Source organism: Rhodococcus sp. HM1 (genome assembly GCF_023218075.1).
Classification (GTDB): domain Bacteria; phylum Actinomycetota; class Actinomycetes; order Mycobacteriales; family Mycobacteriaceae; genus Rhodococcus.
In genome coordinates, this window is record NZ_JALPTB010000005.1 from 113,664 (window position 1) to 168,245 (window position 54,582).

50 protein-coding genes and 1 pseudogene (1 of these 51 cut by a window edge) are annotated in these 54,582 nt (G+C 68.0%); 26 read left to right on the forward strand and 25 right to left on the reverse strand.

Annotated elements, in window-relative coordinates:
- The 3 genes from M1M07_RS04860 to M1M07_RS04870 all read right to left on the reverse strand — a co-directional run.
- Positions 1–379 carry the beginning of a DNA polymerase domain-containing protein gene (locus M1M07_RS04860; RefSeq protein ID WP_197257439.1) on the reverse strand. The gene continues 683 nt to the left of window position 1, outside the view, so 379 of the gene's 1,062 nt are visible here — the first part of the coding sequence; the start codon lies at positions 377–379; its stop codon lies beyond the left edge, outside the window.
- 2 nt (positions 380–381) lie between these two features.
- Positions 382–1,446, reverse strand: a complete 1,065-nt coding sequence (locus M1M07_RS04865) for an ATP-dependent DNA ligase (protein ID WP_197257437.1) — start codon at positions 1,444–1,446, stop codon at positions 382–384.
- Positions 1,447–1,549: 103 nt separating this feature from the next.
- The gene (locus tag M1M07_RS04870; RefSeq protein ID WP_248673447.1) at positions 1,550–2,710 is read right to left on the reverse strand and encodes a magnesium and cobalt transport protein CorA; all 1,161 of its coding nucleotides are present in this window, start codon (positions 2,708–2,710) and stop codon (positions 1,550–1,552) included.
- Positions 2,711–3,015: 305 nt separating this feature from the next.
- On the opposite strand from M1M07_RS04870, the gene M1M07_RS04875 reads away from it, so the two are divergent.
- Positions 3,016–3,696 (forward strand): 3'-5' exonuclease, encoded by a 681-nt coding sequence (locus M1M07_RS04875; protein ID WP_248673448.1) that lies wholly within the window; start codon positions 3,016–3,018, stop codon positions 3,694–3,696.
- 13 nt (positions 3,697–3,709) lie between these two features.
- Here the strand turns inward: M1M07_RS04875 and M1M07_RS04880 are convergent, their stop codons facing one another.
- The gene (locus M1M07_RS04880; protein WP_248673449.1) at positions 3,710–4,597 is read right to left on the reverse strand and encodes a LuxR C-terminal-related transcriptional regulator; all 888 of its coding nucleotides are present in this window, start codon (positions 4,595–4,597) and stop codon (positions 3,710–3,712) included.
- Between the two features lie 150 nt (positions 4,598–4,747).
- Between M1M07_RS04880 and M1M07_RS04885 the strand changes: the two genes are divergently transcribed.
- From M1M07_RS04885 to M1M07_RS04900, 4 genes are all read left to right on the forward strand, one after another.
- Positions 4,748–6,364: an acyl--CoA ligase family protein gene (locus M1M07_RS04885; protein ID WP_248673450.1), complete on the forward strand. Its 1,617-nt coding sequence runs from the start codon at positions 4,748–4,750 to the stop codon at positions 6,362–6,364.
- A 19-nt stretch (positions 6,365–6,383) separates the two neighbouring features.
- Complete coding sequence (locus tag M1M07_RS04890; protein ID WP_197257431.1) at positions 6,384–7,103, forward strand: TetR family transcriptional regulator; 720 nt, start codon at positions 6,384–6,386, stop codon at positions 7,101–7,103.
- Between the two features lie 187 nt (positions 7,104–7,290).
- Positions 7,291–8,448 carry an acyl-CoA dehydrogenase gene (locus M1M07_RS04895; protein ID WP_248673451.1) on the forward strand — a complete coding sequence of 386 codons (1,158 nt, stop codon included), beginning with the start codon at positions 7,291–7,293 and terminating at the stop codon, positions 8,446–8,448.
- Between the two features lie 58 nt (positions 8,449–8,506).
- On the forward strand, positions 8,507–9,355 hold the full coding sequence (locus tag M1M07_RS04900) for a 3-hydroxybutyryl-CoA dehydrogenase (protein WP_248673483.1): 849 nt from the start codon (positions 8,507–8,509) through the stop codon (positions 9,353–9,355).
- 127 nt (positions 9,356–9,482) lie between these two features.
- Here the strand turns inward: M1M07_RS04900 and M1M07_RS04905 are convergent, their stop codons facing one another.
- Together M1M07_RS04905 and M1M07_RS04910 are read right to left on the reverse strand one after the other, a co-directional pair.
- Entirely contained in the window at positions 9,483–10,787 is a 1,305-nt protein-coding gene (locus M1M07_RS04905) for a nitrate/nitrite transporter (RefSeq protein WP_248673452.1), read from the reverse strand.
- 43 nt (positions 10,788–10,830) lie between these two features.
- The gene (locus tag M1M07_RS04910; RefSeq protein ID WP_248673453.1) at positions 10,831–11,838 is read right to left on the reverse strand and encodes an aldo/keto reductase; all 1,008 of its coding nucleotides are present in this window, start codon (positions 11,836–11,838) and stop codon (positions 10,831–10,833) included.
- A gap of 142 nt (positions 11,839–11,980) precedes the next feature.
- On the opposite strand from M1M07_RS04910, the gene M1M07_RS04915 reads away from it, so the two are divergent.
- Together M1M07_RS04915 and ilvD are read left to right on the forward strand one after the other, a co-directional pair.
- A complete protein-coding gene (locus M1M07_RS04915; protein ID WP_197257429.1) occupies positions 11,981–12,550 on the forward strand; it encodes a TIGR03086 family metal-binding protein in 570 nt (189 codons plus the stop codon).
- The gene (gene ilvD, locus M1M07_RS04920; protein WP_248673454.1) at positions 12,547–14,247 is read left to right on the forward strand and encodes a dihydroxy-acid dehydratase; all 1,701 of its coding nucleotides are present in this window, start codon (positions 12,547–12,549) and stop codon (positions 14,245–14,247) included. Before M1M07_RS04915 ends, ilvD begins: the two co-directional genes overlap by 4 nt.
- Positions 14,248–14,304: 57 nt before the next feature.
- On the opposite strand, the gene M1M07_RS04925 is transcribed toward ilvD, so the two are convergent.
- Together M1M07_RS04925 and M1M07_RS04930 are read right to left on the reverse strand one after the other, a co-directional pair.
- Complete coding sequence (locus M1M07_RS04925) at positions 14,305–14,970, reverse strand: serine protease (protein WP_197257428.1); 666 nt, start codon at positions 14,968–14,970, stop codon at positions 14,305–14,307.
- A 41-nt stretch (positions 14,971–15,011) separates the two neighbouring features.
- Entirely contained in the window at positions 15,012–15,821 is an 810-nt protein-coding gene (locus M1M07_RS04930; protein WP_248673455.1) for a DUF6319 family protein, read from the reverse strand.
- A 183-nt stretch (positions 15,822–16,004) separates the two neighbouring features.
- Between M1M07_RS04930 and M1M07_RS04935 the strand changes: the two genes are divergently transcribed.
- Positions 16,005–17,078, forward strand: a complete 1,074-nt coding sequence (locus M1M07_RS04935; RefSeq protein WP_248673456.1) for an adenylate/guanylate cyclase domain-containing protein — start codon at positions 16,005–16,007, stop codon at positions 17,076–17,078.
- Here M1M07_RS04935 and M1M07_RS04940 read toward each other — a convergent pair.
- The gene (locus M1M07_RS04940; RefSeq protein ID WP_197252819.1) at positions 17,026–17,733 is read right to left on the reverse strand and encodes a TetR/AcrR family transcriptional regulator; all 708 of its coding nucleotides are present in this window, start codon (positions 17,731–17,733) and stop codon (positions 17,026–17,028) included. The genes M1M07_RS04935 and M1M07_RS04940 overlap by 53 nt on opposite strands.
- A gap of 123 nt (positions 17,734–17,856) precedes the next feature.
- Between M1M07_RS04940 and M1M07_RS04945 the strand changes: the two genes are divergently transcribed.
- On the forward strand, positions 17,857–19,428 hold the full coding sequence (locus M1M07_RS04945) for an MFS transporter (protein ID WP_248673457.1): 1,572 nt from the start codon (positions 17,857–17,859) through the stop codon (positions 19,426–19,428).
- Positions 19,429–19,449: 21 nt separating this feature from the next.
- Here the strand turns inward: M1M07_RS04945 and M1M07_RS04950 are convergent, their stop codons facing one another.
- The gene (locus M1M07_RS04950) at positions 19,450–19,587 is read right to left on the reverse strand and encodes a hypothetical protein (protein ID WP_248673458.1); all 138 of its coding nucleotides are present in this window, start codon (positions 19,585–19,587) and stop codon (positions 19,450–19,452) included.
- A 166-nt stretch (positions 19,588–19,753) separates the two neighbouring features.
- On the opposite strand from M1M07_RS04950, the gene M1M07_RS04955 reads away from it, so the two are divergent.
- The 6 genes from M1M07_RS04955 to M1M07_RS04980 all read left to right on the forward strand — a co-directional run bounded on the left by M1M07_RS04955 (position 19,754) and on the right by M1M07_RS04980 (position 27,609).
- Positions 19,754–20,707 carry a diiron oxygenase gene (locus tag M1M07_RS04955; RefSeq protein WP_248673459.1) on the forward strand — a complete coding sequence of 318 codons (954 nt, stop codon included), beginning with the start codon at positions 19,754–19,756 and terminating at the stop codon, positions 20,705–20,707.
- Positions 20,708–20,940: 233 nt separating this feature from the next.
- Complete coding sequence (locus tag M1M07_RS04960; protein WP_248673460.1) at positions 20,941–21,855, forward strand: ABC transporter ATP-binding protein; 915 nt, start codon at positions 20,941–20,943, stop codon at positions 21,853–21,855.
- Positions 21,852–23,465, forward strand: coding sequence for an ABC transporter permease (locus M1M07_RS04965; RefSeq protein ID WP_248673461.1), 1,614 nt, complete (start codon positions 21,852–21,854; stop codon positions 23,463–23,465). The genes M1M07_RS04960 and M1M07_RS04965 overlap by 4 nt, the downstream gene beginning before the upstream one ends.
- Before the next feature lie 164 nt (positions 23,466–23,629).
- Entirely contained in the window at positions 23,630–24,145 is a 516-nt protein-coding gene (locus M1M07_RS04970) for an OsmC family protein (protein WP_248673462.1), read from the forward strand.
- 314 nt (positions 24,146–24,459) lie between these two features.
- Entirely contained in the window at positions 24,460–25,773 is a 1,314-nt protein-coding gene (locus tag M1M07_RS04975; protein WP_197252804.1) for a bifunctional o-acetylhomoserine/o-acetylserine sulfhydrylase, read from the forward strand.
- A 171-nt stretch (positions 25,774–25,944) separates the two neighbouring features.
- Positions 25,945–27,609 (forward strand): class I adenylate-forming enzyme family protein, encoded by a 1,665-nt coding sequence (locus M1M07_RS04980; protein WP_197252805.1) that lies wholly within the window; start codon positions 25,945–25,947, stop codon positions 27,607–27,609.
- A 38-nt stretch (positions 27,610–27,647) separates the two neighbouring features.
- Here the strand turns inward: M1M07_RS04980 and M1M07_RS04985 are convergent, their stop codons facing one another.
- Together M1M07_RS04985 and M1M07_RS04990 are read right to left on the reverse strand one after the other, a co-directional pair.
- Positions 27,648–28,463 (reverse strand): IclR family transcriptional regulator, encoded by an 816-nt coding sequence (locus M1M07_RS04985; RefSeq protein WP_248673463.1) that lies wholly within the window; start codon positions 28,461–28,463, stop codon positions 27,648–27,650.
- A 127-nt stretch (positions 28,464–28,590) separates the two neighbouring features.
- Positions 28,591–29,466, reverse strand: a complete 876-nt coding sequence (locus tag M1M07_RS04990) for an amidohydrolase family protein (RefSeq protein WP_248673464.1) — start codon at positions 29,464–29,466, stop codon at positions 28,591–28,593.
- A 191-nt stretch (positions 29,467–29,657) separates the two neighbouring features.
- On the opposite strand from M1M07_RS04990, the gene M1M07_RS04995 reads away from it, so the two are divergent.
- The 4 genes from M1M07_RS04995 to M1M07_RS05010 all read left to right on the forward strand — a co-directional run bounded on the left by M1M07_RS04995 (position 29,658) and on the right by M1M07_RS05010 (position 33,516).
- Positions 29,658–30,650, forward strand: coding sequence for a siderophore ABC transporter substrate-binding protein (locus M1M07_RS04995; protein ID WP_197252807.1), 993 nt, complete (start codon positions 29,658–29,660; stop codon positions 30,648–30,650).
- Positions 30,651–30,729: 79 nt separating this feature from the next.
- A complete protein-coding gene (locus M1M07_RS05000; RefSeq protein ID WP_197252808.1) occupies positions 30,730–31,710 on the forward strand; it encodes an ABC transporter permease in 981 nt (326 codons plus the stop codon).
- On the forward strand, positions 31,703–32,761 hold the full coding sequence (locus tag M1M07_RS05005) for an iron chelate uptake ABC transporter family permease subunit (RefSeq protein ID WP_197252809.1): 1,059 nt from the start codon (positions 31,703–31,705) through the stop codon (positions 32,759–32,761). Before M1M07_RS05000 ends, M1M07_RS05005 begins: the two co-directional genes overlap by 8 nt.
- Positions 32,758–33,516, forward strand: coding sequence for an ABC transporter ATP-binding protein (locus M1M07_RS05010; protein ID WP_248673465.1), 759 nt, complete (start codon positions 32,758–32,760; stop codon positions 33,514–33,516). The genes M1M07_RS05005 and M1M07_RS05010 overlap by 4 nt, the downstream gene beginning before the upstream one ends.
- Positions 33,517–33,542: 26 nt before the next feature.
- On the opposite strand, the gene M1M07_RS05015 is transcribed toward M1M07_RS05010, so the two are convergent.
- Complete coding sequence (locus M1M07_RS05015; RefSeq protein ID WP_197252810.1) at positions 33,543–34,067, reverse strand: ribonuclease H; 525 nt, start codon at positions 34,065–34,067, stop codon at positions 33,543–33,545.
- 72 nt (positions 34,068–34,139) lie between these two features.
- Here M1M07_RS05015 and M1M07_RS05020 point away from each other — a divergent pair, with 72 nt between their 5' ends.
- Genes M1M07_RS05020 through M1M07_RS05030 form a run of 3 tightly spaced genes read left to right on the forward strand, consistent with a single transcriptional unit; the run spans position 34,140 to position 36,176 of the window.
- Positions 34,140–35,075, forward strand: a complete 936-nt coding sequence (locus M1M07_RS05020) for a DNA-3-methyladenine glycosylase 2 family protein (RefSeq protein WP_248673466.1) — start codon at positions 34,140–34,142, stop codon at positions 35,073–35,075.
- A gap of 39 nt (positions 35,076–35,114) precedes the next feature.
- Positions 35,115–35,609 (forward strand): MarR family transcriptional regulator, encoded by a 495-nt coding sequence (locus M1M07_RS05025; RefSeq protein WP_248673467.1) that lies wholly within the window; start codon positions 35,115–35,117, stop codon positions 35,607–35,609.
- A 57-nt stretch (positions 35,610–35,666) separates the two neighbouring features.
- Complete coding sequence (locus M1M07_RS05030; RefSeq protein ID WP_197252812.1) at positions 35,667–36,176, forward strand: acyl-CoA thioesterase; 510 nt, start codon at positions 35,667–35,669, stop codon at positions 36,174–36,176.
- Positions 36,177–36,230: 54 nt separating this feature from the next.
- Here the strand turns inward: M1M07_RS05030 and M1M07_RS05035 are convergent, their stop codons facing one another.
- From M1M07_RS05035 to M1M07_RS05070, 7 genes and pseudogenes are all read right to left on the reverse strand, one after another.
- Positions 36,231–37,382 carry an acyl-CoA dehydrogenase family protein gene (locus M1M07_RS05035; RefSeq protein ID WP_197252813.1) on the reverse strand — a complete coding sequence of 384 codons (1,152 nt, stop codon included), beginning with the start codon at positions 37,380–37,382 and terminating at the stop codon, positions 36,231–36,233.
- A gap of 64 nt (positions 37,383–37,446) precedes the next feature.
- Positions 37,447–38,964, reverse strand: coding sequence for an acyl-CoA synthetase (locus M1M07_RS05040; protein ID WP_248673468.1), 1,518 nt, complete (start codon positions 38,962–38,964; stop codon positions 37,447–37,449).
- Positions 38,965–39,032: 68 nt separating this feature from the next.
- Entirely contained in the window at positions 39,033–39,818 is a 786-nt protein-coding gene (locus M1M07_RS05045; RefSeq protein WP_248673469.1) for an enoyl-CoA hydratase, read from the reverse strand.
- A 52-nt stretch (positions 39,819–39,870) separates the two neighbouring features.
- Complete coding sequence (locus M1M07_RS32985; RefSeq protein WP_308200769.1) at positions 39,871–40,761, reverse strand: nuclear transport factor 2 family protein; 891 nt, start codon at positions 40,759–40,761, stop codon at positions 39,871–39,873.
- A 124-nt stretch (positions 40,762–40,885) separates the two neighbouring features.
- Complete coding sequence (locus M1M07_RS05060; RefSeq protein WP_248673470.1) at positions 40,886–41,758, reverse strand: alpha/beta hydrolase; 873 nt, start codon at positions 41,756–41,758, stop codon at positions 40,886–40,888.
- Positions 41,759–41,937: 179 nt separating this feature from the next.
- Positions 41,938–42,546, reverse strand: coding sequence for a pentapeptide repeat-containing protein (locus M1M07_RS05065; protein WP_248673471.1), 609 nt, complete (start codon positions 42,544–42,546; stop codon positions 41,938–41,940).
- Positions 42,547–42,609: 63 nt separating this feature from the next.
- Positions 42,610–43,503: pseudogene (locus M1M07_RS05070) on the reverse strand (manganese catalase family protein).
- Positions 43,504–43,658: 155 nt separating this feature from the next.
- Here M1M07_RS05070 and M1M07_RS05075 point away from each other — a divergent pair.
- On the forward strand, positions 43,659–44,237 hold the full coding sequence (locus M1M07_RS05075) for a hemerythrin domain-containing protein (protein WP_248673485.1): 579 nt from the start codon (positions 43,659–43,661) through the stop codon (positions 44,235–44,237).
- 18 nt (positions 44,238–44,255) lie between these two features.
- Here the strand turns inward: M1M07_RS05075 and M1M07_RS05080 are convergent, their stop codons facing one another.
- On the reverse strand, positions 44,256–45,224 hold the full coding sequence (locus tag M1M07_RS05080; protein WP_248673472.1) for an LLM class F420-dependent oxidoreductase: 969 nt from the start codon (positions 45,222–45,224) through the stop codon (positions 44,256–44,258).
- A 105-nt stretch (positions 45,225–45,329) separates the two neighbouring features.
- On the opposite strand from M1M07_RS05080, the gene M1M07_RS05085 reads away from it, so the two are divergent.
- Positions 45,330–46,799 (forward strand): Hsp70 family protein, encoded by a 1,470-nt coding sequence (locus M1M07_RS05085; RefSeq protein WP_248673473.1) that lies wholly within the window; start codon positions 45,330–45,332, stop codon positions 46,797–46,799.
- Between the two features lie 186 nt (positions 46,800–46,985).
- Here the strand turns inward: M1M07_RS05085 and fahA are convergent, their stop codons facing one another.
- The 4 genes from fahA to M1M07_RS05105 form a co-directional block, all read right to left on the reverse strand.
- Positions 46,986–48,176, reverse strand: a complete 1,191-nt coding sequence (fahA, locus tag M1M07_RS05090) for a fumarylacetoacetase (RefSeq protein ID WP_248673474.1) — start codon at positions 48,174–48,176, stop codon at positions 46,986–46,988.
- Entirely contained in the window at positions 48,173–49,057 is an 885-nt protein-coding gene (locus M1M07_RS05095; RefSeq protein ID WP_248673475.1) for a hypothetical protein, read from the reverse strand. The genes fahA and M1M07_RS05095 overlap by 4 nt, the downstream gene beginning before the upstream one ends.
- On the reverse strand, positions 49,054–50,262 hold the full coding sequence (locus M1M07_RS05100; RefSeq protein ID WP_197252980.1) for a homogentisate 1,2-dioxygenase: 1,209 nt from the start codon (positions 50,260–50,262) through the stop codon (positions 49,054–49,056). The genes M1M07_RS05095 and M1M07_RS05100 overlap by 4 nt, the downstream gene beginning before the upstream one ends.
- A 164-nt stretch (positions 50,263–50,426) precedes the next feature.
- Positions 50,427–50,984: a MarR family winged helix-turn-helix transcriptional regulator gene (locus tag M1M07_RS05105; protein ID WP_248673476.1), complete on the reverse strand. Its 558-nt coding sequence runs from the start codon at positions 50,982–50,984 to the stop codon at positions 50,427–50,429.
- A gap of 226 nt (positions 50,985–51,210) precedes the next feature.
- Here M1M07_RS05105 and M1M07_RS05110 point away from each other — a divergent pair, with 226 nt between their 5' ends.
- On the forward strand, positions 51,211–51,894 hold the full coding sequence (locus M1M07_RS05110; protein ID WP_248673477.1) for an IclR family transcriptional regulator: 684 nt from the start codon (positions 51,211–51,213) through the stop codon (positions 51,892–51,894).
- A gap of 229 nt (positions 51,895–52,123) precedes the next feature.
- A complete protein-coding gene (locus M1M07_RS05115) occupies positions 52,124–54,430 on the forward strand; it encodes a cytochrome P450/oxidoreductase (protein WP_248673478.1) in 2,307 nt (768 codons plus the stop codon).
- The last annotated feature ends 152 nt before the right edge of the window (positions 54,431–54,582 follow it).

Sequence of the window (54,582 nt, forward strand, 5' to 3'; positions counted from 1 at the left end):
TGACTGTGCCCAGGTTCGCCGCCCACACGATGTCCGCCGCGGACCGGACGTGCAACACGTCGGCCTTCCGTCCCGAGGGGAACGTGACCTCGCACGTGCCCACGTGGTCGGGATGCCGCGCAGGGACCCGCTTCTGGTAGATCTCCTCGCCCTCGATGCCGTCGGGGAACCGTTGCAGATGGGTGGGACGGTCCCGCAGTGCGGTCAGGAGCGGCGCGTCGCCGGTCGCGACGGTCCGGTAGTACTCGACGAGGTGCCGTTTCGTGCCGCCGTCGGCGCCGAGCCGCGGGAAGTACACCTTGTCGGGATTCGACAGCCGCACGGCGGTGCCGTCGATGTCGAGCTCCTCCGCCGGGGACCGTTTGCTCGCGCCCGCCACGGTCAGCTTTCCGATCGGTCGAGAACGTCGGCCAGGTCGTACCGCACGGGAACCTCCAGTTGGTCGTAGGTGCAGCTCTTCGGATCACGGTCGGGACGCCAGCGCAGGAATCTCGCGGCGTGCCGGAAGCGAACGCCGCCCTCGACCGACCCTTCCATCTGGTCGTAGGCGACCTCGAGGACCCGCTCGGGGCGCAACGGCACCCAGCTGCGGTCGATCGCGGATCGCCACCGGGTCGGTTCGCCCTCGGCGACGACGTCGGCTCCCACGCGCAGCGGTTCGAGTTCGGCGAGGAGTTCCTGTCTGCGCTGCACGGTGAACGCCGATGCTCCGCCGACCATCACCAGCTCGCCGTCGTGGTACAGGCCCAGCAGCAACGATCCGACGCCCTCGATGCTCTTGTGCTTCCGGTATCCGGCGAGCACGCAGTCCGCGGTCCGCGAATGCTTGACCTTCACCATCTCCCGTTTGTCCGGGACGTAGAGCCCGTCGAGGCGTTTGGCGACCACCCCGTCGAGGCCGGCGCCCTCGAACTCCTCGAACCAGCGCTGCGCGGTCGCCGCGTCGCTGGTCGCGACGGTGACGTGGCAGCTCGGACCGTCGCCGGCGATCTCCTGCAGCCGGGTCCGCCGGTCCCGGAAGGGGGTGTCCATGAGGTTCTCGTCGCCGATCGCGACGAGATCGAAGCCGACGAACTGCGCGGGTGTCTGCTCGGCCAGCAACGCGATGCGACTCGCGGCCGGGTGGATCCGCTCGGACAGCGACTGCCAGTCCAGCCGGGTACGCCCGTCACGTTCGAACGGCACGACGATCTCCCCGTCGACGACGCACCTGCGCGGCAGTTCCGCGCGCACGGCGTCGACCAGTTCCGGGAAGTACCGGGCCAGGTCCTTGCCTCCGCGGGACGCGAACACCACCTCGTCGCCGTCGCGGAACACGAGGGCCCGGAACCCGTCCCACTTCGGTTCGTAGGACCATTCGGCCGGGCCGTCGGACGGCTGCGAAGGCACCTCCGAGACCGCTTTCGCGAGCATCGGAGCGAGCGGCGGAGCCACGGGAAGATCCACCGCACCATGGTGGCATCCACCGGTCGAACCCGCCCTCCAATGAACCGAATTCGTGCGAATCCGGCTCCCCGCCGGCAACCGCGACCACCGGTTCGCCGGGGTGCTACAGCCAGCCGCGCCGGCGGAAGATCGCGAACAGGCTGCAGCAGGTGATCACCATCATCAGCAGCGCGAAGGGATATCCGCCGACCCAGTGGAGCTCCGGCATGTGGTCGAAGTTCATGCCGTACACGGTGCCGATCAGGGTGGGCGCGAACAGGATCGCCGCCCACGCCGACACCTTCTTGATCTCCTCGTTCTGCGCGTAGCTCGCGCGCGTCAGGTTCCGCATCTCCTCGTTCTGCACCTGCGAGACGAGGGTCGCGTTGACGGTCAGGATGTTGCCGAGCAGCTGCCGGAACCCGTCGACCTGCTCGACGACGGCAGTCGCGTGGTCCGTCACGTCCCGCAGGTACTTCTGCAGTTCCTCGTCGATGCGGTACTTGCCGAATCCGGCGGACAATCCGCTCAGCACGGCGAGCAGCGGCTTGGCCGCGCGCTGGAACTCGATGACCTCGCGGGACAGCTCGTAGATGCGCCGCGACACCTTCGGGTCGCCGCTGAACACTTCCGTCTCGATCTCGTCGATGTCGTTCTGCAGACCCGCGACCACCGGCGCATAGCCGTCGACGACCGCGTCGAGGATCGCGTACAGCACCGCTTCCGGCCCGCGCCGCAACAGGTCCGGGTCGTGTTCCATCCGGTTCCGGACGGCGGACAGGTCGGGCGATTCGCTGTGCCGGACGGTGAGGACGAAGGTCGGGCCGACGAACACGTGCAGTTCCCCGAAGTCGACGCGTTCGGATTCGTCGACATACCGCGCGGCACGCAACACCACGAACAACGTGTCGCCGTACCGCTCGAGCTTCGGGCGCTGATGCGCGACGATCGCGTCCTCGACCGCGAGTTCGTGGAACCCGAACTGCGCGGCCGCCTCGTGCAACTGGGCGTCGCTGGGCCGGTACATCCCGATCCAGGCCATCGAACCGTCGCCCGGCAGGTGGTTGAGCGCGTCGGCGAGGGTCGCGGGGGACGCCGTGCGCCGGCCGTCCCGGTACACCGCGCTGTCGACGATGCTGCTCTCGGCGCGCGAGTCGGGTGAAGTCACCGGCACCGGGACGCGCGAGTGCGGCGAGACAGCGAAGTTCTCGCTCTCGCCGAAACCGCCGGAGGTGGGCACGGCGCGGCGCGGCAGAAGGGCACGGACAGGGCGGTTCCGGAACATGACGGCACGGCTTTCGCAGGACGGGATCGGCGGCGGGACCGTTCCCGCCCGGGTGTACGCGGACAGCAGCGCCGCGCACGATCACCGCGTGCCGGGGCTGCTGTCAGTCGGTACTGGGAGGCTGACTGCTCATCGGAGCACCACACCTCCTCTTCCTCGTCCGGCATGCGAGCCGGGGTCGACAACTTCGTGCAGCGTACGCCGCACCTCACCGCGAAGCCATTCGCCGAGGTTGTCGGTGCCACCGGACACAATGCCTCCAGCAGTACCGCTCACGGCACGACACCACGACGGAGGTCCCACGGATGATGCGCTGGCCCGACCGCCCGATCTGTGCGTTCGACCTCGAGACGACCGATCGGGATCCGCGGACCGCGCGCATCGTGTCGGCCTGTGTCGCAACGTTCGACGGCGATCGCATCGAGTCGAGAACGTGGCTGCTCGACCCCGGCATCCCGATACCGGACGAGACGGTCGCGATCCACGGGATCACCACGGAACGCGCCCGCGCCGAGGGGCAGGACTACGCGAGCGGATACGCGCAGATCCGGGAGGCGCTGTGCGAGGCCTGGGTGCGCGACCACATCGTCGTCGCGTTCAATGCGAGCTACGACCTGACGGTGATCGACGCGGAAGGTCGCCGGCTGGGGCTCGCCCCACTCGTGACGGGCACCGTCGTCGACCCCTATGTGATCGATCGGGAGATGGATCGGTCGCGGGAGGGGAAGCGCACGCTGCAGGCGGTGTGCGAGGCGTACGGGGTCGCGCTCTCCGCGGCGCACGAGGCCGAGGCGGACGCACTCGCCGCCGGGTTCCTCACCCGCGCGCTCGTCGAACGTTTCCCGCAACTCGCCGAGCTGGACATCATGGCCGATCAGGCGGCGTGGCACGCCGAGCGGCAGCGCAACTTCGCCGAGTATCTGCGGGAACTGGGCCGTGAGGCCACCGACGTCGACGGGGCCTGGCCGATCCGCGGCACAGCCTGACCCTGCGATTCGGTCACGGCAACAATCCCTGCCGACGCGCTTCGACGACGGCCTCGTGCCGGCTGTGCACCTCGAGCTTGCCCATCAAATTCCGCATGTAGCTCTTGACCGTCTCGAGGCTGAGCGACAGACGCTCGGCGATCTCCGCGTTGCGGCATCCCAGCGCGACGTAGCCGAGCACGTCGCGTTCGCGTTCGGACAGGTGCACCCGCGCGGCGGCCGGCGCCCGGCCAGCGGTCAGGCTGCGGAGCTTCTCCCCGACCGCACGCAACTGTGCTTCCAGCGCCGGGTCGGATGTCTGCGCCGCGATCTCCCGCAGCGCCAGGTAGCTCTCGGTGATGCCCTCCGAGACCGACGCCGAGACTCCCGTCGATCCGGCGCCCGCGTCCCGTGCGTTCTCGAGGAGTTCGACTCGGCGATCCACCTCGTCCCGGATCTCGATCTCACGGGCCAGCGCCCGCGCACCGGCCATCACCTTCTCCGCGACCGTGTCGCCGATCGGCATGTTGACCCGGAGACCGCCGTAGAGCGTGGCGCGGGTACGCCCGCGCACGACGACGGGTGCGGCGAGCAGCGATTCGATGCCCTCACCCGCCACCTGCGGGTCGTAGTCGTGGGTGATGCGGTCGGAAGCGAAATAGTCGGCGATCGAGACCGGCCGCTGCTCGGCGATGGCCCGGCCCCCGACACCGCACTCGGAGCTGATGACGAGGTTGCGCAGGATGTTGCTGCGGGTCCCGACGAATCCGGACAGGGTCATGTCCCGGCCGTGGACGGCGCCGCCGAAGAGGACGGGCAGTCCGGTGGAGATCTGGAGCAGTCGCAGTTGGGCGCGCAGTGCGTCCTCGTCGCTGGGCCGGAGCCGGCCGATCGGCTGGGGATCGGTCCATGCGTTGGTCATCGACGAATCCTTCCGCCAGCAAACCGCTCGACTACCCACTTCAGAGGGTAGCGGGCCGTCGATCGTGGCCCATAACCTCCAGACCGACCGGTGTTGCTGCCATCACAGTTGCCCGCTTTTCCCGCTGAGCCCACGTCCCCGGAGGTCATCGTGTCCACGCCGACGGCGCATACCGCCAACCACTCCCCGCTCAGTCCGTTGCGGTTCCTGGAGCGGTCCGCGTCCGTGTTCCCGGATCGGGTCGCCATCGTGCACGGCGACCGTCGCTACTCGTACGCCGAGTTCGCCGCGGAGGCCCAGCGGTTCGCGCAGGCACTGCGCGCCCGCATCAAGCCCGGCGACCGTGTCGCGTTCCTGGCGCCGAACGTGCCGGAACTGCTGATCGCGCACTTCGCGGTACCGCTCGCCGGCGGTGTGCTCATCGCGCTCAATTCCCGGCTGGCCGGACCGGAACTCGAGTACATCCTGAACCACTCGGAGAGTTCGCTGCTCTTCGTCGATTCCGAGCTGGTCGGATCGGTCTCCGGGGTCGCGGCGAACGTGCCGTCCGTCGCCGACATCATCGAGGTGCCGGACTCGACGGTGCCCTGTCAGGACGTGCCCGCCGGGATCGTCACCGCTCGCTACGACGAGTTCCTCGCCTCCGCCGACACCGACGGCACGCCGCTGCCGTGGACCGTCGACGACGAACAGCAGGTCATCGCGATCAACTACACGTCGGGCACCACCGGCAAGCCCAAGGGCGTGATGTACACCCACCGCGGGGCGTACCTCAACTCGATGGGCGAGACCTTCCACAACGGGTTCGACGGCAAGACGAAGTACCTGTGGACGCTGCCGATGTTCCATTGCAACGGCTGGTGCACGCCGTGGGCGGTCACCGCGGCCGGCGGCACCCACATCTGCCTGCGGGCGGTGCGGGCCGACGCCGTGTGGGACGCCATCGACAACCTCGGCGTCACCAATCTGTGCGGTGCACCGGCGGTGTGCTCGACGATCGCGAACGCCGAGCAGGCACACGTCCTGGACCGGCCGCTGCGGATCACCACGGCCGGTGCGCCGCCGTCGCCGACGGTGATCGCGCAGCTCGACGCCATCGGGATCACCGTCGTGCACGTGTACGGGCTGACCGAGGTGTACGGGCCGTACACGATCTGTGAGTACCAGGAGTCGTGGGACGACAAGCCCGCCGAGGAGCGGGCGGCGCTGCTGTCGCGGCAGGGCGTGGGCATGCTGCAGGCGGAGAACGCCCGCGTGGTCGATTCGGAGATGAACGACGTGCCGGCGGACGGGCAGACGATGGGTGAGATCGTGCTGCGCGGCAACAACGTGATGCTCGGGTACTACAAGGACCCGGAGGCGACGGCCGAGGCATTCGCCGGCGGTTGGTTCCACACCGGCGACCTCGGCGTGATGTATCCCGACGGCTACATCCAGCTCAAGGACCGGGCGAAGGACATCATCATCTCGGGCGGCGAGAACATCTCGACGGTCGAGGTGGAGCAGGCGATCGTCAACCACCCGGCGGTGCTGGACGTCGCCGTCGTCGGGGTGCCGGACGAGAAGTGGGGCGAGCGGCCGCGGGCGTTCGTGATCCGCAAGCCGGGCGAATCCGTCACCGCCGAGGAGATCATCGCGCACGTGCGCGCGCAGCTCGCGGGGTACAAGGTGCCGCGTGACATCGTGTTCCCGCACGATCTGCCGCGCACGCCGACCGGCAAGATCCTCAAGTTCGAATTGCGGGCTTCGCAGGACGCTCAGGCGTGACCTTGGATAATCGACAACCATGACCTCCGGATCCGGTACCGCGCGACGTTCCGAGTCGGCGGGACCCGACCCTGCCCAGTTCCGGGTACACGTGGTCACGCAGGCCATCCGATTGTTCTCCGAGCACGGCTACGAGTCGACGACGGTCGAGCAGATCGCGTCGGCCGCCGGGGTGTCCCGGCGCACCTTCTTCCGGCAGTTCCGGTCGAAGGAGGACGTGATCTTCGCCGACCACGAGTCGCTGCTCGAGCAGGTCGCCGCCTATCTGTCGCGCGAGTTCGACGACCCGTGGGCGGCGACCTGCGACGCCGCGCAGCTGGTGTTCCGGCATTTCCGGGATCGCCGGGAACTCGCGGTGTGGCGGTATCGGGTGGTGCAGCGGGTTCCTGCGCTGCGCGACCGCGAGCTCGTCACCACCTATCGGTACGAGCGGTTGTTCACCGAATACCTGCGGTCCGCCGTGCCCGGTGAGAAGCCCATCCGCATCGTCAGTTACGCCGCGGCGATCACGTCGGCGCACAACTACCTGCTGCGGGCGATGATCCGCGGGGACGAGACCGCGACGGCCGAGGCGCTGGCACGCGAGCTGTTCGAGCTCCGGCTGACGTTCGGGGTGGTGCCCGGTATCGAGGCGCCGGCGGTGGACTCGGCACCGCGTGCCGTGACGGTTCTGACGTACCCGATCGGCACGTCCCCCGACGAGATCGCCGAGCAGGTCCGTCGCCAGCTCGGCGGCTGACCCCGCTCCTCCGTGCGTGCTTTCGGTAGCCCCCGCTACCGAAAGCACGCACGACACCCATTGACCTGGCACTCCGTGCCGTGTTTAGAATTGGGTGATTCCGTGACGTCGCGAGCCCGACTATCGAGAAAGGGCCGCGGATCCACCCTCACGAATGGCACCGCGTGCCGATAGGAGTTCCACCCTCATGGCTCTCAACGCCGATTTCGATCTGTTCAAGCTCAGCGACGAGCACGACGCCCTGCGTGAGGCCATCCGCGCGCTGTCCGAGAAGGAAATCGCCCCCTACGCCAAGGACGTCGACGAGAACTCCCGCTTCCCGCAGGAGGCCCTCGACGCCCTCAACAAGTCCGGCTTCAACGCGATCCACGTGCCCGAGCAGTTCGAGGGCCAGGGCGCCGATTCGATCGCCGCGTGCATCGTCATCGAAGAGGTAGCCCGCGTGTGTGGCTCCTCGTCGCTGATCCCCGCCGTCAACAAGCTCGGCACCATGGGCCTGATCCTGCGCGGCTCCGACGAGCTCAAGGCGAAGGTGCTGCCGGACATCGTCAACGGCGCGATGGCCTCCTACGCGCTGTCCGAGCGTGAGGCCGGCTCCGACGCCGCGTCGATGCGCACCCGCGCGAAGGCCGACGGCGACGACTGGATCCTCAACGGCTCCAAGTGCTGGATCACCAACGGCGGCAAGTCCACGTGGTACACGGTCATGGCCGTCACCGACCCGGAGAAGGGCGCCAACGGCATCTCGTCGTTCATGGTCCACAAGGACGACGAGGGCTTCGTCGTCGGCCCGAAGGAGAAGAAGCTCGGCATCAAGGGCTCCCCGACCGCCGAGCTGTACTTCGAGAACTGCCGCATCCCCGGCGACCGCATCGTCGGCGAGCCCGGCACCGGCTTCAAGACCGCGCTCGCGACCCTCGACCACACCCGCCCGACCATCGGCGCGCAGGCCGTCGGCCTCGCCCAGGGTGCGCTCGACGCGGCGCTCGCCTACGTCAAGGAGCGCAAGCAGTTCGGCCGGCCGATCGCCGACAACCAGGGCGTGCAGTTCATGCTCGCCGACATGGCCATGAAGGTCGAGGCCGCCCGCCTGATGGTCTACACCTCCGCAGCTCGCGCCGAGCGCGGCGAGGGCAACCTCGGCTTCATCTCCGCCGCCGCGAAGTGCTTCGCCTCGGACGTCGCCATGGAGGTCACCACCGACGCCGTGCAGCTGTTCGGCGGTGCCGGCTACACCACCGACTTCCCCGTCGAGCGCATGATGCGCGACGCCAAGATCACCCAGATCTACGAGGGCACCAACCAGATCCAGCGCGTCGTCATGTCCCGCGCGCTGCTCCGCTGAACCCGCCGCAGTACTTTCGTCTGGACAAACTTTCGTCTCCGAGGAGTATTTCGTGGCAATTGAACTGGTAGGCGTGGTCGGCGGCGGCACGATGGGCGCCGGCATCGCCGAGGTGTGCGCCAAGGCCGGCAGTGACGTGATCGTGCTCGAAACGAGCGAAGAGTTCGCCGCCAAGGCCCTCGACCGCGTCACCACTTCGATCAACAAGGGTGTCGCCCGCGGCAAGATCAGCCAGGAGGACGCCGACGCCGCCGTCGCGCGAGTCCGCGTCACCACCGACATGGCCGATCTCGCCGACCGCGACCTGGTTATCGAGGCCGCACCCGAGATCGAGTCCCTGAAGACCGACATCTTCGCCAAGCTCGACGCGGTCGTGAAGCCGGGCGCCATCCTGGCGACGAACACGTCGTCGCTCGCGGTCATCAAGATGGCCCAGGCGACGAAGCGCCCGGGCCAGGTCGTCGGCGTCCACTTCTTCAACCCGGTGCCGGTGATGCCGCTGGTCGAGGTCATCTCGGCTCTCACCACCGACGAAGAGGCCGCGAACGTCGTCTTCGACTACGTCAAGAACACCCTCGGCAAGACGGCGGTCCGTGCGGGCGACCGCGCCGGCTTCATCGTCAACGCCCTTCTCATCCCGTACCTGTGCCAGGCGGTGCGGATGCTCGAGTCGGGCTACGCGACGAAGGAAGACATCGACGCCGCGATGAAGGGTGGCTGCGGCTACCCGATGGGTCCGCTCACGCTGCTCGACACCGTCGGCCTCGATGTCGCGCTCAACGCGGCACAGTCGCTGTACGACGAGTTCGCCGAGCCGCACCTCGCGCCGCCGGCGCTGCTGCGCCGCATGGTCGACGCCGGTCGCCTCGGCCGCAAGACCGGTGAGGGCTTCTACTCCTACAAGTAGATCCTGAGCTCAGACGCCCCCGCGGTTTCCGTCCGGAACCGCGGGGGCGTTTCTGTATTCACCGAGCGGAAGGACAGCAGCGCGGTGTCGGCAGCGCGCGGATGTCTTCCGGCCGTGCGGTTTTCGGCTACGTGTTCTCGTTCGAGTCCGCCGGCTGTCGGCGCCGGTCGCCGGAACGGTCGAACAACACCTGCCGAAGCGTGCGGGGTGACACCCCCGCGACGCGGCGGGCCTTGCCGCGTGAGATCAGGATGCCGGTGATCGCGATCGCCCAGATCGGGTACTGCGCCAGCCAGGCCACCCGGAACGAATCGAACGTGTATCCGCCGAGCCGCTCGAGCACGATACCCATGACCTGCACGACGATGAGGGTCGCGAGGAAGCCGCCGATGTTCACGATGCCGTTGGCGGTGCCCAGCGCCGTGCTCGGGTTGAAGGCGCGGGCGTAGTCGAAGCCGATCATCGAACCGGGGCCGCCGACCGAGATGACGATGATCAGCAGCACCAGCAGCCACAGCGGGGCGGGGCCCGGCAACGCCAGCACCACCGACCACATGGTGACGCTGGCGAGCACGCTGCCGAGCACCAGCCAGGACCGGTGGTTCGGGAACCGCCCCGACAGCACGCCGAGGATCGGTCCGGCGAGGATGGCGGTCGCCACCGACACGGTGAGCAGCGAACCGGCCGCCGCGGCGGACAGGCCCTGCGCGGACTGCAGGTACGGGATGCCCCACATCAGCGCGAACGTGGTGACCGAGAACTGGGTGCCCATGTGCGTGAAGAACCCGAGCCGGGTGCCCGGGCGCTTCCACACGACGGCGATCTGCCCCCCGACCGCGCGCAGACCGGCCGGTTCCGAGCGCACCTCGACGCCGGGCGGTGCGTCGCGCACGATCGCGACGACCAGCACACACGCGAGCACGCCGAGCGCCGCGGCGCTTCCGTACGCGGCGGTCCAGCCGGCGCCGGACAGGATCAGGACGAACGGCACCGCGGAGAGCACCTGCCCCAGCTGGCCGAGGATGCCGGTCAGCTGGGACATCAGCGGTACCCGCCGCGGCTCGAACCACACCGGAACCAGCCGCAGCACCGAGATGAACGTCAGCGCGTCACCGGCGCCGACGAACACCCGGGCCGCGTAGGCGACGGGAAGCGATTCGGTGGTCGCGAGGACGAGTTGCGCGATCGCCATGACCGCGGCGCCGGTCGCGATCATCGTGCGTGAACCGAACCTGTCCAGCAGCACCCCGGCCGGGATCTGCATGCCGGCGTAGACGACGATCTGCAGGACGACGAACCCGGACAGGACGGCCGGGGAGACGTCGAACCGGTCGCTTGCGGCCAGACCCGAGACACCGAAGGCCGTGCGGTGCAGGACTGCGACGACGTAAGCGAAGACTCCGATGCCCCAGACCAGCCACACGCGCTTCATGATGCCTAGACCTTAACCCGTCCAGACAAGTTACTTTCAGGTACTACTCGCGGCCGAGGGACACCCACGTCGGGTCGGCGGCCCGCTGACCGACCACCAGATCCGCCAGCGCGTCCAGGCGAGCGACCTGCTCGCGGTCGAGCGTCAGGTTCAGCGCACCCACGTTCTCGGTGACCCGCTCGGCGAAACGGGTGCCCGGAATCGACACCGACGGCAGCCCGAACGTGCGGGCCTTGTCGTCGAGCCACGCCAGCGCCACCTGCGCGATGGTCGCGTCGAGCTCGTCGGCGACCGCCCGGACCTCGCCGCGCACCTTCAGGTTCGCCGGCAGCGCATCCTCCGCGAAGCGCGGGAACCGGCGACGCAGGTCCTTCTCCTCGACCTGCGTCGCGTCGAACGCGTCGGTCAGCAGACCGCGGCTCACCGGCGAGTACGGCACGAACCCGATGCCGAGTTCCGCGGCGGTCGGCACCACGTGCTTCTCGACGTCGCGCGAGACGATGCTCCACTCGGACTGGATCGCCGCGATCGGATGGACGGCGTGCGCGCGGCGCAGTTCGTCGCCGGTCGCCTCCGAGAGTCCGATGTTCCGGATCTTGCCGGCGCGGACCAGTTCGGCCAGTGCGCCGACCGTCTCCTCGATCGGGACCTCGGGGTCGACGCGGTGCAGGTAGTACAGGTCGACGCTGTCGACACCCAGCCGCTGCAGCGACTCGTCGATCGCCTGACGGGCGTACTCGGGACGACCGTTGATGCGGCGGTTGCCGGCGGGAGTGCTGCCGCCCAGCGCGCCGACCAGCCCGAACTTGGTGGCCAGCTGTACCTCGTCGCGGCGGTCCCTCAGCAGCTTGCCGACCACGGTCTCGCTGAGGCCGTCGCCGTAGACGTTGGCGGTGTCGATGAACGTCACGCCCAGGTCCACGGCGTGATGCAGGGTCGCCAGCGCCTCGTCGGGATCGGTCCCGCCGTAGACGGGGGCGACCGACATGGCGCCGTAGCCCTGCGCGCTGACGGTCAGGCCGGGGGCCAGTTCGACGGTGGGGACGGGCATGAACTTCTCCTCGTGATTCCTCGGTTCCCGGGCCCTGCGGAGCCCGGGCACGTATCCGTCGTTCGATCCTTCCCGAAAACCCCGACGCAGGCAGGACTTGAAATCGCGATGATCCCAACACCGTCGGACCTACGCTGAATCCATGGCAGTCGACTGGCTCGAATTGCAGCGCACGGCGGCCCGCGGATTCACCGAGCGGCTCGCACAGGTGACCGACTGGAAGGCCCCCACACCGGACACCGAGTGGGACATCGCCAAACTGGTCGAGCACATGATCGACGAACAGCGGTGGATCCCGCCGTTGTTGGCGGGCATGACCATCGCCGAAGCCGAAGCCTCGCTCGCGCCGATCGGTGACGACCTGCGCGCCGAATGGTCCCGCTACGCCGAGTCCGCGACCACCGCATGGGCGGCGACCGCTCCGGACGCTTCCGTGCACCTGTCGTACGGCGTCGTGCCCTGCCACAACTATCTGAAACAGCAGGTCGCGGACATCGCGATCCACACCTGGGATCTCGCCCGAGGCGTCGGGGGCGACGACCGACTCGACCCGGACCTGGTGGCGGCGGTGTGGGCGGACCTGCAGCCCCAGAAGGACATGCTCGCGGCGAGCGGCCTGTTCGCCGACCCGGTACCGGTCCCGGACGACGCACCACTGCAGGACCGATTGCTCGCCCTGACCGGCCGCGACCCCCGAGGAGACACGTCATGAGCGAAGGCGCCCCCGACATCAAACCCCGCAGCCGCGACGTGACGGACGGTCTCGAGAAGGCGGCCTCCCGCGGCATGCTCCGCGCGGTCGGCATGGGCGACGACGACTGGGACAAGCCGCAGATCGGGGTCGCGTCGTCGTGGAACGAGATCACCCCGTGCAACCTGTCGCTGGAACGCCTGGCCCGGGCCGTCAAGGACGGGGTGCACGCGGCGGGAGGCTACCCGCTGGAATTCGGGACCATCTCCGTCTCCGACGGCATCTCGATGGGACACGAGGGCATGCACTTCTCGCTGGTCTCCCGCGAGGTGATCGCCGACAGCGTGGAGACGGTGATGCAGGCCGAGCGTCTCGACGGATCGGTACTGCTCGCCGGATGCGACAAGTCGCTACCCGGGATGCTCATGGCCGCGGCACGGCTGAACCTGGCCGGCGTGTTCCTCTACGCCGGGTCGATCCTGCCCGGCACGGCGAAGCTGTCCGACGGCACCGAACGCGACGTCACGATCATCGACGCGTTCGAAGCGGTCGGCGCGTGCGCGCGGGGGCTGATGTCCCGCGACGACCTCGACGCCATCGAACGAGCGATCTGCCCCGGCGAAGGCGCGTGCGGCGGGATGTACACCGCGAACACGATGGCCAGCGCCGCCGAAGCGCTCGGCATGTCCCTGCCCGGCAGCGCGTCGCCGCCCGCCACGGACCGGCGACGCGACGGCTTCGCGCGCCGCAGCGGGCAGGCCGTCGTGGACCTGCTGCGCCGCGGAATCACCACCGCCGACATCCTCACCAAGGAGGCGTTCGAGAATGCCATCGCGGTCGTGATGGCATTCGGAGGTTCGACGAACGCGGTCCTGCATCTGCTGGCGATCGCGCGCGAAGCCGACGTGGAACTGACACTCGACGATTTCGTCCGGGTGGGCGCGCGGGTCCCCCACCTCGCCGACGTCAAACCGTTCGGGGCGCACGTCATGAAGGACGTCGACCACATCGGCGGTGTACCCGTGGTCATGAAGGCCCTGCTCGACGCCGGTCTGCTGCACGGCGACTGCCTGACCGTCACCGGACGCACCGTGGCCGAGAACCTCGCCGACATCGCGCCGCCCGACCCGGACGGCAAGGTGCTGCGTGCACTCGGCAACCCGATCCATCCGACCGGCGGCATCACCATCCTGCGGGGCACGCTCGCCCCGGAGGGCGCGGTGGTCAAGTCCGCGGGATTCGACGAATCGGTGTTCGAGGGCACCGCGCGCGTCTTCGAACGTGAACGGGCCGCGATGGACGCCCTCGAGGACGGCACCATCACCGCCGGTGACGTGGTGGTCATCCGCTACGAAGGTCCGAAGGGCGGACCCGGGATGCGGGAAATGCTCGCCATCACCGGAGCCATCAAGGGCGCGGGTCTGGGCAAGGACGTCCTGCTGCTCACCGACGGCCGGTTCTCCGGCGGCACCACGGGCTTGTGCGTCGGGCACGTCGCGCCGGAAGCCGTCGACGGGGGCCCGATCGCGTTCGTCCGCGACGGCGACCGGATCCGGCTCGACGTCGCGAACGGCACCCTCGATCTCCTCGTCGACGACGCGGAGCTCGAGCAGCGCCGGACCGGCTGGGAACCGCTGCCGCCCAGGTACACCCGCGGGGTCCTCGCGAAGTACACGAAGCTGGTCGGGTCCGCGTCGATCGGCGCCGTGTGCGTCTGACCCCTCGTGCGTGGTTTCGGTAGCGGCAACTACCGAAACCACGCACGAGCACGGGAATCAGATGGGACGGAAGCCGCTTCCGACACCGCCGCGTGCGTTCACGTCCGCCAGGATCGCGCTGAAGTTGGTGCCGACCTCCGGGCCGATGCACGGCGCTGCGAGATACGCGTTCACCATCGCGACGAGGGTCGTGCCGATGACCAGAGGCGCACCGGAGTCGCCCTCGACGACGCAGACCTGGGTCCATGTCTCCTGCGACTCGAACACGTCCCCCCAGACGAGACCACAGGTGTTGCCGGTGGTGCGGCCCTCCTTGCAGGCCAGGTTCGGGAACTGCGGCGGCGCACCCACATCGGTGATCGTCACGTTCCCGACCCGATTCACCGGCGTGACCCTGCCCGGATCGAACTGGATCACCGCGTAGTCGAGTGCCTCGTTGCCGGCCACCACACGGCCGAGTACGCCAGCGCCCAGGTTGCGCTCGGACTTGACCGTCGCGCCCGGGCCACCGCAGTGGGCCGCGGTGAATCCGACCAGACGACCGGCAGCGTCGTAACCGATCGTGCTCAGGGTGCAGTCGAAGATGTCGGTGGTCCCGTCACCGAGCGTGATGCCGGACCCACCGCCGAGCGGTATCCCTCCGGGTACCGCCGTCGCCACCCCGGCGCCGCCTCCGATCAGGGCAATCGTTGCCGCGAACGCCATCGCCAACTTCTTGAACATAAGGCCCCTCCCGCCCGGCCACGACAGGCCGCGTCAGCGAGTCAGCCTATCTGGATGCCGGTCGCTCCGAGGCTCTCCAGAGCTTTTTTGGCTTCCTCCAATTGAGCGCTGAGCTGAGCGACCCGCTCCTCGGCGGCCTGCCGCGCCTCGTCGATCACCGACTGCACGGCCTCGAGCGCGGTCTCGTCACCCAGTTCCCGCACGGCCCGTTCGACTGCGTCCGGACCGACCGGCGCGGGCTTTCCGACCCGTCGCGCACCGTGTGCGACCGCCACCGTCCATTCGTTGTCCGGGTCGATCGTGATCGTGATGCTGACGCCGGGCTGCTTCTTCGGCCTGCGGGCCGCGGTCTTCGGCTTCGGGGCGGGCTCGGCGGACTGCGAGGGGGGTGTGGGCACAGCGGTCTCCTTCGTCGCGGGCTTCGGCGCCGCGTTCGAGGCGGGCTTCGGTGTCGAGTTCGAGGCGGCGGGCTTCGGTGTCGAGTTCGAGGCGACGGGCTTCGACGCGGACGCGGCGGCCGGCTTCGGTGCGGGCGCGGGTGCCGGTTTCGCGGACGGGCGCGGCGCGGCCGGAGTCGGCTCGGCGGCCCGGGACTTCGGCGTCACCGGCCGGGTCAGGCGCAGTTCGTCGTATTCGAAGGGCAGTTCGTCGTTGACGCCCTTGGGCCGGACCGTGACGGTGCGACCGTCGATACCGATGACCTTCGCCGATGTCCCCGGCTCGATGCCCAAACTCGGAATACCCTCGATGAGATAGACGGTCGCGCGCCGGTCCTCAGCAAGTGCGGTGGTCAGCTCGGCAAGCTGCTCGTCACTGAGGTGGTCTGCTCCGGCTCGTCTGCGGGGCGGCATGCCACGTCCTTCCTGGCTTCGGGTGAATTCGGTCCCGGGGTGGGTGGATCGCGAACACTGTCGCACAGAGGTACGACACGACCGTGTGCGACTCTTCGAAGGTCACGTCGTGTCCGCGGCGTGAACGGTGGGTGTTCGCCGAGCAGGTGGTCGGTCGCCCCGGCGGCGGTGAGGAGAGCAGGCGTGGAGGCTTCGGATCGGCAGGCGGACGACCGTGGGTCGGCGGTGTCGAAGGCGACGGTGTCGCTCGACCCGGAGTTGCTGACAGGAGTGCAGCGCGCATTCGAACGTTCCCTGCTCGGAGGCGACCGCCGCTACACCCAGCGACAGGCCGCGGAACTCGCCGGGGTTTCGACCGAGCGTGCCCAGCGTCTTTGGCAGGCATTGGGTTTCGCCGTCGACCCGGATCCGGGTGCGGTGATGTTCACCGACGGGGACGTGCAGGCACTGCGGAACATCGCGGCGCTTGTCTCCAGCGGCGCGGTCTCCCCCGACATGGAGGTGCCCGCCGCGCGGTCACTCGGCCAGTCGATGTCCCGCCTCGCCGAATGGCAGGTGTCGCTGCTCAACACCCATCTCCTCGACCGGCTCGACACGGCCTATGCGGGAACCGCCCCGGCCCCCGCGGAGATCGACGAGTTCGTCGGCACCCTGCTGCGCGACGTCCTGCAACTGGTCGAGGAGACCCAGATGTTCGTGTGGCGCCGCCACCTGGTCGCGACGACCGAACGCAACATCGTGCGGGCCCGCGAGGACGCGACGAGCCGCGACCTGGTCGTGGGTTTCGCCGACATGGTCGGCTACACGCGCCTGACGAGCCGCATCGAGGCCGACGAACTCAGCGACCTGCTCGAGGAGTTCGAGTCCGCTGTGACCACCGTCATCGCGCAGGGCCACGGATGGGTGATCAAGACCGTCGGCGACGAGGTGATGTTCGCAGCGGAGGATCCCGTCGACGGAGCCCGGATCGCGCTGGCGCTGCAGGAGTCGTTCGGGGCCCGGCCGGACGCCCCGGAGCTGAGGGTGGGGCTGGCATGGGGTCCGGCCCTGGCACGGTTCGGCGACCTGTTCGGCTCGGTCGTCAACATCGCGGCGCGATTGACCGGTGTGGCACGCCCCGGCACGATCCTCGTCGATTCGGCACTGGCCGACCGGCTCCGCGCGTCCGGCGAGTTCGAGGTGCGGTCGATCCGGAACCTACGCGTCAAGGACTTTCATCGGTTGCGACCGTCGGTACTGCGCGCGGCCCGTTCCTGACCGGACGGCATCCCCGTGCGGCCAGGAAGTCGTCGACGATGCGTTCGCACGCCGCGTGATCGAGCGACGGCAGGGTCGCGAGTTTCGTGAACACGACGGGCCCGATCAGCTGCGCGAGCGCGAGGTCGTAGTCGAAGTCACCGAGCTGCTCCCGCGCGGTCGGGGTGACGAAGACGCGGTCGAATGCCTCGCGGTACCGCTCGACGAGACGCTCACGCAGCGAGAGCAGTTCCGGGCGTTCGTGGCTCAGCGCCTCGGCGCTCGAGTAGTCCCCGAGCCCCGGTCCGAGCCCCATCCAGCACATCGCGGTCAGCGGGATCGGGATCTCGTCGAGGATCCGGGCCTGCGCGACGACCAGCGCCACCAGCTGATCGCGCAGGTCACCGTCCGGCACGGGCGGGATCGGGGGCAGCATTCGCGCGAAGGCCGCCGCGACGAGTTCCTCGCCGTTGGCGAAATGCCGGTAGAGGGTGGCCCGCGCGACGCGTGCCAGTCCGGTCACCGCATCGATGGTGACCGCTTCCGCTCCGCCCTTCGCCAGCAGTGCGGTCGCAGCGTCGAGCAGCCGTGCCCGCGACCTCGCCTTGCGGGGGTCCTCGTCGCCGTACCGACCGGGGGCGACCGGGTCGCGACCGTCGTCATCGGGGGCAGGCAGGGGCTGGGTACTCACGTCCACAGTTGTATCCGTTCGGCTTCGCCCTTGCCTGTGATACCGACAGTTCGGTTACGATACTGGCAGTCTCGTTTCTTCGTGACCCCGCTCCGGGAAGGCCGGCTCGTGTCCGAAACATCGGAAAAAAGCTCGACCAGCACCACCGCAACACCGGAACCCCAGTCACGCCTGACGCGGGCGCAGTGGTGGTTGCTGATCGTCGCCTGCGCGGCCGTGGCTCTCGTCGTCGCCGCGATGGCGTCGCTGAACATGGCGTTGCCCGACATCGCCGTCGACATCGGTGCGACCCAGAGCGAGCTGACCTGGATCGTGGACAGCTACACGCTCGTGCTCGCGGCGTTGCTGCTCCCGGCCGGCGCACTCGGCGACCGCTACGGCCGCCGCGGCGTGCTGGTCGCAGGTCTGGCGGTCGTCGCCGTGTCGTCGGCGCTGCCCCTCGTGCTCGACAGCCCGACGTGGATCATCGCCGCGCGGGGCCTCGCCGGACTCGGTGCGGCCCTGGTCATGCCCGCGACCCTCTCGGTGATCACCGCCGGATTCCCGGAGGAACGCCGTGCACGGGCGGTCGGTGTCTGGGCCGGAACCGCGGGTGCGGGCTGCATCGCCGGGCTGCTCGTTTCCGGCGTCATCCTCGAATACAGCTCGTGGATCATGATTTTCGTCAGCTTCGCGGTGGCCGCCGTGGTGCTGCTCGTGGCGTCGCTGACGATCGCGTCGTCGCGGGCTCAGGAACACTTCCCGCCTGATCTGGTCGGCAGTGCCCTGTCGATCATCGCGGTGGGCCTGTTCGTGTTCGGACTCATGGAGGGGCCACACCGCGGCTGGACCGACGCGGCGGTCCTCGCCTGCATCATTCTGGGTCTCGCTGCCGCAACGGGTTTCGTGCTCACCGAACTGCGCACGCCCGCTCCCCTGCTCGACGTCCGGTTGTTCACCCATCGCGCCTTCGGCTCCGGGGCACTGACACTGCTGTTCCAGTTCGTCGCGATGTTCGGCGTCTTCTTCATCGTCGTGCAGTACCTGCAGCTGGTGCTCGGCTACTCGCCGCTCGGCTCGTCGATCCAGTTGATCCCGCTCATCCTGCTGGTGATGACGGTGTCGGTGCTCATCCCACCGCTCGTCCCGCGAGTCGGGCTGCGCTTCCTCTTCACCGGCGGCCTCGCCGTCCTCACGGGCTCGTTCGTGCTGATCGGGAATCTCGATCCGCAGTCGTCGACCGTTCTCATCAACGTGGCCCTGTTGCTGCCGGGCGTCGGGCTGGGCATGGTCTCTGCGCCGGCGACACACGCGATCGTGTCGAGCACGCCCGACGACAAGCAGGGAGTGGCGTCCGCGGTCAACGACGCCACCCGCGAACTCGGCGCGGCGATCGGCGTGGCGGTCGCGGGCAGCATGCTCGCCGCGATGTACGGCCGGAAGATCGAACCGGTTGCGGCCGCGATTCCGGATCCGACCGCCAGTACCGCCGTCTCGGATTCGCTGGCGTCGGCACTGAAGGTCGCGGAGGCCGCGGGACCGCGCGGGGACGAACTCGCGGACCTGGCGCGGTCGGCGTTCCTCGCCGGCATGCAGCAGGCGTCGTGGACGATCGCGGTGATCCTCGCGATCGGCGCCGTGGTCGCGGCGTTCCTCTCCCCGGGCCGTTCCCGGGTCACGAAGGTCCGCGAACCGCACTGACCCCGGTTCGCGGCAGCGGCGTCAGCGTCCCGCGACTGACTGGTCGGCGCACGTGCACCGTTCGGCGACCGGGACGTCGCGCATCACGTCGTCGACGTGCTGGCCGCATCCTTCCCAGCCGGTCTTGCCACACACCGGGCAGGTCACGGGATAACACATGGCGATGTACCTCCAGATACTTCGGGTCTGTCGATTGTGCATGCGCGTCGGCGAGCCCGCTGCAGCGGGCCGGGACCACTCGGCTGCACTTCACCCATTGTGCCGTGCGGGCACTGACTGTAGCCTCGGGTTAACAGTTACTGTCCGTCACACTAAAGGTGGAGACATGACCGCATCGCTCACGCGCTCCCAGGATGTTGCCGATACCGCCACCACCCGGGGATTCGTGCCGAAGGTGGCCCTGTCGGACCGCGAGGACACGGCCCGGCGCCTGCTCGCATCGGTCGCCCGGAAGTCGTACGACCCGATGATCGAGGTCGACTGGGAGGCACCCATCCCCGCGGACAAGTACGGCATGACCCCCGAGTGGAGCACGCTGTACGGCACCGCCCTGTGGGACGAGATGACCGAAGAACAGCGCATCGAACTGACCAAGCACGAGGCCGCGAGCGTCTCCAGCGTCGGCCTGTGGTTCGAGATCCTGCTCATGCAGATGCTTCTGCGCGACGTGTACAACCGCAACAAGTACTCGCGTCACGTGCAGTTCGCCCTCACCGAGGTGGCCGACGAGTGCCGCCACTCGGTGATGTTCGCCCGCGCCGGCGAGCGCCTCGGCATGCCCGGCTACGGACCCGCGCCGTACATTCACCGCCTCGGCCGGCTGTGGGGTGGTTTCTTCCGCGGCGCGAACGCCTACGCCAGCGTCATGGCCGCCGAGGAGATCCTCGACATGATGCAGCGCGACTTCATGCGCGACGAACGCGTGCAACCGGTCACCCGTACGGTCAGCAAGATCCACGTCCTCGAAGAGGCCCGGCACATCCGGTTCGCCCGCGAGGAGGTCGCACGGCGACTGACCGGCGCGAGCAAGCTGCGCCTGCAGTTCGAGCGGATCAATACGGCCGTAACGGTCTACTTCGTGGTCAAGAGCATGATCCGCGAAGAGGTCTACGCCAACGCAGGCCTGGACCGCGACCGCGCGGTCGCCGAGGCGAAGGCCAACACGCACTACCACGACCGGGTTCGCAAGTCCGGCGCGAAGCTCATGACGTTCCTCGACAGCGTCGGACTGATCGGCGGCCCGTCGAAGATCCTGTACAAGAAGGTGCACCTGCTCTGAGTTCTCCGCCCACGCCTGCGGGACCTTCCGGCGGGCACGGGCCGGGACATTCCGTCGATCTGCTCCTACCATCGGGAAAGGACCGACGAATCGATCCGGCCGAGCCCGCCGGACGCGGACCCGACTCCACCGCATCGGCCACACCCTGAATCGACGAGGGTGCCGGATCACCGAGCGTTTCTCCGGCGACTCGCTCGGCGGGCGAAGGAGGCCGGCATCCGGCAGGAGCAGGAATGACGAACGTCATCGAAACGCGGGACCTCGTGAAGACCTTCGGCTCCACCCGCGCACTCGCGGGTCTCGACCTCGAGGTCGGTCGCGCGGAAATCCACGGATTCCTCGGACCCAACGGCGCCGGCAAGTCCACGACCATCCGCATCCTGCTCGGGAGTCTGCGCGCAACCTCGGGTACCGCAACCGTTTTCGGTCGCGATCCGTGGACCGATGCGGTGGACCTGCACCGCTCGCTGGCGTACGTCCCCGGCGACGTGACACTGTGGCCGTCCTTGACCGGCGGTGAAGTCATCGACCTGCTCGGCCGGATGCGCGGCGGTCTCGACCCGGATCGCCGCGCCGAGCTGATCGAGCGTTTCGAGCTGGATCCGACCAAGCGATCCCGCGCGTACTCGAAGGGGAACCGCCAGAAGGTCGCGCTGATCTCGGCCTTCTCGTCCCACGCGGACCTGCTCCTGCTCGACGAACCGACCACCGGCCTCGACCCGCTGAAGGAGACGGTCTTCCGCGAATGCATCTCCGAGGCCCGTGATCGTGGCACGACGATCCTGCTGTCGAGTCACATCCTCTCCGAGGTGGAAGCCCTATGCGAACGCGTGACGATCATCCGCGACGGCCGCGTGGTCGAATCCGGGTCTCTGGCGGACATGCGGCACCTGCGTCGGACGTCGATCACGGCCGAACTGCTCGGGGACCCGGGTGACGTCGAACACCTGCCCGGTGTCGCGGACGTGCGGCGCGACGGCAACGTCCTGCACTGCCAGGTGGACGGCGAGCACCTGGGCGCGCTGATCCGGACGCTCGGCGACGCCGGGGTCCGCAGCCTGATCTCGGCGCCTCCGACTCTGGAGGAGCTCTTCCTGCAGCACTACCGGACGGATACACCGATCGATGCCGAACGGGTGCCGCGATGACCACGACACGCGAGCGCCCCTCGACCACCGGTCACGATCTCGCGGGTACCGGCGCGCTGCTGCGTCTGTACCTGCGGCGCGACCGGATCTCGATGCCGTTGTGGGTCGCACTGTTCGCGATCGCCCCACCCCTCTATGTCGCGAGCGTCCAGAGCCTGTACACATCCGACGCCGAGCTCGCCCGCTTCGCGGCGGCGACGAACGCGAGTCACGCCGAAATCGCCATGTACGGACCGATGTTCGGCACGAGCCTCGGTTCGGTCGGCCTGTGGAAGGCCGGCGCCTACTTCACGCTGATCGCGATAGCGACGATCCTCACGGTCGTGCGGCACACCCGAGCCGAGGAGGAAACCGGGCGGGCGGAGTTGATCGGGTCCACCGTGGTGGGACGGTACGCCGGGCTCACCGCGGCACTGCTGATGGCATTCGGCGCATCGATTCTCACCGGCTTCCTTTGCACCGCAGCTCTTCTCGGCAAGGGATTGCCGCTCGGCGGATCGGCAGGTTACGGAACCGCGCTGGCGCTGTCCGGGGCGGTGTTCGCAGCGATCGCGGCGGTCGCGGCACAGCTCAGCGCGAGCGCACGGATCTCGCGCGGTATCGCGTTCGCGGTGCTGGGTACCGCTTTTGCGTTGCGGGCCGTCGGCGATGCCGGATCCGGGACCCTCTCCTGGTTCTCCCCGCTCGGCTGGGCACTGCAGATGCGGCCGTTCGCGGCGGAACGGTGGTGGGTGGTCGTGCCACTGCTCGCCACGACCACGGGCGCGACCATCCTGGCCTATGCACTCGCGAGCAGGCGTGACATCGGTGCGGGATTGATCGAGCCACGTCCCGGGCCGTCCGAGGCGCCGCCCGCTCTGGCCGGACCGCTGGGACTGGCCTGGCGGATGCAGCGCGGCACCCTGCTCGCCTGGACCGTCGGCCTGGGGTTGTACGGCCTGCTCATCGGAAGCGCAGCGAAGGGTGTCGGCGATCAACTCGGCGACAACGCGGCGATCCGCGACCTGGTCGTGCGGATGGGTGGGTCCCAGTCGCTCGAACTCTCGTTCATCGGGTACGCGATGGGTCTGCTCGGAGTCGCCGGCGCGGCATACGCGATCTCGGCGGCCCTGCGGTTGCACTCCGAGGAGGATGCACAGCGCACCGAGCCGGTGCTCGCTGGGTCGGTCGGGCGAATGCGTTGGGCTGCCGGACATATCGTGTTCTCGCTCGCGGGCCCGATCGTGGCGATGACCGTCGCCGGTGTCTGTGCGGCCCTGACCTACACGGTCGCGGTCGGTGACGGCAGCGTCCTGGGAAAAGTGTTCGGTGCGGCCCTGGTCCAACTGCCCGCCATATGGGTTCTCACCGGAGTGACCGTCGCCCTGTTCGGTATGGCACCGCGCTTCGCACCGGTCGCGTGGGGCGTGCTGGCCGCATTCCTGGCCGTGTTGTTCATCGGGCCGATCGCGCATCTCCCCCAATGGGTGCTCGATCTCGAGCCGTTCGGCCACGCACCGAAACTGCCCGGGAGCGAGTTCACGGCCACTCCCGTGCTGTGGCTGACCACCGTCGCCGCGGCCCTCATCGTGGCCGGGCTGTTCGCGTTCCGACAGCGCGATCTGCGCTGATCCTCGCTCACGAATGCCGTCGGGCGTCGGTATCGACGCTCGCGTGAGCGCTGCGGTGCCGGATGCGCAAGGCCGAAAATCCGTGCGCGCAATTCCCTAGTGCATAGATCAGAAATGTGGTTCCGTCGCGATACCCAACCGGCACTCCGCTTCGAAGGACCCTCATGACCACTGCACCCGTCTCTCACCTGCAGGCCGTCGTCGCGGCCAACCACGACGCCGTGAGCGAGGACCCGGCCAAGGCCGCGGTCGTGTTCCGCGCCGACGCCCGAGCCCACTCCGCGGTCGCGAGCACCGTGACGCTCGGCCGGTTCGAGGTCGAGGTCGACGAACCCCCGGCGCTCGGCGGCGAGAACACCGCCCCCAACCCCGTCGAGTACTACCTCGCGTCGCTGTTGTCCTGCCAGGTCGTGACGTACCGGGTGTGGGCCGACAAGCTCGGCATCACCGTCGACGGGATCACCGCCCGCGCCGAGGGCGATCTGGACGTGCGCGGCTTCTTCGGTTTCGACGACTCCGTCCGCGCGGGGTTCGGCGAGGTCCGCGTCGTCGTGACCCTCACCGGACCGGAAGCGCGGGAACGCTACCTGGAACTGCAGGAAGCGGTCGACGCACACTGCCCGGTGCTCGACCTGACCCGCAACGCGACGCCGGTCCGCACGGTCCTCGAAACGGCCTGACCCGCGCTCGCCGGGCCGACGCGACGCGTCCCCGGAACGCTGGTCGGGATCAGGTTCACCGGTTATTGTCGGGTTCGTGAGCAACACACGAGCATGGTCGACGGGTCGCCCGTCGATGCGTCGTCGTGCGCAGTACATGTGTATCTGCGGGTGTTCGGGTCGCTGAGCGTCCCCGCCCGATCCTCCCCAGCGTGGTGTCCGCGCCGACCGGCGAGTCGGCCGCAGCCGTCTGTCCGAACGCCGCCTCGTGCCGGACCACCACCGAGTTCCTTCCCCGAAGTCCCAGAAATATCGAGTAGTACGGAGCAGCACCGATGAGCGAGACCACCCCCGACGCCGTCGATCCCACGGCGAGCTGGAGTTTCGAAACCAAGCAGATCCACGTCGGCCAGCCCGCCGGTGGCGACACCAAGGCCCGCGCCCTGCCGATCTACCAGACCACCAGCTACACCTTCGACAGCACCGATCACGCTGCCGCACTGTTCGGTCTCGCCGAGCCCGGCAACATCTACACGCGCATCATGAACCCCACCCAGGACGCGGTGGAACAGCGCATCGCCGCGCTCGAGGGTGGCGTCGCGGCGCTGCTGCTGTCGTCCGGCCAGGCCGCCGAGACCTTCGCGATCCTCAACCTCGCCGAGGCCGGCGATCACATCGTCGCCAGCCCCTACCTGTACGGCGGCACCTACAACCTGCTGCACTACACGCTGCCCAAGCTCGGCATCGAGGTCACCTTCGTCGAGGATCCCGACGACCTCGAGCAGTGGGCCGCAGCGATCCGCCCGAACACCAAGGCGTTCTACGGCGAGACCATCGCTAATCCGAAGAACCACATCCTCGACATCCCCGGCATCTCCGGGGTCGCGCACGACAACGGCCTGCCGCTGATCGTCGACAACACGGTCGCCACCCCCTACCTGCTGCGTCCGCTCGAGCACGGCGCCGACATCGTCGTGCACTCGGCCACCAAGTACCTCGGCGGCCACGGCACCGCGATCGCCGGTGTGATCATCGACGGCGGCAAGTTCGACTGGACGCAGGGGCGTCACACCAACTTCACGACGCCCGATCCGAGCTACCACGGCGTCGTCTTCGCGGACCTCGGCGCGCCGGCCTACGCACTCAAGGCCCGCGTCCAGCTGCTGCGCGACCTCGGTTCCGCTGTCGCACCGTTCAACGCGTTCCTCATCGCCCAGGGCCTGGAGACCCTGTCGCTGCGCGTCGAGCGGCACGTCGCCAACGCCCAGCGCGTCGCCGAATTCCTCGAGGCCCGGCCGGAGGTCGAGTCGGTGTCGTACGCCGGTCTGCCGTCGTCCCCGTGGTTCGAACGCGGCAAGCAGCTCGCGCCGCGCGGCACCGGCGCGATCGTCGTGTTCGAGCTCGCGGGTGGTGTCGACGCCGGCAAGAAGTTCGTCGACGCCCTGACGCTGCACAGCCACGTCGCCAACATCGGTGACGTCCGCTCGCTGGTCATCCACCCCGCGTCGACGACGCATTCGCAGCTCACGGCCGAGGAACAGCTCGCCGCGGGTGTCACGCCCGGCCTGGTGCGTCTGGCGGTCGGCATCGAGCACATCGACGACATCCTCGCCGACATCGAAAGCGGTCTCGCCGCAGCCGCCAACTGACGGCGGATCCATCGCGAGGCCCGCTCCCGATTCCCGGGGGCGGGCCTCGTTGTCTGTTCACGCGCCGTCGCGTGCACTCCCGTTCAGTGGTACAGGCCACTTTTCACGTCGATTCTGATGAGATGTTGTCAGCCGACACCGGGGCCGGGTACTCGTCGGAAGGGCACGTCCATGTCAGCACCAGCAGATCTGCAGCAGATGGTTCAGCAGGTCGTCACGACACTCACCGGGCCGGGGGGTCGCTTCGAGATCGCCCCGGAGGAGGTGCGCGGCAACCGAATTCCCGTGGTGCGCAACCGCGACCGTCGGGTCGGCGACCTGGTTGCCGCGTCGAAGGCCTGGGGCGACCGCGACTATCTCGTCACCGCGGACCGCCGCCTGTCCTTCGCCGAGCACGCCGATGCGGTCGCCGCCGTGGCCACCGCACTGCGCGAGGACCACGGTGTCGGCAAGGGTGACCGGGTCGGGATCCTCGCCGCGAACTCGCCCGAGTGGGTCGTCACGTTCTGGGCGGCACAGTGCCTCGGTGCGATCGCGGTCGGTCTCAACTCGTGGTGGACACCGAAGGAGATCGAGTACGGCGTCGGTCTGGTGCGACCGAAGGTGATCCTCACCGACACCAAACGCGCTGCACTGCTTGCCGATTCGGGACTGTCCGGATTCACGTTGCTCACTGTCGAGGACGACCTGCCGCGCATCGTGGCCGCCGGCGCCGGCGCGGAACTGCCCACGGCCGACGTGGACGAGGACGACCCGGCGGTCATCCTGTTCACCAGCGGCACGAGCGGACGCCCCAAGGGCGCCGTGCACTCGCAGCGGAATCTGCTGGCCGTCGTCGACTACCACCGGTTCTCCGATGCGTTGGTCGCGCACATGTACGGGCGCACCTACGACGACGCCGTGCCGAGCGACAACCGCTACCTGCTCACGTCCCCTCTGTTCCACATCGCGAGCCTGCACAATCTCGCGGTCCCGCGACTGGCGACGGGCAGCGCCGTGATCATGACCGAGGGCGGTTTCGACGTCGACAAGGTCTTCGGCCTGATCGAACGCGAACGGGTCACCAACTGGGGAGCGGTTCCGACGATGGCCGCGCGCATGCTCGAACACCCGGACACCGACCGTTACGACCTGTCGTCACTGACCGCGTTCGCGCTGGCGTCGGCGCCGTCGTCGCCGGAGTTCAAGCAGCGGCTCCGCGCGAAGTTCCCGTTCGCGCAGCAGGCACTGGTGGACAGCTACGGCCTGACCGAGTGCAGCACCGCCATCGCGGTCGCCACCGCACCCGAACTCGAGGCGTTCCCAGGCACATTGGGCCGCCCGATCATGACTGTGGCGCTCGAGATCCGCGATCCCTTCGGGGAGGTGGTGCCCGACGGTATCGAGGGCGAGATCTGCGTCCGCAGTCCGTTCGTGATGCTGGGGTACTGGGAGGACGAGACGGCGACCACCGCCGCCCTCACGTCCGACGGATGGTTGCGCACCGGCGACTACGGCATCGTCGAGGACGGCCGGTTGCGGTTGGCCGGCCGCCGTTCGGATCTGATCCTGCGCGGCGGAGAGAACGTGTATCCCACCGAGGTCGAACAGTGCCTCGAAGAACATCCCGCAGTGCACGAATGCGCGGTCATCGGTGTCGATCACGAGGATCTGGGCCAGGAGGTCGCCGCGGTCGTGGTGCTGCGGGCCGGTCACGATGCGAGCGAGGACGACCTGCGCGAGTTCTGCCGCGAGCGCCTCTCCTACTACAAGGTTCCCTCGCAGTGGCGGATCACTCGTGATCTGTTGCCTCGCAACGCAACCGGAAAGGTTCTGCGGCGCAACGTGACCGTCTGACCGCCCCCTCCCCTCGTGCGCGTTTTCGGTAGCTCCCGCTACCGGAATCGCGCACGGCGGGCGGGGTCGCCGGACATCGGATACAGCGCTCGGGTGATCTCCCGGGCCGCCGCGGCCACGAGCGGCCCGAGCCGGTGGGGGTCGACGACCTGCTCCGCGCCGCACAGCGAGATGCCCGCGACCGGACCGTCCGTACCGAGTACCGCGGCACCGACACAGCCGACACCCGGCACCGATTCACCGCTCTCGAACGCCAGTCCGCCCCGCTCGCGGATTCGCTCGAGTTCGCGGCGCAGAACGTCCGGATCGGTGATCGTGCGGTCCGTGCACATTCGGATCCCGCCCTCGAACAAGCCGGCCAGGGATTCGTCGGGCAGCCACGCGAGCATCGCTTTCCCGCCGGCGTTGGCATGGGCCGGCCGGCGACCGCCGACGCGGGTGGGAAGGGCCGCGGCGAGCCGGCCGCCGACCTTGTCGAGGTAGACGCTGTCGGCCCTGTCGAGGACCGTCAGGTGCGCGACGGTGCCGGTCTGCAGCGCCATGCGGTGCAACACCGGTGCCGCCGCGGCACGGAGCCGGTCATGCCCCGGTACGACGTCGGTACCTCTGCTGCGACGCCCGAGCCGGTAGCCGAGAGGGGCCCGGTCGATCCACTCGAGCCGGACGAGCTGGTCGAGAATGCGGTGCACCGTCGATCGCGGCAGCCCGGTACGCAGCTCCAGGTCTTCGAGGGACAGCTGGGCGGTCCGGCTGTCGAACGCGTCGAGGATCCACGTCATGCGCGCGATCATCGATTGGGGTTCGTCTCGCCTCGGCGCTGTCGACGACCCGACGGGCCGATCCACGACGGTCACACCCCCACCTCGCCTTCTGTGTTCCCCACCACACTGAAATTGATTCCTGCACGGTAGCGGGTGCGGCGGCGAAAGGGAATAGCGCCCGGTCGGGACCACTGCTCCCCGGGGCCGGACAGGACCGGCGTCAGGCGATGCCGAACAGGGTGGCCGCGTTGTCGTGACACACCGCGCGCAACCACGCGGAATCCGGGGCCACCCGCTCGAGCGATTCGAGCTGGTGCACGTACCCGTAGGGGATGTTCGGAAAGTCGCTGCCCAGCAGAATCTTCGAACGCAGCTCGCCGAGTCGCGGCAGCTCGCCCACCGGGAAGGGGGCATCCTCCTCGGCGAAGTCGGTGAACGCCATGGTCGTATCCAGATACACCCGCGGATACCGCTCCGCGAGATCGAGGAAATCGACGTACTCGGGCATCCCCATGTGCGCGATGATCAGGGTCAGATCCGGGAACCGTTGCAGCAGAGACACAATCGGTTTCGGTCCGGTGTGGGTTCCCGGCGCCGGGCCGGATCCGCAGTGGATGACCGTCGGCACGCCCGAGTCGGCGAGCATCCCCCACACCGGGTCGAGCAGCGGGTCGTTCGGGTCGTAGTCACCGACCTGGATGTGCGACTTGAACACCCGGACGCCGTCGGCGAGCGCGGCGGCCACGTAGTCCGCGACACCCGGCTCCGGATAGAACGTCGCCGTGTGCAGACAGTCGGGGGTGCGGGCGGCGAACTGCGCGGACCACACGTTGAGCCACGCCGCCATCTCGGGGCGATGCGGATACAGCATCGAGGTGAACCGGGAGACGCCGAACGACCGCAGCGTCGCCACCCGCTCGTCCTCGTCGTGCCGGTAGGTGATCGGCCAGGGACGGCCCACGAGCGGACCGGCCGCGTCGAAGTACTTCCACACCTTGTCCATCACATTCGCAGGCATGAAGTGGGTGTGCACGTCGATGAGAGAGGCCAGTCCGTGTTCGTACCGGAATCGACCGATCCGTTCCGCTTCGTCCATCCCCCGACCGTACCGATCCGCCCCGGGAACCGACCGCGCGCACTCCCCACCGAGAGACGGCGCTTCCAGAAAATCCAAAATTGAACTTTTACTTGTAGTGTCCTGAACAAATAGGTAGGTAAGCCTAGGGTAAACTCCCGTCCGCTGCGGCGCCGTGCCGCTCACCTGAAGCAGAACTCGAGGATCACCGCATGAAAGCCACCCGCATGTATCGGCGCGCCGCTGTCGGCGCATTGGCTGTAGTCGCTCTGGCCGGCTGCTCGACCTCCACGACGGACTCGTCCGAGGACACCGCCGCAGCGACGATCACGGTCGAGGACAACTTCGGTGAACAGACCGTGACCGTGCCGCCGAAGTCGGTCGTGGCCACCGACAACAGCACGTTCGAGACCCTCGACACCTGGGGTGTGAAGCTCTCGGCGGGCGCCGTGAGCTTGATGCCCAACACCATCGGCTTCACGCAGGACGACAGCATCGTCAACCTGGGCAGCCACCGCGAGCCGAATCTCGAGGCCATCGTCGCCGTCGAGCCCGACCTGATCATCAACGGCGGTCGTTTCGCTCAGTTCCGCGAGGACTTCCAGCGGCTGGCACCGGACGCCGCCATCGTCGAGGTCGCGCCGCGCGACGACCAGCCCTTCGACGCCGAGCTCAAGCGCGGCACCACCGTGCTCGGCGAGATCTTCGGCAAGGAGTCCGAGGCGCAGGCCCTCAACGACGCACTCGACGCCTCGATCGCGCGGGTGAAGGCCGCCTACTCCCCCGACACGAAGGTCATGGGCCTGATCACCTCGGGTGGCGAGATCGGCTACGTCGCCCCGAGCACCGGCCGCACCATCGGCCCCATGTTCGACATCCTCGGCCTCACCCCCGCTCTCGAGGTTCCGGAAGGCACCGACAACCACCAGGGCGACGACATCTCGGTCGAGGCCATCGCGGCTTCCAACCCGGATCTGATCATCGTGATGGACCGCGATGCCGGCACCGCCACCGGCGCAGCGACCGAGGGCTACCGTCCCGCAGCGAACATCATCGAGACCACCGAAGCCCTGAAGTCGGTCACCGCGGTCAAGGAGGGCAAGGTTATCTACCTGCCCACCGACACCTACACCAACGAGAGCATCCAGACGTACACGGAGTTCTTCAATGCTCTCGCGGACCTGCTCGAGCAGCAGAAGTCCTGATTCTCGTCTCGTCCTGTCACCCCGCGGGCCCGCCCGCGGGGCACAGGCACAAGTGCACTACGGAAGACGACGGCACCACATGAGCGTTACGACAGCTCCCACCCGCAGCAAAGGGCGCCTGTTCGACTGGAAACTCCTCCTGGGCATCCTCGGCGTCGGCGTCCTGCTGACCCTGTCGCTGTTCACGGGGGTCTACGACATCTTCGGCGGCGAACAGGGCTGGGAGATGTTCGAGATCACTCGCATCCCCCGAACCATCGCGCTGGTTCTCGCCGGTGCCGCGATGGCGATGTCCGGACTGGTGATGCAGTTGCTCACCCAGAACCGATTCGTGGAGCCGACCACCGCCGGCACCACGGAATGGGCCGGCCTCGGCCTCATCCTCATGCTGATCCTCGTGCCCGACGCGGGTCTCATGCCCCGGATGATCGGCGCCATCGCCGCCGCGTTCGTCGGAACCATGATCTTCTTCCTGTTCCTGCGCCGGGTAGCGTTGTCGTCCTCACTGATCGTGCCGATCGTCGGGATCATGCTCGGCGCAGTCGTCGGCTCCATCACCACCTACCTGGCCCTGGCCACCGACACGCTCCAGAGCCTCGGCGTGTGGTTCGCCGGCAGCTTCACCTCGATCCTGCGCGGGCAGTACGAGGTGCTGTGGATCGTGGCGCTCGTCGCGATCGCGATCTTCGTCGTCGCCGACCGCTTCACCGTCGCCGGCCTCGGTGAGGACGTGGCGACCAACGTCGGGTTGAACTACAACCGCCTCATCCTCCTGGGTACGGGCCTCATCGCGATCGCCACCGGCGTCGTGACGGTCGTCGTGGGGAACCTGCCGTTCATCGGGCTCATCGTGCCCAACATCGTCTCGATGTTCCGCGGCGACGACCTGCGCAGCAATCTGCCGTGGGTGTGCCTGCTGGGCATCGCCATCGTGACGGTGTGCGATCTCATCGGCCGGACGATCATCGCGCCGTTCGAGATTCCGGTGTCCCTCATCCTCGGTGTGGTCGGCGCCGTCGTGTTCATCGCCCTTCTGCTGCGGAGCCGCCGCCATGCTTGAAACCTCGACCCCGCACGCCGACATCACCGCGGCGCCCGCGCCCGCGGGGGGCTCCACGTCCGACGCCTTTCCCGATGCCAAGTCGCGGCGCCGCTACTGGATCCTCCTCGCCACGCTGGCCGTCCTCTCGTGCCTGTTCGCCGCCGGAACGCTGGTGTGGGACAACCCCATGCCGTTCGGCAGCGCCGGCTTCTGGCGGATCACCGAGATGCGAGCGACCAGCCTGATCGTCATCGCGATCGTCGTCGTGTGCCAGGCCACCGCCACCGTCGCGTTCCAGACCGCGACGAACAACCGGATCATCACGCCGTCGATCATGGGGTTCGAGTCGCTGTACGTGGCGATCTCCACCGCCGCCGTGTACTTCCTCGGCGCCACGGGTGTGGTTGCGCTCCAGGGCACCCCGCAGTTCATCCTGCAGATCGCGCTGATGGTCGTCTTCTCGCTGATGCTCTACGGATGGCTGCTCTCGGGCAAGTACGGCAACCTGCAGGTCATGCTGCTCGTCGGCATCGTCCTCGGTGGCGGGCTCGGCTCCGTCTCGACCTTCATGCAGCGACTGCTCACCCCGAGCGAGTTCGACGTCCTCACCGCCCGGCTCTTCGGGTCGGTGTCCAACGCGGACGCCGACTACCTGCCGATCGCGATTCCCCTGTGCGTCGCGGCCGCGGTCGCGTTGTGGTGGCGTGCACGCAGACTCAACCTCGTCGCGATGGGCCGGGACGTCACCACCAACCTCGGGCTCGATCATCGCCGCGAGATCATGATCGTGCTGTTCCTCGTGTCCGTCCTCATGGCGGTCTCGACCGCGCTCATCGGCCCCATGACCTTCCTGGGCTTCCTCGTCGCCACGCTGGCGTACCAGTTCGCGAACACCTACGACCACCGCTACGTGTTCCCCGTGGCTGTGCTCACGGGATTCACGGTTCTCACCGGGGCCTACTTCGTCCTGAAGAACATCTTCTACACCGAGGGCGCCGTGTCCATCATCATCGAGGCCGTCGGCGGATCGGTGTTCCTCTTCGTCATCCTCCGAAAGGGCAGACTGTGATCGAACTCAAGAGTGTCCGTAAGGATTACAACAGTGAGGTGTCGATCGGCCCGGTCGATCTGCAGATTCCGGCCGGGGGCATCACCGCTCTGGTCGGCCCCAACGGAGCAGGCAAGTCGACACTGCTGACGATCATCGGCCGACTGCTCGGCGCCGATTCCGGATCCATCGAGATCGCCGGATACGACATCGCGCGGACCCCCTCGAAGGACCTGGCCAAGATCGTCTCCATCCTGCGTCAGGAGAACCACTTCGTCACCCGGCTGACGGTGCGCCAGCTCGTCGGGTTCGGCCGGTTCCCGCACTCGAAGGGGCGGATCACGCAGCGGGATCAGGAGATCATCAGCCGCTCCATCGAGTTCTTCGACCTCGGCCCGCTGGAGAACCGGTACCTGGATCAGTTGTCCGGCGGGCAGCGCCAGCGCGCCTACGTCGCCATGGTGCTGTGCCAGGACACCGATTACGTCCTGCTCGACGAGCCGCTCAACAACCTGGACATGCGCCATTCGGTGCTCATGATGCAACACCTGCGCAGGGCGGCCGACGAACTCGGGCGCACGGTGGTCATCGTGCTGCACGACATCAACTTCGCGGCGCACTACGCGGACCGGATCTGCGCGGTGAAGGACGGCCGCGTCGTCGAGTTCGGCACCTCCGAGGAGATCATGGTCGACGACACGCTCTCGCGCGTGTTCGACACCCCCGTCACCTGTGTCGACGGGCCCAACGGTCCGCTGGCGGTCTACTACCGCTAGAGCGGGCCGGTTGGTACAGCCCCGGATCAGAACAGCGTCAGCTCCGTGTCGTCCGTACCGCGCGCGGCCACGGGCTTGACGACGTGCCGCACCGACCGGGGCACCTCGATCGGACCCGGACGGGCGGCGGCCTCGCGCGCGGCGGCCCCGGCGAGCGTGTCGGCCACCTCGTTGAAGTGGTTGCCGACGTGCCCGCGCACCCAGCGGAAGCGAACCGGACCCGAGCGCTCCGCGATCTCCTGGTCGATGGCGCGCACGAGTTCGACGTTCTTCACCGGCGCGCCGGTGGAGGTCTTCCAGCCCTTGCGCTTCCAACCCGGAAGCCATTCCGAGGCGCACTTGATCGCGTACTGCGAATCGGATTCGATGATCATCGGTTCGGAACCGGGATGGGCACGCAGCGCCTCGAGCAACGCGCGCAGTTCGGCGATCTGGTTCGTACCCGACCGCTCACCCCCCGATGCGCTGGGGCCCTGGTGGTTGACCCACGCCCACCCGATGGCGCCACCGGGATTCCGCAGGCAGGACCCGTCGGTGCTCACGATGATCATGTTGCAGACCATAGCCTTTCCGTCCGACACCGTGGAAACCGATGCGGTCGCCGTGCGAGGTACGGTGAACCGGTGACCGCGTACGTCGGTGAAGCCACCCCTTTCGACACCCGGGTCGAGCTGCCGTGGCCCGTCGACGTCGCTCAAACCCTACGCCCGTTGCAGCGCGGACCGTATGACCCCTGTCACCGGCACGTCGCCGATGACGTCTGGCGCACGTACCGGATGGAGTCCGGGCCCGTCACCTATCGCATCCGTCAGGACGGCCCCACCGGCGCCCGGTGCCTCGCGTGGGGTCCCGGCGCCGAGGAACTCCTCTCCGCCCTGCCCGCGCTGCTCGGGGCCGGTGACGACGCATCCGGGTTCGCCCCCGAGCATCCGCTGCTGGCCGACGCGCACCGGCGCCTGCCGGGGCTGCGCATCACCCGCACCGGCCGGGTGTTCGAAGCGCTCGTGCCGGCGATCCTCGAGCAGCGCGTGCACGGCGTCGCGGCGTTCGCGTCGTGGCGTCGTCTCGTGCTGCGGTTCGGCGACCCGGCGCCCGGCCCGGCACCGCGCGGCATGGCGGTGCCGCCGTCCGCCGACACGTGGCGGCGGGTCCCGTCGTGGGAGTTCCACAAGGCGAACGTCGACCCCGGCCGCGCCCGCACCGTCGTGCGCTGCGCGCAACTCGGCGACAGCCTCGAGCGCCTCACCGCCGAATCCCCGCAGCAGGCGCAACGCAAACTGCGGTCGGTGCCCGGCGTCGGCATCTGGACGGCGGCGGAGGTCGCCCAGCGCGCGTTCGGCGACGCCGACGCACTCTCGGTCGGCGACTACCATCTCGCGTCCGTCGTCGGATGGTCGTTGCTCGGGCGGCCGCTGGACGACGCGGGCATGGTGGAACTCCTGGAACCGCTACGGCCACACCGCTATCGGGTGATCCGGCTGATCACCGAGACCGGTGGTTACCACCGGGTGCCCCGGCGTGGGCCCCGCACCGCGATCACCGACCACCGCCACCACTGACATTTCGTTGGTTGCACCAACGATAGGTAGGATGGACCCGTGTCCGACCCCGACAACTACCCCGTGCCGACCCGGCTCGATCACCTCCCGAGCTTCCTGCTGATGCAGTCCGCACGGCACGTGCACCGCATGGTGTTCGACCGACTCGACGCCGCCGACGCCCGCGGCCACCACTACCGCATCCTGGCCGCACTCGGCGAGGGCGGGCCGTCCAGCCAGATCGAACTCGGCCGCCGGTGCGGACTCGACCGCAGCGACGTCGCCGCCGCCGTGGACGCCCTGTCCGACCGCCGCTTCGTCGAGCGCACCCCCGATCCGAAGGACCGCAGACGCAACATCGTCAGCCTCACCCGGAGGGGACGCCACCGCCTGTCGGTGCTCGACGACGTTCTCACCGCCGTACAGGACGAGGCCTTCGCGCCGCTCGACGCCGACGAACGCGCACAGCTCACCGCGATGCTCACGAAGATCATCGACCATCACACCCGGGACCGTGCCCGACACAACGGACAGGCGGTCCCGCGCGAGTCGTAGGCTGGATGGGGCCGTGCGACGGAGATCCCGCCGCACGCAACCCCCGAAAGGACGATCGTGCAGCCGAAACCGTGCCGCGAATCCCGAGTTGTCAAGACCAGCAGGGTTTTTCCCAACGACGTCAACGACCACAACACGTTGTTCGGCGGAAAACTGATGAGCGACATCGACATGACCGCGTCGATCTCCGCGACCCGGCACAGTCGCGCATCGGTGGTCACGGCGTCGACGGACTCTGTGGCGTTCCTCGCACCCGTCCGCCCGTCGGATTCGGTGTGCCTCGAATCGTTCGTCACCCGGACCGGCCGCAGTTCGATGGAAGTGTTCGTGAAGGTCACCGCCGAGGATCTGCGCAGCGGTGATCGCCGCATCGCCGCGACCGCATTCCTCACGTTCGTCGCGATCGACGACGCGGGCCGGCCCACCGAGGTGCCCCCGGTGCTGCCCGAGTCCGAGGAGGAACGCCGGCTCAACAAGAGCGGCGACGAACGCGCCGAGCACCGGCGCATCCACCGCCGCCAGAGTCAGGAAATGGCCGAATATCTGTCCACCAGCCGTCCCTGGTGACTTCGCGCTTCGGGTGACGGGAACCGATACGATCGGTTCCCGTCACTCCGGCGTCTACAGCGACCGCGAGATGAGCATCTTCATCACTTCGTTGGCGCCGGCGTAGATCCGCTGCACCCGCGCGTCCTCGTACATCCGCGCGATCAGGTACTCGCGCATGTAGCCGTAGCCGCCGTGCAACTGGACGCAGCGGTCGATGACCTCGCACTGCTTGTCGGTCAGCCAGTACTTGACCATCGCGGCGTCCGCGGGATCGAGCTGCCCCTTCAGGTGCTGCTCGATGCAGTGGTCCAGGAAGACCTGGCACGTGCGGGCGATGGTCTGGCACTCGGCGAGCTCGAAGGCGGTGTTCTGGAAGTCGAACAGCGTGTGCCCGAACGCCTGCCGCTGCTTGGTGTAGCGCACCGTCTCGTCGACCGCCCGCTGCATCGCACCGGCCGCCTGCGCGCCGATGATCAGCCGTTCCTGCACGAGCTGCGCCATCAACTGCGCGAAGCCCTGGCCTTCGCTGTCCCCCAGCAGGTTCGACACGGGAACCCGCACGTCGGTGAACGACAGCTCGGAGGTGTCGGCGCCGTGCTGGCCGACCTTGTCGAGCACTCGACCGACGGCGAAGCCCGGGCAATCGCGCAGGTCGACGATGAGCAGCGAGATTCCCTTGGCGCCGGCCTTCGGGTCGGTCTTGACCGCCAGCACGATCATGTCGGCGGAGGCGCCGTTGGTGATGAACGTCTTCGAGCCGTTGACGACGTACTCGTCGCCGTCGCGGATCGCCGTGGTCTTGATCGCCTTCAGATCCGATCCGGCGCCGGGCTCGGTCATGCCGAGCGCACCGAGGATCTCGCCGGTGGCCATGCCCGGCAACCAGGTTCGCTTCTGCTCCTCGGTGCCGTACTCGAGGAGGTAGTGCGCGACGATACCGCTGTGGATGGAGATACCGAACGCGAGATCACCCGCGTAGCCCTGCGCCTCGAGGACCGCGAGGTCGTGCGCGAATGTGCCTCCGCCGCCGCCGTATTCCTCCGGAATCGAGCACAGCAGCAGCCCGAGCTTGCCGGCCTCGAGCCACACCTGCCGGTCGATGCGGTGCTGCGCGTCCCACTTCTCGGCGTGCGCCATCACCTCGCGTTCGAAGAAGTCACCGGCCAGTTCCGACAGTGCCCGGACTTCGTCGTCGTGCCAGGACGGCACGTGCTTGATCCCCATTGGTTCCCTTTGCTTTTCGACAGCCGCTACCGGCCGTGCATTCCCACCGAAGGTAGTTCGCGGCTCACACCGCACGCAGTTCGCGCTTGAGCAGCTTGCCGCTCTGGTTGCGCGGGAGCGTGTCGACGAAGCGCACGATCTTGGGCACCTTGAACGGAGCGAGCCGTTCCTTGACGTGCACGATGAGATCGGACTCGGCGACCTCGTGGCCGTCCTTGAGCACGACGACGGCGGTGACCGCCTCGATCCACTTCTCGTCGGGCGTGCCGATCACCGCGACCTCGGCGACCGCCGGGTGCGTGTACAGCGCGTCCTCGACCTCGCGGGACGCGACGAGGATGCCACCGGTGTTGATGACGTCCTTGATGCGGTCGACGACGGTGATGTAGCCCTCCGCGTCGCGGGTGACGAGGTCACCCGAGTGGAACCAGCCGTCGCGGAATGCTTCCGCGGTGGCCTCCGGGTTGTCCCAGTAACCCAGGCACAGCTGCGGCGACCGGTACAGGATCTCGCCGGGCTCGCCGTCGGGCACGTCGTTGCCGTCGGCGTCGACGACGCGGGTCTCGACTAACAGCACGGCCCGGCCGCAGGAGGACGGACGATCGGCGTGCTCGTCGGGGCCGAGCACGCACGCGAGCGGGCCGATCTCGGACTGTCCGAAGCAGTTGTAGAACCCGAGATCCGGGTAGCGCTCGCGCAGCCGGTTCAGCACGGTCACCGGCATGATCGACGCACCGTACTGGGCCTTGCGCAGCGACGACAGGTCCCGGGTCTTGAGATCGGGATGGTTCGCGAGCGGCACCCACACGGTCGGAGCGAGGAACAGCGATCCGATGCGCTCGGATTCGATCAGCCGCAGGATCTCCGGGATGTCCGGGGACGGCAGCAGGGTGATCGTGGCGCCGACCGCGAGGTACGGCATGAGGAACACGTGCATGGCCGCGGAGTGGTACAGCGGCATGCAGATCAGCGGGTTGTCGTCGGCGTCGAGGTCGAGCGCGACGATCGACGACGTGTACTCGTGGACGAGCGCACCGTGGGTCATCATGGCGCCCTTGGGCTTCGACGTGGTGCCCGACGTGTAGAGCAGCTGAACCAGGTCGCCGCCGGACGCGCCGCCGTCCACCTCCGGGACCTCGCCCGCCGAGGCGACGGCGAGCAGCGAGTCGTCGGCGTCGCGCAGCGGCACCACGTGCTCGGCCGGCACGACCGGGAGGACGTCGTCGAGGTTGGTGCGCAGCGGCGGGTCGAAGAGCACGGCCTTCGCCCCGGACTGGCCGAGCAGGTAGCTCAGTTCCTCGCCGCGCAGCGCGTAGTTGATCGGCACGTGCACGAGCCCGGCGCGCGCGGCACCGAGGTAGCCGAGTACGTAGGCGTCGGAGTTGGTGCCGTATCCGGCGACGCGGTCGCCCTGCTCGAGCCCGAGGGATCGCAGGTGAGCCGCGGTGCGGGAGACCGCGGCGTCGAGCTCCCGGTAGGTGAACGTGCGGTCCGCGAAGCGCAACGCGACGCGGTCGGGGAAGCGGGCGGCCGAGCGGTGCAGCACACCGTCGACGGTGTTCGAGCGAGGATCGAGACTCATGGAAGTCAGGTTATAGGACGTCCAACCTTTGGTCGAGACCCAAGATCACCGCTGTTTCGACCCCCGGTTCAGCGTCCCTGCCAGACCGGTGGGCGCTTCTCGACGAACGCCGACATGCCCTCCTGCGCATCGCAGATCACCGCGTTCGCCGCCATCGTCTCGGCCATCGCCTCGTACGCCTCGTCCTGCGGCAGATCGATCTGCCGGTAGAACGCTTCCTTGCCGATCCGCACCGTCGCCGAGGACGCCGAGACGATCTTCGCCGCCAGTTCCGTCGTCCGGATCTCCAGCTCCTCGGGCGGCACGACGAAGTTCACCAGCCCCCAGTCGGCGGCCGTCTCGGCGTCGATCGTGTCGCCGGTCAGCAGCATCTGCAGCGCACGCTTGCGGCCGACGGCGCGGCTCACCGCGACCATCGGCGTCGAACAGAACAGGCCGATCCGCACACCCGGAGTTCCGAACACCGCGTCGGTCGCCGCGACCGCGAGATCGCACGACGCGACGAGCTGGCATCCCGCCGCGACGGCCGGGCCCTGCACCGATGCGATGACCGGCTGCGGAATCGACTGCACGGTGCGCATCATCTCGTTGCACACGTCGAAGATCGCGCGTTCCTCCTCGAGCGTGCGCCCGATCATCTCCCGCAGGTCGTGCCCGGCCGAGAACACCGGACCGTCCGCCCGGATCACGATCACCCGGCTGTCCGCGGCCAGCGCACGCAGACCCCTGATCACCTCGCGCATCGTGTCCACCGACAGCGGGTTGCGCTGCTGCGGACGGTTGAGGGTGAGGACGCCGATTCCGCTGGCGTCGTCGACGGCAATGAGAACGGGAGCAACACTGGTCTCGGTCATGGCCCCAGACTGCCCCACGAATACGTCCGGCACCACCGCAACGGCCGGCCCGTCAGCGCGGTTGCAGGACCCGGATGTCCCCCGCCGCATGACGTACGTCGAACAGCAACTCCGTGACCCGCCAGCCGTCCGCGGTCCGGTGCAGCGTGTGCCGGTAGACGCCGAAGCATTCATACGGCTCGAGCGAGGCTCGCTCGCCGGCACCGAAGTGGCAGACGCGGGCTTTGCACGACGACCTGGCGACGTCCCCGTCGATCTCGACGACGAGATTGCCGAACAGGTGCTGTGACGGGCCGCAACCGTCGAGATTCGACCGGATCATCCGGACGATCTCGGCCCGCCCCGTCACCGGTGTGCTGCCCTCGCTGCCGTAGCGTGCCACCGCGTCCTCGGTGAAGAAGTCGTCCAGGCTCGCCCAGTCGCGGTCGTCGAGGGCATCCGAGTAGCGGTTGATCACCGCGGTGACATCCGCGCGGTCGGTAGGGAGACTGCGTGTGGTGCCACGCAGATGTTCACCCGTGTTCCCCGGCAGGTCGAACAACGAGTAGTCACGGAACGCGAAGCGCCACCGACCGTCCACTCGCTCGAACTCGTCGAGGTAGCGGCCGGCTGCGACGACCTGTAAGGGCAGATCCTCGGTCGCCTGCAGCACGGTGTAGTACGAGCGGCACGTGGCGCGCCCGGCCGCGGCATCGACGTCGAGCAGCGGATTCGCAACGACATGCTTCGTTCGCGGGGTGCCGCACCGATGGATCTTCACCATCGAGCGCCACATGTCGGCCAGACCCGCTCCCCCGACGGTCTCGTGCTCGCCCCCGAACCGCACGCGGGCGTGCGAGAACAGCGACGCCGCATCCTCGAACCTGCCCGCATCCATGTGCTCGGCGTAGCGGTAGAGCAGATTGGTGATCGCCGTGGTATCGGTGCTCGACTGGTGAGTCATCGCCCGAGGCTCACACCGCACCGGCAACCGCACAACCGGCCGTACCGGTGGACGGGAGGACCGGACCGAACGGCCCGGGCGTCGGGCATTCGACGTGGGCAACGATTCGCGGAGCGAGGACCGATCAGACCGCGCTGCGCTGCAGCGGTCCGTCGACCGGACTGAGAACACCGAGCAACCGTCCCAGCGCGGACGCCACCTGATCAGGGCATTCGGCGAGGATCCGATGCCCGGCCCCCACGATCCGCACGAACTCGGCGTGCGGCAGGAGATCGACGATCGCCTCCGAATGCGCGATGGGGACGTATCGATCCGCGGTTCCGGCGGCGACGACGACCGGCACCCTCGCGAGAGCGACCAGCGCCGCGGATTCGTCGAGCACCGCGAACGCCGCGAGCAGACGCGACCACGCCACCACCGACGTGGTGCTCGACAGCACCAGTCCGGCGGTCCGCAGCCACGAGTCGCCCTCGCGGCCGCGGGACAGCAATGAGCACAACCGGCCACCGGCCCGTTTCGACACCTCCATCGCCCGAGGTGCGCGCGCGACCGCCCCGTGCAGCATCGACGCGGCCGGGTGCCGCAGATAGCGACCCACCCCGTGTTCCGCGAGCCCCGACGCAGCGGTCGCGATGAGCGCGACCCCGACGATGCGGGCGCCGATCGCGGCGGGATACAACCGCGCGTAGGCCATCGCCACCATGCCGCCCATCGAGTACCCGGCGAGCACGATCGGCCCCGTGGGCACCAGCGTCCGCAACACGGCGTCGAGGTCGCCGGCGAGGCCGTCGAGCGTAAGCGAGGACACTTCACCGGATCCCGAACGTCCGTGTCCCCGTTGGTCGTAACGCACGATGCGCACTTCGGGCGCCAAGTGGCGGCGGACGTCGTTCCAGCTGTCGGCGTCCTGACAGTGGCCGTGCACGAGGACGACGGTCAGCGCGGCGTCCCGCGGTCCCTCGATCGTCGCGGCCAGCGGCACCCCGTCGTCGGCCACTACTGTGACACGCGAGATCCCGCTACTGGCGGGCCTCCTCGGCATCACGGAGGCGGGCCTCCTCGGCATCTCGGAGGCGGGCCTCCTCGGCGTCTCGGACATGGGCACTCCTGCGATGAGGTCTGCCCGAATAGTCGCCCGAGGGTCGAATGTCGTTAACCGCTTTCACCGAATCGTGATCACTGCTCGACGATCAGCCCGAGCGCGGAGGCCATCGCGACCGCCTGCGTGAGGTCGATCTTCGCGCCTTCGAGCTTCGCCGTCGTCCACAGCGCCGGTCCGGTCTGTGCGCCGCGCAGGTCCGCACCGTCGAGTCGCACACCCGTCGTGCGCGCACCCGTCAGGTCGACGCCGCGCAGCGTGGCGGTGCGCAGGTCCGCTTCGACGAGATTGGTCTCCCGCAGCCGGCAGCCGGTGAAGTCGACGCCGCGCAGATCGGCCCGGCCGAGCGAGGCCAGGGTCAGGTCCACCTCGTCGAGGAGCACCGGGCGTATCCGGCACTGCTCGAAGGTCGAGCCCAGCAGGCTCGAGTATTGGAATTCACTGTGCCACAGGGTTGTTCGATCGAAGGTGCACGATCGGAAGGCGGTGGCGGCGTGCCGGGATCCGGACAGGTCCGCGCCGGTGAAGTCGCAGTCGGTGAACACCACGTGATCGGTGATCAGTCCACTGAGGTCGGCGTCGCGGAACGTGCAATCGGTGTAGGTGTGGTTCGTCCACTCCCGGCCGTCCAGCCGCGCATCCGAGAAGTCCTCGCCGACGATCTCCACCGTGCCTTCTGTGCCCATGCACCCGATCCTGCCCGACGGCCGGGGCGGCACGGGCCCCGGCTCGCCGCGCAGTCGATCCCGTCAGTTGGCGGGCGTGTGGTGCTCGTGGGTGAACGGTTTCGTTCCGTGCACCTCGGGCCCGCCCTGCGGGTTGTTGTCCACGCCGTGGTTCTCCCGGATGTCGGTTCCGAGCCACTGCTCGGTCGGCGCTTCGACGTACTTCCATTCCATGCCCTGCGGCCACGGACCCTGACCTTCGTTCCAGGGGCCTCGCACCGACTCCGCACCGTTGGACATGTTGAACGCGAGGTTCTGGAATCGGTCGTCACCCGCGAGAGCGCCGGGCGGGAAGTTCACCGGCAGTTCGTTCAGGGCCGCCGTGAACTACTGGTAGTGCGCGACCTCGCGTGTCATCAGGAAGGTGAGCGTCTCCTGCACGCCGGGGTCGTCGGTGAACTGCTTGAGGTACTCGTAGACGATCTTCGCCCGCGTTTCCGCGCCGAGATTGCTGCGCAGGTCGACGGTCGGATCGCCGTTGGCGTTGACGTATGCACCCGTCCAGGGGACTCCGGCCGAGTTGCTCACGTCGGGACCGCCGCCGGTCAGCGCCAGGTACAGCGGATTCACGGCAACCTGATGGATCGCCTGTTCCTTACCGTCGGCGGTGGACACCAGCGGCATCCAGTCGCACCGTTCGTTCGCCATCTTCAGGTCGTCGTTGAGACCGTCCAACAGCATCGTGATCATCGATCCCACCATCTCGAGGTGACTCAGCTCCTCGGTAGCGATGTCCATGAACAAGTCGTACATCTTCGGGTTCTTGCGGCGCAGAATGAACGCCTGCGTGAAGTACTGCATCGCGGCTTTCAATTCGCCGTTGGCGCCACCGAACTGCTCCTGCAGCAGAGTGGCGAATCGCGGGTCGGGTCGGTCGACCCGCACCTCGAACTGTAGGTCCTTGTTGTGGATGAACATGTCACTCCCTCATCTGTGTGTGCACAGGGTCTGGAGGCGGGTACCCGGGACGCACGGAGGGAAACTGCCTCCGCCCGGACACCGTGCGTCGTTTACCGCAGGACCGCGCCGGGTATCACGTCGCGACCACCACCGAACCGGAGGCGATGACAATGGTGGATGCGTTCACTGTCCTGAGGAACGACCACGAGAGCGTGCTGGGCATGTTCGAGGTTCTCGACGGAGCCCCGCAGGGCAGCGGTGCCCAGCTCAGCGGATTGGGCACCATGGTGACCGATCTGGTCGTCGCGGAGTCGAGACACGAAGCGATCGAACAACAATACTTCTGGCCCCTGGTACGGGAACGACTCGAGGACGGCGACATACTCGCCGACGACGCGATGTCACAGGAGAACTCGGGCAAGCATCTCCTTCAGAAGCTCGAGAACGGCAAACCCGGCGAAGACGAATACCACGGTGCACTGGCCGCTTTCATCACTGCGGGCCGCAAACACATCGCGTACGAGCAGAACGTGGTCTGGCCGCGTCTGGCCGCCGAACTGAGCGAAAGCGAACTTCAGGAACTGGGGGCAACTCTCCTCAACGCCAAGAAGAAGGCGCCCACGCGCCCGCATCCGGACACACCGTCCGGACCGGGCGCGCAGAAGATGATGGGCACGGCCGCCGCCACGCTCGACAAGATGCGCGATGCGGTCACCGGGCGCAGCCACCCACCGGACCCACCGACTCCGTAATCGATCCGGGCGAGGCGATCAGCGCGGAGCCAGCGCGCGGATCGCTTCCGCGGGATCGCCCGGGGTCGCCAGCGCGATCGCCGGCGTCGTCACGCCGGCCTCGGTGTAGCGCTCGATGTGTTCCCTGCAGGCGTCCGGATGGCCGTGGATCACGAGGTCGTCGACGACGCTGTCCGGGATCGCGTCGAGCGCGCCCTTGCGGTCGCCTTCCTCCCACAGCCGCCACATGCCGGCGAACTCGTCCGATCGTCCGAGGAACTCGTGGAATGCGCGGTAGACGGGGACGTTCATGTAGGCGGCGATCATGCGCCGGCCGAGCGCGCGGGCGGTGTCGGTGTCGAAGCCCTGGAGCACGAAGATGCGCGCGACGATCTCCTTGCCGTCGCCGCCTTCGTGCACGTAGGGGGCCACGGTGCGCACGTCGTCCGCGGACAACCAGTTGACGATCGCCCCGTCCGCTTCCCGGCCGGCGAGCCGCAGCATGCCGGGTCGCAGGGCGGCGAGCAGCACCGGCGGTGCGGGATCGGCGACGAGTCCCGGACGGAACCCGTCGACCGTGAACGTGTCGTACTCCTGGCTCACCTTCTCCCCCGCGAGCGCGGACTTCAGGAAGCGCAGGGTGTCGCGGGCACGTTTGAACGGCTCCTCGAACGGTATGCCGTTCCACTTCTCGACGATCACGTTGGACGAGGTGCCCACGCCGAGCACGAACTGTCCCGGCGCCGCGCTCGCCAGGGTCGCCGCGGACATGGCGAGGGTTGCGGGGCCGCGCGTGTAGACGGGGACGATCGCGGTACCGAGACGGAGGGTCGGCGCCCACACGCTCGCGAGGGCGAGCGGCGTGAAGGCATCGGCGACGCCCGCCTCCGCCGACCACACGTCCGTGTAGCCGAGATCCGGGAGCTCTTCGATCAGTTTGCGCTGGTCCGGGAGCGGAATCCCGTCGAGGGGAACGGTCAGTCCCCAACGTCGTGTGGTGTGCGTCATGTTCGCCACCCTAACTGCACGGCGTCACCGGCAACATCGCCGACAGCACAGCGCCGGGCATGCTCGCCGCGCGCGACCCGTGACCAAACCGTTATAGTCGGCGTCATGACGTCAGTTCTCGGTATGTCGGTCGGTGCCAGCGCTGTGCGGTTCGCGCGCCGCGACACCGAGCGCCTCGACGGCCCCATCTTCCGATCGCACTCGGTGACCGCACTACTCGAACGGCCGGAGGAACCGGCCCCAGAATCCCTCGAGACGGTCCTCACCCGAACCGGCGAGATCGACCAGATACAGGCCATCGGCGTCGCGTACCGGAACGAGGCACAGGCCGATGCCGTTCAAACCGCGATGGCCCGACTGGACATCGACAACTTCCAACTGGTCCCCGAAGTGACCGCAGCGCTCGAAATGCTGGAAGCGTCAGGCGATCTCGGCGACCACGAGACGCTCGTGCTCTACGATCTCGGCAGCTCCGGCCTCACCATCACGGTCGTCGACCGCACCACGAGATTCGTGCTGAGCACCGCACGCTCGAACGAGATCAGCGGCGACCTCGTCGACCGGCTGATCTACGACCACCACCTCGAACAGCACCGCTTGACCGGCCCCACCGACACAGCGGCACAACTGGCCCTGACTGCCAGGTGCCGCGACGCGAAGGAGCAGCTGTCCACCAGCGGGGCGGTGTGCATGCCGGGCGAAGGTGGTCTGCTGCTGCTCTCCCAGGACAGCTTCGACTCGCTCATCGACGACCCCGTCAAGACGTCGGCCCGTCTCACCCGCGAAGTCATCCGTCGCTCGGGGCGCACCCCCGACGCCGCGGTACTCATCGGTGGCGGTGCCAACATCCCGCTGGTCACCTCCGTGATGGAGTCGTGGCTCAACATTCCGGTGATCGTGCCCGCACAGCCCGAACTCGTCGCGGCGGACGGTGCGGCCCTGCTCGCGCAGCCGGCGACCGACACCCTCACCAGCGCGGTGGTAGCCCCGACGGAAACACCCGCGCTCGGCCCGTCGAGCCACGACCTCGACACCGTCGAACTCCGGACCGTCGAAATCCCGCACACGACCGACACGACCGACACGACCGCACTGCCGTCGAAACGTCTGGGCTTCCTCATCGCCGGCGGTGTCGTCGCCGCCGTCGCTGTCGTCGGCCTCGCCATCGGCCTGCTTCCGGGTTCCGACGACGCGCAACCGGCCGCCACGCCACAGAACACCCAGGCACCCTCTGCTACGCAGACAGTGGCGCCACAGCCCACCACGATCGCGGGTGCGTCGACGTCTCCGGAAGACGCTCCGCCGGTGATCGACAACCAGCCGGTGATCGAAGACCAGCCGAGGGTCCCCGCACAGACCCGGGCTCCGGCCACCTATCAGTCTCGGACGCAGTCTCCGACGCAGACCTTCACCACGCCGCATACGCAGGAAAGTGCGCCGGACGACGCGTCGGCTCCGCCGGCCCCACCGCAACCAGCGGGGCTCCTTCCCAACGTGCCGCAGTTCCAGCTGCCCGCACTTCCCGCGCCCCCACAGATCCCCCTGCCCGAACTGCCCCGCAGACCAGGGTTCTGAATCCGGGTGCGACGACGAGATCGATGTTGTTTGCGGAATCTGCAGGGGAAGTCGCGAACAACACCGGTCTCGACCGACAAGTGATGCCCGGGACCTCGTGGGTCCCGGGCATCACTCTTGTGGTCCGACGTTCGCTCCAGAGGCGCTCCGGTTACTGCGCGGACCTGGTCTCGATGAAGACCGGGCTCAGTTGCCGGCGCCGGTGGCGGGCAGAATTCGGGTACGGACCTCGCCGAAGCCGATCCGGGAGCCGTTCGGGCCGGGTGCGGTCGCCGAGATCGCGATCTCGTCGCCGTCCTCGATGAACGTGCGGGTCTCGTCGCCGACCTGAACGGGTTCGGCTCCACCCCACGTGAGTTCGATGAACGCGCCGCGCTGGTTCTTCTCCGGGCCGGAGATGGTGCCGGAGCCGAACAGGTCACCGGTGCGGGTCGCGGCGCCGTTGACGGACGTGTGCGCGAGCATCTGCGCGGGCGACCAGTACATCTGCGCGTACGGCGGGCGGCTGACGACGACCCCGTTCCATTCGACCTCGAGGTCGATGTCCAGGCCCCACTTCTCGTTGCCCTGCAGGTACGGCAGCGGTTCCGGATCCTGCACCGGGGTGTCGATGCGGGCGGCTTCGAGTGCGGCGAGCGGCACGACCCACGGGGAGATCGACGTCGCGAACGACTTGCCGAGGTTCGGGCCGAGCGGCACGTACTCCCAGGCCTGGATGTCGCGGGCGGACCAGTCGTTGAGGATGACCGCGCCGAAGCAGTGCTCGGCGAACTCGTCCGGCTTGATCTGCGAGCCCATCGGGCTGCCGACACCGACGATGAACCCCATCTCGGCTTCGATGTCGAGGCGGATGGACGGCCCGAAGACCGGCGCCGGATCGTTCGGGCCCTTGCGCTGGCCGCACGGGCGCACGATGTCGACACCCGAGGTGACCACCGTCGACGACCGGCCGTGGTAGCCGACGGGAAGGTGCTTCCAGTTCGGCATCAGCGGATCGGGGTTCTGCGGGCGGAACAACCGTCCGAGGTTCGACGCGTGGTTCTCCGACGCGTAGAAGTCGACGTAGTCCGCGACCTCGATCGGAAGGTGCAGCGTCACGTCCGCGATCGGGAACACCGCGTCGTCCGCGACCTCCCCGGACACGAGTTCCTTGATGGCGGAACGCACTTCGTCCCAGCGACGGCGGCCCTGTGCCATAAAGGCATTGAGCGACGGCTCGGCGAAGACCACGTCGTCCTCGAAGACCCGGCTCAGGTCGAGCACCGTGTCGCCGACGCGGACGCCGACGCGCGGTTCGGAGTCCTCGGTGGAGAAGATGCCGTAGGGAAGGTTGTCGATGCCGAAGAGCGAACCCTCGGGAATGTCGATGACGGTCATGCGGGTGATCCTTCGGTAATCGGGAGAACGGTTGCGGGCACCAGGCCGAGGTCGATCAGATCGACGAGCGGTTCGACGATGCTGCAGGTACCGAACGACCGGAACCGGCTGCGCACCTCGGTGATACGTGCCGGCGACAGCGCGGAGAGGCGGGTGGCGACGGCGGCACCGTCGCGGTCGGCGAGCACCGTCGCGAGGCCGGCCACGCCCGCGCCGTCCAGTGCGGCATCCACCGCGGCGAGCACGTTGAGGAAGCCGTGCTGCTCGAAGCCGGTGTGCGGGTCCGTGTTCCGGATCGCGTGGTGCAGACCCGCGGTCGCCTTGAACGGCACGCCGGCGTTGACTGCGGTCCGGATGGCTTCGGCCAGTTCGGTCTCGTCCGGGTAGGCCTCGGCGACGACACCGCCGGTGCGGAACTTGGCCGCGTGCGGCGTCCCGGCGAGCCCGGCCAGGAGGGCGGGCCGACGGTCGTCACGGGGCACCTCGACGAACAGTGCGACGCCGGGGAGTTCGGCGGCGACAACGTCGAGCGCAGCGAGGAATTCGTCGGCGCTGCTGTCGGCGGGAACCGCGATCTCCGCTGCCTCGACGGTCACGCCGTCGAGTTCACGCAGCCGAGCCACCGCGGCGGACACGGTCGCGGGACCACCCGGAGCCGTGATACTCAGGGCGAGTTCGCCGCCGAGCGGACGGGATTCGAGCGACTCGACCAGTTCTTCGATGCGCGGAACGGGAAAGACGAACAGCCCCACCAGATCCGAGTAGTCGGAGATACGGTGTCCGGCGTGCGCCGGCAGTGCCTGCTCCAGCGGGGCATTGCCCGGCGGGAACAGTGCGGCGTCGTCACACAGTCCGGTGAACAGAGTTCCGAGAGTTGTCACTTGCCTGCACCTCGATTGCGGTTCCAGCTTCCGGCGTAGGTGGTGTCCTCGCACGCGAACGCACCCTCGCCGAGTTCGAGCGGGCGGAACGTGTCGACCATGACGGCGAGTTCGTCGAAGAACTCGACGCCGATGCTGCGCTCGTATGCGCCGGGCTGCGGGCCGTGCGCGTGCCCACCCGGGTGGACCGAGATGGAGCCCTGCCCGATGCCGGATCCCTTGCGGGCCTCGTAGTCGCCGCCGCAGTAGAACATGATCTCGTCGGAGTCGACGTTGGAGTGGTAGTACGGCACCGGGACGGCGAGCGGGTGGTAGTCCACCTTGCGGGGCACAAAGTTGCAGATGACGAAGTTGTTGCCCTCGAACGCCTGGTGTGCCGGCGGCGGCTGGTGCACGCGACCGGTGATGGGCTCGTAGTCGTGGATGGAGAAGGTGTACGGGTAGAGGCAGCCGTCCCAGCCGACCACGTCGAACGGGTGCGTGGGCACGACGTAGCGGGTGCCGACGATGCCGTGCGACGTGCGGTGCTTGACGAGCACCTCGACCTCGCCCTCGAGGTTCTCGACCTCGACGAGGGCGGTCGGGCCGTGCAGGTCGCGCTCGCAGAACGGGGAGTTCTCGAGGAACTGGCCGAACCGCGACAGGTAACGCTTCGGCGGCACGATGTGGCTGTTGGCCTCGATGACGTAGGCGCGCAGCGGCTCGTCGCCGGTGGGGATCCAGCGGTGCGTCGTCGCCATCGGCAGCAGCACGTAGTCGCCGGACTTCGCCTCGAGCGTGCCGAAGACGGTTTCGACTGTGGCCGTGCCGGATTCGACGTAGACCATCTCGTCGCCGACGACGTTGCGGTACAGCGGCGATTCCTTCTTCGACACCACGTACGAGATGCGCACGTCGGCGTTGCCGAGGATCAGGCGGCGGCCGGTGACGACGTCGGTGTCCGCCCACAGGTTCTCGGGGAACAGGTCGTGGAGCTTGAGGTGCCGCGGCGTGAGCGGATGATTCGGCGTGGTCGTCTGGTCCGGCAGGTCCCACACGGTCGCGTCGACGATCGCCGACGGGATGTGCCGGTGGTACAGCAGCGACGAGTCGGACGAGAAGCCCTCCTCGCCCATCAGCTCCTCGTAGTAGAGGTTGCCGTTCTCGTCGCGGTGCTGGGTGTGACGCTTCGGCGGGATGACGCCGAGCTGTCGGTAGAACGCCATGGGGTTCAGCTCCTCGCAGGTTCCTCAGGCCGATCGAGGCGGTTGCGCCCCGGTGTTAATAAACACATTAACTAGTTTTGCGGGACGAAAGCAACCACGGAACGGTCACGAGGTCGTGACGATCGGAGTATCCACACCCTTGACCGGGCACGGAGCTCCCGCGATCAGTTGCGTCCGCGCACGTCGAACTGGCTACGGTTCGTGATCAGCTTGTTCAGGAGCATGACGAGGATCTGCTGTTCGGCCTCGGTCAGCACCTCGACCCACGCCGCCTCGCGCTCGTTCTGCGCGCGGAACGCCTCGGAGATCTCGCGCTCCCCCGCCTCGGTGAGCGACAACTGCACCGATCGGCCGTCGTGACTCGCCGGCGTCCGCTCCAGGAGACCTGCCTCGACCAGCGGTTTTGCCAGATTCGACACGGCCGCGCGGCTCATGCCGGTCAGCCGTGCGGCGCCCTTCGGCTCGATCGGCCCGGCCAGCCACACGACGAACAGCAGGCGGTAGGCGGACCACGAGCGGCCGTTGGGCCGGTGCACGGTGGATTCGAGGTCGTAGGTGACGACGTCCGACGCCCGGTTCAGGGTGAGCAGCACCTCGGTGGCATTGCGGTGGTAGTCGCCGTATCTGCTGCCCAGCCGGCTTTTCGCGAGTTCGACGAACGACCAGTAGTCGAGCGAGTCCGGCGCTGTCGGTCCCCCAACCTCGCTCTGCCCACCATCCATGGGGCCCACACTATCGCGGCTACTGGTGGAGATATTCGAGGCCGACGATTTCCGGGAATTCACCAAGATAGTATATCCATTAACTACCTCGCCCCGCTGATATCTCTGCCAGGAGTCTGCACCCGCGCTGCGATGAGCATTGCACTGCGACAGTTACCGCTCCACTCGGAAAATTCTGTAGAAAGGACTCGGACAGACAGCCCCGGCCGGCCCGAGAAGGACCCACATGAGCACCTTGCAGACGCTCGATCGTGGGCTGCGCGCACTCGACATCGTGTCCCAGTCGCCATCCGGAATCTCTGTAGCGGACCTGTCCCGCGAACTCGATGTGCACCGAGCTATCTGCTATCGAATCGTCGCCACTCTCGAAGAGCATTCGCTGGTCGCCCGGGCCTCGGACGGCCGGATACGCCTGGGCGCGGCCGCGGTGGTGCTCGCGTCGAGATTCGAACCGCAGTTCGCGGTCGAGGTGAATCCGATACTGCACACGCTCGCCGACGAGACCCGCGCGACGGCATTCGTGTCCGTCGCCCAAGGGCAGAACTGCGTCGTAATCATGGTCGCCGAGCCAGAAGGCACGCTGCTGCGGGTGGGCTATCGCGTCGGTAGTAGCCATCCGATCGACCGCGGCGCCGCAGGCATCGCGATCCTCGCCCTGCGACCCGAATCGCCGGGTGACTCCGAGGCGGTACGCCGAGCTCGGGCCGACGGCTACAGCCTCACCCGCGGCCAGCTCGAGCACGGCGCAGTCGGTATCGCGTCCGGTATCGCACTCCCACAGGGAGTCGGGCCGGGCGCCGGCCTCGAACGGAGCGTCGGCGTCGTTGCAATAGACGGCCTTGACACCGAACGCGCGGCGCAGGCGGTCATGCGCACCGCCCGCGAAATCGAGCGCCTCATCAACGTCTGACGCTCCCCACAACAGCTTTCCCTCGCGAAGCTGCGCACTCACACCGCAGCAACGTCCACATCGTGGTACCCGTCTCCCCGCGACAGTCCCGTTCACCGTTCCCTGGGCCGCACTTGACCGCGAATGTGACCACGCTTACCCTGATCGAAGTTCGCTCACAGTTACATATTGTGCGTTATTAGTAACTTCGCAGCTCAATGCGAGTCCAACACAGACGGAGATGCAAGCCATGAGCGCATGCCCGATCGATCACACGGCCCTTCAGACCGCGGGCTGCCCGATTTCCGCGAATGCCGCCGCCTTCGATCCCTTCACCGGCCCGTACCAGGTGGACCCTGCGGCGTCGCTGCGCTGGTCGCGCGATGAGGAGCCGGTGTTCTACAGCCCGGAACTCGGATACTGGGTCGTGACCAGGTATGAAGACGTCAAGGCCGTCTTTCGCGACAACATCCTGTTCTCGCCGTCGATCGCACTCGAGAAGATCACTCCGGTCTCGGACGAGGCGACCGCGACGCTCGCGAAGTACGACTACGCGATGGCGCGCACTCTCGTGAACGAGGACGAACCCGCGCACATGCCGCGACGACGGGCGCTGATGGACCCGTTCACCCCCAAGGAACTCGTCCACCACGAGCCGATGGTTCGCCGGCTCACCCGCGAGTACGTCGATCGCTTCATCGAGTCCGGAAAAGCCGACCTCGTCGACGAAATGCTGTGGGAGGTCCCGCTCACCGTGGCGCTGCACTTCCTCGGCGTGCCGGAAGAAGACATGGATACGATGCGCAAGTACTCGATCGCGCACACCGTGAACACCTGGGGCCGGCCGGCACCCGAGCAGCAGGTTGCGGTCGCCGAGGCCGTCGGCAAATTCTGGCAGTACGCAGGCCAGGTCCTCGAGAAGATGCGCAAGGACCCATCCGGCCACGGCTGGATGCCGTTCGGAATCCGGGTCCAGCAGGAGCAGCCCGACGTCGTCACCGACTCCTACCTGCATTCGATGATGATGGCGGGAATCGTTGCAGCACACGAGACTACAGCCAATGCATCCGCGAACGCCTTCCGCCTGCTGCTCGAGAACCGCAGCGTGTGGGAGGAGATCTGCGCCGACCCGAGCCTGATCCCCAATGCCGTCGAGGAGTGCCTGCGCCACTCGGGTTCGGTCGCCGCGTGGCGCCGCCTGGTCACCGCCGACACCACGATCGGTGGCATCGCGATTCCCGAAGGCTCGAAGTTGCTGATCGTGACGTCATCCGCGAACCACGACGAGCGTCATTTCGACAACGCCGACGACTTCGACATCCGCCGGGAGAACTCGAGCGATCACCTGACCTTCGGGTACGGCAGTCACCAGTGCATGGGTAAGAACCTGGCACGCATGGAGATGCAGATCTTCCTCGAGGAGTTCACCAAGCGCCTCCCCCACATGGAACTGGTCCCGGATCAGGAGTTCACCTACCTGCCTAACACGTCGTTCCGCGGCCCCGATCACGTGTGGGTGCAGTGGGACCCGGAGAAGAATCCCGAACGTGCCGATCCGTCGATCCTCGATGATCGCCGTCCAGTGAAGATCGGAGAACCGTCGAAGACCGGCATTTCACGCACCGTGTCGGTCGACTCCATCACCCCCGCCGCCGACGGCGTCGTGCGCGTGCGCCTGTCCGATCCGTCGGGCAGGCCGCTACCCAAGTGGACTCCGGGATCGCATATCGACGTCGAACTCGGCGACCTGTCTCGGCAGTACTCGCTGTGCAGCAATCCGAATGACCTGTCGCACTATGAAATCGCAGTGCTGGAGGTACCCGCAAGCCGCGGCGGCTCCCGCTACGTGCACCACACGCTGCGTGCCGGCGACACCCTGAAGATGCGCGGTCCGCGCAACCACTTCAAGCTCGACCCGGATGCCCGGCGCTACATCTTTGTGGCGGGCGGAATCGGCGTCACCCCGATCGTCGCGATGGCCGACCACGCCAAAGCATCCGGGAAGGATTACGAGATCCACTACTGCGGAAGAGATGTCGCAACAATGGCGCTGCTCGACCGACTCTCGGACGAGCACGGCGACAGGCTGGTGGTGCACTCGGGTGCGGCGGGCAACCGCCTCGACATCCGAGCCCTGCTCGCGACGCCGGTCGAGGACACTCAGATCTACTCGTGCGGCCCGAAGCGCTTGCTCACCGCCCTCGAGGACGCGACGTCGCACTGGCCCGACGACTCGCTGCACATCGAACACTTCACGTCGAACCTCGCCACGCTCGACCCGGCCGCCGAGCACCCGTTCGAGGTCGAACTGCGCGACTCCGGTCTGACCATCCAGGTGGCGCCCGACCAGACGGTGCTCGACGCCCTGCGCGCGTCGAACATCGACATCCAGAGCGACTGCGAAGAAGGATTGTGTGGATCGTGCGAAGCCACCGTCCTCGACGGCGAAATCGATCATCGCGACTTGGTTCTCACCAAAACCGAACGAGCTCAGAACAAGTCGATGATGACGTGCTGCTCGCGCGCGTGCGGCAAGAAGATCACCCTCGCGCTCTGACCACCCTTCCGGAATCTCCAACCTCGAAAGGACTCTCAATGATCCTGTCAAGCCGCAACAGCGGTACCCGGCAAGCTCGGTTGCCAGGTGCGGTTGTCGCGGATGAGGGCATAGAGAACATCGACGCGACGCCGAGCCAGACAGAGGGTGGC

Coding starts and splice junctions, on each gene's coding strand:
- M1M07_RS04870 (WP_248673447.1), bottom strand. CDS start 2,710: ATGTTCCGGAACCGCCCTGTCCGTGCCCTTCTGCCGCGCCGCGCCGTG.
- M1M07_RS04875 (WP_248673448.1), top strand. CDS start 3,016: ATGATGCGCTGGCCCGACCGCCCGATCTGTGCGTTCGACCTCGAGACG.
- M1M07_RS04880 (WP_248673449.1), bottom strand. CDS start 4,597: ATGACCAACGCATGGACCGATCCCCAGCCGATCGGCCGGCTCCGGCCC.
- M1M07_RS04890 (WP_197257431.1), top strand. CDS start 6,384: ATGACCTCCGGATCCGGTACCGCGCGACGTTCCGAGTCGGCGGGACCC.
- M1M07_RS04895 (WP_248673451.1), top strand. CDS start 7,291: ATGGCTCTCAACGCCGATTTCGATCTGTTCAAGCTCAGCGACGAGCAC.
- M1M07_RS04905 (WP_248673452.1), bottom strand. CDS start 10,787: ATGAAGCGCGTGTGGCTGGTCTGGGGCATCGGAGTCTTCGCTTACGTC.
- M1M07_RS04910 (WP_248673453.1), bottom strand. CDS start 11,838: ATGCCCGTCCCCACCGTCGAACTGGCCCCCGGCCTGACCGTCAGCGCG.
- M1M07_RS04915 (WP_197257429.1), top strand. CDS start 11,981: ATGGCAGTCGACTGGCTCGAATTGCAGCGCACGGCGGCCCGCGGATTC.
- ilvD (WP_248673454.1), top strand. CDS start 12,547: ATGAGCGAAGGCGCCCCCGACATCAAACCCCGCAGCCGCGACGTGACG.
- M1M07_RS04925 (WP_197257428.1), bottom strand. CDS start 14,970: ATGTTCAAGAAGTTGGCGATGGCGTTCGCGGCAACGATTGCCCTGATC.
- M1M07_RS04930 (WP_248673455.1), bottom strand. CDS start 15,821: ATGCCGCCCCGCAGACGAGCCGGAGCAGACCACCTCAGTGACGAGCAG.
- M1M07_RS04950 (WP_248673458.1), bottom strand. CDS start 19,587: ATGTGTTATCCCGTGACCTGCCCGGTGTGTGGCAAGACCGGCTGGGAA.
- M1M07_RS04955 (WP_248673459.1), top strand. CDS start 19,754: ATGACCGCATCGCTCACGCGCTCCCAGGATGTTGCCGATACCGCCACC.
- M1M07_RS04960 (WP_248673460.1), top strand. CDS start 20,941: ATGACGAACGTCATCGAAACGCGGGACCTCGTGAAGACCTTCGGCTCC.
- M1M07_RS04965 (WP_248673461.1), top strand. CDS start 21,852: ATGACCACGACACGCGAGCGCCCCTCGACCACCGGTCACGATCTCGCG.
- M1M07_RS04970 (WP_248673462.1), top strand. CDS start 23,630: ATGACCACTGCACCCGTCTCTCACCTGCAGGCCGTCGTCGCGGCCAAC.
- M1M07_RS04975 (WP_197252804.1), top strand. CDS start 24,460: ATGAGCGAGACCACCCCCGACGCCGTCGATCCCACGGCGAGCTGGAGT.
- M1M07_RS04980 (WP_197252805.1), top strand. CDS start 25,945: ATGTCAGCACCAGCAGATCTGCAGCAGATGGTTCAGCAGGTCGTCACG.
- M1M07_RS04990 (WP_248673464.1), bottom strand. CDS start 29,466: ATGGACGAAGCGGAACGGATCGGTCGATTCCGGTACGAACACGGACTG.
- M1M07_RS04995 (WP_197252807.1), top strand. CDS start 29,658: ATGAAAGCCACCCGCATGTATCGGCGCGCCGCTGTCGGCGCATTGGCT.
- M1M07_RS05000 (WP_197252808.1), top strand. CDS start 30,730: ATGAGCGTTACGACAGCTCCCACCCGCAGCAAAGGGCGCCTGTTCGAC.
- M1M07_RS05005 (WP_197252809.1), top strand. CDS start 31,703: ATGCTTGAAACCTCGACCCCGCACGCCGACATCACCGCGGCGCCCGCG.
- M1M07_RS05015 (WP_197252810.1), bottom strand. CDS start 34,067: ATGATCATCGTGAGCACCGACGGGTCCTGCCTGCGGAATCCCGGTGGC.
- M1M07_RS05035 (WP_197252813.1), bottom strand. CDS start 37,382: ATGGGGATCAAGCACGTGCCGTCCTGGCACGACGACGAAGTCCGGGCA.
- M1M07_RS05040 (WP_248673468.1), bottom strand. CDS start 38,964: ATGAGTCTCGATCCTCGCTCGAACACCGTCGACGGTGTGCTGCACCGC.
- M1M07_RS05045 (WP_248673469.1), bottom strand. CDS start 39,818: ATGACCGAGACCAGTGTTGCTCCCGTTCTCATTGCCGTCGACGACGCC.
- M1M07_RS32985 (WP_308200769.1), bottom strand. CDS start 40,761: ATGACTCACCAGTCGAGCACCGATACCACGGCGATCACCAATCTGCTC.
- M1M07_RS05065 (WP_248673471.1), bottom strand. CDS start 42,546: ATGGGCACAGAAGGCACGGTGGAGATCGTCGGCGAGGACTTCTCGGAT.
- M1M07_RS05080 (WP_248673472.1), bottom strand. CDS start 45,224: ATGACGCACACCACACGACGTTGGGGACTGACCGTTCCCCTCGACGGG.
- M1M07_RS05085 (WP_248673473.1), top strand. CDS start 45,330: ATGACGTCAGTTCTCGGTATGTCGGTCGGTGCCAGCGCTGTGCGGTTC.
- fahA (WP_248673474.1), bottom strand. CDS start 48,176: ATGACCGTCATCGACATTCCCGAGGGTTCGCTCTTCGGCATCGACAAC.
- M1M07_RS05100 (WP_197252980.1), bottom strand. CDS start 50,262: ATGGCGTTCTACCGACAGCTCGGCGTCATCCCGCCGAAGCGTCACACC.
- M1M07_RS05105 (WP_248673476.1), bottom strand. CDS start 50,984: ATGGATGGTGGGCAGAGCGAGGTTGGGGGACCGACAGCGCCGGACTCG.
- M1M07_RS05110 (WP_248673477.1), top strand. CDS start 51,211: ATGAGCACCTTGCAGACGCTCGATCGTGGGCTGCGCGCACTCGACATC.
- M1M07_RS05115 (WP_248673478.1), top strand. CDS start 52,124: ATGAGCGCATGCCCGATCGATCACACGGCCCTTCAGACCGCGGGCTGC.